52 protein-coding genes (1 of these 52 running past the window's edge) are annotated in these 57,671 nt (G+C 47.4%); 26 read left to right on the top strand and 26 right to left on the bottom strand.

Translation table 11 applies throughout. The annotated features are described in order from the left end of the window. The 6 genes from A37S_RS0106800 to A37S_RS0106775 all read left to right on the top strand — a co-directional run. Nucleotides 1–730, top strand: the 3' portion of a protein-coding gene (locus A37S_RS0106800; RefSeq protein ID WP_028296338.1) for a zinc-dependent alcohol dehydrogenase family protein. It extends 398 nt beyond the left edge of the window; 730 of the gene's 1,128 nt are visible here — the last part of the coding sequence; its start codon lies off the left edge, out of view; its stop codon occupies nt 728–730. 23 nt (nt 731–753) lie between these two features. After that, nucleotides 754–2,199, top strand: coding sequence for an NAD-dependent succinate-semialdehyde dehydrogenase (locus A37S_RS0106795; RefSeq protein ID WP_036601617.1), 1,446 nt, complete (start codon nt 754–756; stop codon nt 2,197–2,199). A gap of 77 nt (nt 2,200–2,276) precedes the next feature. Then, complete coding sequence (locus A37S_RS0106790) at nt 2,277–4,442, top strand: TonB-dependent receptor (protein WP_051292787.1); 2,166 nt, start codon at nt 2,277–2,279, stop codon at nt 4,440–4,442. A 29-nt stretch (nt 4,443–4,471) separates the two neighbouring features. Beyond that, the gene (locus A37S_RS0106785) at nt 4,472–5,095 is read left to right on the top strand and encodes a hypothetical protein (RefSeq protein ID WP_028296335.1); all 624 of its coding nucleotides are present in this window, start codon (nt 4,472–4,474) and stop codon (nt 5,093–5,095) included. A 21-nt stretch (nt 5,096–5,116) separates the two neighbouring features. Then, the gene (locus A37S_RS26150) at nt 5,117–6,175 is read left to right on the top strand and encodes a sensor histidine kinase (protein ID WP_051292786.1); all 1,059 of its coding nucleotides are present in this window, start codon (nt 5,117–5,119) and stop codon (nt 6,173–6,175) included. Continuing rightward, nucleotides 6,172–6,915 carry a LytR/AlgR family response regulator transcription factor gene (locus tag A37S_RS0106775; protein WP_028296334.1) on the top strand — a complete coding sequence of 248 codons (744 nt, stop codon included), beginning with the start codon at nt 6,172–6,174 and terminating at the stop codon, nt 6,913–6,915. Before A37S_RS26150 ends, A37S_RS0106775 begins: the two co-directional genes overlap by 4 nt. 168 nt (nt 6,916–7,083) lie before the next feature. On the opposite strand, the gene A37S_RS0106770 is transcribed toward A37S_RS0106775, so the two are convergent. The 9 genes from A37S_RS0106770 to A37S_RS0106730 form a co-directional block, all read right to left on the bottom strand. Beyond that, nucleotides 7,084–7,494 carry a BrxA/BrxB family bacilliredoxin gene (locus A37S_RS0106770; protein WP_028296333.1) on the bottom strand — a complete coding sequence of 137 codons (411 nt, stop codon included), beginning with the start codon at nt 7,492–7,494 and terminating at the stop codon, nt 7,084–7,086. A 103-nt stretch (nt 7,495–7,597) separates the two neighbouring features. Further along, entirely contained in the window at nt 7,598–9,031 is a 1,434-nt protein-coding gene (locus tag A37S_RS0106765; RefSeq protein ID WP_036601614.1) for an AAA family ATPase, read from the bottom strand. Between the two features lie 182 nt (nt 9,032–9,213). Then, nucleotides 9,214–11,757, bottom strand: a complete 2,544-nt coding sequence (locus A37S_RS0106760) for a phosphocholine-specific phospholipase C (RefSeq protein WP_028296331.1) — start codon at nt 11,755–11,757, stop codon at nt 9,214–9,216. 108 nt (nt 11,758–11,865) lie between these two features. Then, nucleotides 11,866–13,230 (bottom strand): aldehyde dehydrogenase family protein, encoded by a 1,365-nt coding sequence (locus tag A37S_RS0106755; RefSeq protein WP_028296330.1) that lies wholly within the window; start codon nt 13,228–13,230, stop codon nt 11,866–11,868. Then, the gene (locus A37S_RS23820) at nt 13,227–13,952 is read right to left on the bottom strand and encodes a gamma-glutamyl-gamma-aminobutyrate hydrolase family protein (RefSeq protein WP_051292785.1); all 726 of its coding nucleotides are present in this window, start codon (nt 13,950–13,952) and stop codon (nt 13,227–13,229) included. Before A37S_RS23820 ends, A37S_RS0106755 begins: the two co-directional genes overlap by 4 nt. Next, nucleotides 13,949–15,097 carry an iron-containing alcohol dehydrogenase gene (locus tag A37S_RS0106745; RefSeq protein WP_028296329.1) on the bottom strand — a complete coding sequence of 383 codons (1,149 nt, stop codon included), beginning with the start codon at nt 15,095–15,097 and terminating at the stop codon, nt 13,949–13,951. Before A37S_RS0106745 ends, A37S_RS23820 begins: the two co-directional genes overlap by 4 nt. Nucleotides 15,098–15,189: 92 nt before the next feature. Further along, nucleotides 15,190–16,548 carry a glutamine synthetase family protein gene (locus tag A37S_RS0106740; RefSeq protein ID WP_028296328.1) on the bottom strand — a complete coding sequence of 453 codons (1,359 nt, stop codon included), beginning with the start codon at nt 16,546–16,548 and terminating at the stop codon, nt 15,190–15,192. Next, a complete protein-coding gene (gene eat / locus A37S_RS0106735; RefSeq protein WP_028296327.1) occupies nt 16,545–17,852 on the bottom strand; it encodes an ethanolamine permease in 1,308 nt (435 codons plus the stop codon). Before eat ends, A37S_RS0106740 begins: the two co-directional genes overlap by 4 nt. A gap of 127 nt (nt 17,853–17,979) precedes the next feature. Further along, entirely contained in the window at nt 17,980–18,777 is a 798-nt protein-coding gene (locus tag A37S_RS0106730; protein WP_028296326.1) for a hypothetical protein, read from the bottom strand. A gap of 227 nt (nt 18,778–19,004) precedes the next feature. Here A37S_RS0106730 and ahcY point away from each other — a divergent pair, with 227 nt between their 5' ends. Next, on the top strand, nt 19,005–20,321 hold the full coding sequence (gene ahcY / locus A37S_RS0106725) for an adenosylhomocysteinase (RefSeq protein WP_028296325.1): 1,317 nt from the start codon (nt 19,005–19,007) through the stop codon (nt 20,319–20,321). 101 nt (nt 20,322–20,422) lie between these two features. Beyond that, nucleotides 20,423–21,142 carry a pyridoxine 5'-phosphate synthase gene (locus A37S_RS0106720; protein WP_028296324.1) on the top strand — a complete coding sequence of 240 codons (720 nt, stop codon included), beginning with the start codon at nt 20,423–20,425 and terminating at the stop codon, nt 21,140–21,142. 35 nt (nt 21,143–21,177) lie between these two features. Here the strand turns inward: A37S_RS0106720 and A37S_RS0106715 are convergent, their stop codons facing one another. Continuing rightward, entirely contained in the window at nt 21,178–21,597 is a 420-nt protein-coding gene (locus tag A37S_RS0106715) for a nucleoside-diphosphate kinase (RefSeq protein WP_028296323.1), read from the bottom strand. A gap of 172 nt (nt 21,598–21,769) precedes the next feature. Between A37S_RS0106715 and A37S_RS0106710 the strand changes: the two genes are divergently transcribed. Both A37S_RS0106710 and A37S_RS0106705 read left to right on the top strand, forming a co-directional pair. Then, a complete protein-coding gene (locus A37S_RS0106710) occupies nt 21,770–22,780 on the top strand; it encodes a DHH family phosphoesterase (protein ID WP_028296322.1) in 1,011 nt (336 codons plus the stop codon). 84 nt (nt 22,781–22,864) lie between these two features. After that, nucleotides 22,865–23,833, top strand: coding sequence for an FKBP-type peptidyl-prolyl cis-trans isomerase (locus tag A37S_RS0106705; RefSeq protein WP_028296321.1), 969 nt, complete (start codon nt 22,865–22,867; stop codon nt 23,831–23,833). 276 nt (nt 23,834–24,109) lie between these two features. Here the strand turns inward: A37S_RS0106705 and A37S_RS0106700 are convergent, their stop codons facing one another. The 5 genes from A37S_RS0106700 to A37S_RS0106680 form a co-directional block, all read right to left on the bottom strand. Then, nucleotides 24,110–26,005 (bottom strand): GxGYxYP domain-containing protein, encoded by a 1,896-nt coding sequence (locus A37S_RS0106700; RefSeq protein ID WP_028296320.1) that lies wholly within the window; start codon nt 26,003–26,005, stop codon nt 24,110–24,112. A gap of 11 nt (nt 26,006–26,016) precedes the next feature. Further along, nucleotides 26,017–27,666 (bottom strand): RagB/SusD family nutrient uptake outer membrane protein, encoded by a 1,650-nt coding sequence (locus A37S_RS0106695; protein WP_028296319.1) that lies wholly within the window; start codon nt 27,664–27,666, stop codon nt 26,017–26,019. 6 nt (nt 27,667–27,672) lie between these two features. Beyond that, on the bottom strand, nt 27,673–30,639 hold the full coding sequence (locus A37S_RS0106690) for a SusC/RagA family TonB-linked outer membrane protein (protein ID WP_084163783.1): 2,967 nt from the start codon (nt 30,637–30,639) through the stop codon (nt 27,673–27,675). A 20-nt stretch (nt 30,640–30,659) separates the two neighbouring features. Further along, on the bottom strand, nt 30,660–31,733 hold the full coding sequence (locus tag A37S_RS0106685) for a LamG domain-containing protein (protein WP_211229733.1): 1,074 nt from the start codon (nt 31,731–31,733) through the stop codon (nt 30,660–30,662). A 142-nt stretch (nt 31,734–31,875) separates the two neighbouring features. After that, a complete protein-coding gene (locus tag A37S_RS0106680; RefSeq protein WP_157278481.1) occupies nt 31,876–34,527 on the bottom strand; it encodes an AfsR/SARP family transcriptional regulator in 2,652 nt (883 codons plus the stop codon). Here A37S_RS0106680 and A37S_RS0106675 point away from each other — a divergent pair. The 3 genes from A37S_RS0106675 (at nt 34,507) to A37S_RS0106665 (ending at nt 37,252) form a co-directional block, all read left to right on the top strand. Further along, a complete protein-coding gene (locus tag A37S_RS0106675) occupies nt 34,507–35,271 on the top strand; it encodes a TatD family hydrolase (protein ID WP_028296315.1) in 765 nt (254 codons plus the stop codon). The two genes, A37S_RS0106680 and A37S_RS0106675, sit on opposite strands and share 21 nt — an antisense overlap. Nucleotides 35,272–35,433: 162 nt before the next feature. Beyond that, nucleotides 35,434–36,456: an asparaginase gene (locus A37S_RS0106670; protein WP_028296314.1), complete on the top strand. Its 1,023-nt coding sequence runs from the start codon at nt 35,434–35,436 to the stop codon at nt 36,454–36,456. A 58-nt stretch (nt 36,457–36,514) separates the two neighbouring features. After that, nucleotides 36,515–37,252 (top strand): alpha/beta fold hydrolase, encoded by a 738-nt coding sequence (locus tag A37S_RS0106665; RefSeq protein ID WP_211229732.1) that lies wholly within the window; start codon nt 36,515–36,517, stop codon nt 37,250–37,252. A 33-nt stretch (nt 37,253–37,285) separates the two neighbouring features. On the opposite strand, the gene A37S_RS0106660 is transcribed toward A37S_RS0106665, so the two are convergent. From A37S_RS0106660 to A37S_RS0106650, 3 genes are all read right to left on the bottom strand, one after another. Continuing rightward, a complete protein-coding gene (locus tag A37S_RS0106660; RefSeq protein WP_028296312.1) occupies nt 37,286–37,864 on the bottom strand; it encodes a hypothetical protein in 579 nt (192 codons plus the stop codon). Further along, nucleotides 37,848–38,798: a DUF6895 family protein gene (locus A37S_RS0106655; RefSeq protein ID WP_028296311.1), complete on the bottom strand. Its 951-nt coding sequence runs from the start codon at nt 38,796–38,798 to the stop codon at nt 37,848–37,850. Before A37S_RS0106655 ends, A37S_RS0106660 begins: the two co-directional genes overlap by 17 nt. A 92-nt stretch (nt 38,799–38,890) precedes the next feature. Further along, nucleotides 38,891–39,295: a hypothetical protein gene (locus A37S_RS0106650; RefSeq protein ID WP_028296310.1), complete on the bottom strand. Its 405-nt coding sequence runs from the start codon at nt 39,293–39,295 to the stop codon at nt 38,891–38,893. 610 nt (nt 39,296–39,905) lie between these two features. On the opposite strand from A37S_RS0106650, the gene A37S_RS0106640 reads away from it, so the two are divergent. The 5 genes from A37S_RS0106640 (at nt 39,906) to A37S_RS0106620 (ending at nt 43,126) form a co-directional block, all read left to right on the top strand. After that, on the top strand, nt 39,906–40,298 hold the full coding sequence (locus A37S_RS0106640) for an endonuclease domain-containing protein (RefSeq protein WP_028296308.1): 393 nt from the start codon (nt 39,906–39,908) through the stop codon (nt 40,296–40,298). 280 nt (nt 40,299–40,578) lie between these two features. Beyond that, on the top strand, nt 40,579–41,256 hold the full coding sequence (locus A37S_RS0106635; RefSeq protein WP_028296307.1) for a hypothetical protein: 678 nt from the start codon (nt 40,579–40,581) through the stop codon (nt 41,254–41,256). Between the two features lie 226 nt (nt 41,257–41,482). Then, complete coding sequence (locus A37S_RS0106630; protein WP_028296306.1) at nt 41,483–41,938, top strand: helix-turn-helix domain-containing protein; 456 nt, start codon at nt 41,483–41,485, stop codon at nt 41,936–41,938. A gap of 12 nt (nt 41,939–41,950) precedes the next feature. Further along, nucleotides 41,951–42,469 carry a PIN domain-containing protein gene (locus tag A37S_RS23815; RefSeq protein ID WP_036601609.1) on the top strand — a complete coding sequence of 173 codons (519 nt, stop codon included), beginning with the start codon at nt 41,951–41,953 and terminating at the stop codon, nt 42,467–42,469. Between the two features lie 225 nt (nt 42,470–42,694). Further along, the gene (locus A37S_RS0106620; RefSeq protein WP_028296305.1) at nt 42,695–43,126 is read left to right on the top strand and encodes a hypothetical protein; all 432 of its coding nucleotides are present in this window, start codon (nt 42,695–42,697) and stop codon (nt 43,124–43,126) included. A 77-nt stretch (nt 43,127–43,203) separates the two neighbouring features. Here A37S_RS0106620 and A37S_RS0106615 read toward each other — a convergent pair whose 3' ends face one another. After that, the gene (locus tag A37S_RS0106615) at nt 43,204–43,410 is read right to left on the bottom strand and encodes a hypothetical protein (RefSeq protein WP_028296304.1); all 207 of its coding nucleotides are present in this window, start codon (nt 43,408–43,410) and stop codon (nt 43,204–43,206) included. Between the two features lie 75 nt (nt 43,411–43,485). On the opposite strand from A37S_RS0106615, the gene darT reads away from it, so the two are divergent. The 4 genes from darT (at nt 43,486) to A37S_RS0106595 (ending at nt 49,639) form a co-directional block, all read left to right on the top strand. After that, nucleotides 43,486–44,124: a type II toxin-antitoxin system toxin DNA ADP-ribosyl transferase DarT gene (gene darT, locus A37S_RS0106610; RefSeq protein ID WP_028296303.1), complete on the top strand. Its 639-nt coding sequence runs from the start codon at nt 43,486–43,488 to the stop codon at nt 44,122–44,124. Continuing rightward, complete coding sequence (gene darG / locus A37S_RS0106605) at nt 44,124–45,173, top strand: type II toxin-antitoxin system antitoxin DNA ADP-ribosyl glycohydrolase DarG (protein WP_028296302.1); 1,050 nt, start codon at nt 44,124–44,126, stop codon at nt 45,171–45,173. The genes darT and darG overlap by 1 nt, the downstream gene beginning before the upstream one ends. A 21-nt stretch (nt 45,174–45,194) precedes the next feature. Beyond that, the gene (locus A37S_RS0106600) at nt 45,195–45,878 is read left to right on the top strand and encodes a hypothetical protein (RefSeq protein WP_169719451.1); all 684 of its coding nucleotides are present in this window, start codon (nt 45,195–45,197) and stop codon (nt 45,876–45,878) included. Nucleotides 45,879–46,222: 344 nt separating this feature from the next. Then, entirely contained in the window at nt 46,223–49,639 is a 3,417-nt protein-coding gene (locus A37S_RS0106595; RefSeq protein ID WP_028296300.1) for a hypothetical protein, read from the top strand. 459 nt (nt 49,640–50,098) lie between these two features. On the opposite strand, the gene A37S_RS0106585 is transcribed toward A37S_RS0106595, so the two are convergent. After that, nucleotides 50,099–50,305: a hypothetical protein gene (locus tag A37S_RS0106585; protein WP_028296299.1), complete on the bottom strand. Its 207-nt coding sequence runs from the start codon at nt 50,303–50,305 to the stop codon at nt 50,099–50,101. A 107-nt stretch (nt 50,306–50,412) separates the two neighbouring features. On the opposite strand from A37S_RS0106585, the gene A37S_RS0106580 reads away from it, so the two are divergent. Beyond that, nucleotides 50,413–50,670 carry a hypothetical protein gene (locus A37S_RS0106580; RefSeq protein ID WP_028296298.1) on the top strand — a complete coding sequence of 86 codons (258 nt, stop codon included), beginning with the start codon at nt 50,413–50,415 and terminating at the stop codon, nt 50,668–50,670. Between the two features lie 433 nt (nt 50,671–51,103). Here the strand turns inward: A37S_RS0106580 and A37S_RS27440 are convergent, their stop codons facing one another. Together A37S_RS27440 and A37S_RS27435 are read right to left on the bottom strand one after the other, a co-directional pair. Beyond that, nucleotides 51,104–51,736, bottom strand: a complete 633-nt coding sequence (locus tag A37S_RS27440) for a hypothetical protein (protein ID WP_028296297.1) — start codon at nt 51,734–51,736, stop codon at nt 51,104–51,106. A 12-nt stretch (nt 51,737–51,748) separates the two neighbouring features. Continuing rightward, a complete protein-coding gene (locus tag A37S_RS27435; RefSeq protein ID WP_169719450.1) occupies nt 51,749–51,925 on the bottom strand; it encodes a hypothetical protein in 177 nt (58 codons plus the stop codon). Nucleotides 51,926–52,243: 318 nt separating this feature from the next. On the opposite strand from A37S_RS27435, the gene A37S_RS0106565 reads away from it, so the two are divergent. Continuing rightward, entirely contained in the window at nt 52,244–52,576 is a 333-nt protein-coding gene (locus A37S_RS0106565; RefSeq protein ID WP_028296296.1) for an HNH endonuclease, read from the top strand. A 43-nt stretch (nt 52,577–52,619) separates the two neighbouring features. Here A37S_RS0106565 and A37S_RS0106560 read toward each other — a convergent pair whose 3' ends face one another. The 4 genes from A37S_RS0106560 to A37S_RS0106545 form a co-directional block, all read right to left on the bottom strand. Then, nucleotides 52,620–53,150, bottom strand: a complete 531-nt coding sequence (locus tag A37S_RS0106560) for a hypothetical protein (protein WP_028296295.1) — start codon at nt 53,148–53,150, stop codon at nt 52,620–52,622. 9 nt (nt 53,151–53,159) lie between these two features. Next, on the bottom strand, nt 53,160–53,630 hold the full coding sequence (locus tag A37S_RS0106555) for a hypothetical protein (protein ID WP_028296294.1): 471 nt from the start codon (nt 53,628–53,630) through the stop codon (nt 53,160–53,162). A 29-nt stretch (nt 53,631–53,659) separates the two neighbouring features. Next, entirely contained in the window at nt 53,660–54,457 is a 798-nt protein-coding gene (locus tag A37S_RS0106550) for a TIGR04255 family protein (RefSeq protein WP_028296293.1), read from the bottom strand. Nucleotides 54,458–54,585: 128 nt separating this feature from the next. Then, a complete protein-coding gene (locus tag A37S_RS0106545) occupies nt 54,586–54,894 on the bottom strand; it encodes a hypothetical protein (RefSeq protein ID WP_157278478.1) in 309 nt (102 codons plus the stop codon). An 897-nt stretch (nt 54,895–55,791) separates the two neighbouring features. On the opposite strand from A37S_RS0106545, the gene A37S_RS0106535 reads away from it, so the two are divergent. Further along, nucleotides 55,792–56,082, top strand: a complete 291-nt coding sequence (locus A37S_RS0106535) for a helix-turn-helix domain-containing protein (protein ID WP_028296290.1) — start codon at nt 55,792–55,794, stop codon at nt 56,080–56,082. Nucleotides 56,083–56,086: 4 nt separating this feature from the next. Further along, a complete protein-coding gene (locus A37S_RS0106530; protein WP_028296289.1) occupies nt 56,087–57,337 on the top strand; it encodes a type II toxin-antitoxin system HipA family toxin in 1,251 nt (416 codons plus the stop codon). The last annotated feature ends 334 nt before the right edge of the window (nt 57,338–57,671 follow it).

Genomic DNA, 57,671 nt, shown 5'->3' with positions numbered 1-57,671 from the left:
AAAAGATGGCCAGTATTACTACCATCATTTGGGCGTATCCGGCTTTGCCGACTATACAGTTGCCTCGATCGATTCATTGGTAAAAATAGATCGCGAAATCCCATTTGAAATAGCCGCCCTCTTTGGCTGTGCCGTGATGACGGGGGTGGGTGCCGTAGTAAATACCGGCAGGGTGAAAGCCGGCGACAGCGTGATGGTGGTAGGCTTGGGGGGCGTAGGGCTGTCTGCTATCCTGGGCGCGCGCGCTGCTGGCGCTTCCAAGGTCATTGCGGCCGATATCAGTTCCTACAAACGTGACACCGCCGTGGAGCTTGGCGCCCAGCAAGCTGTAGATTCGGGTGCGGACACTGCCTTGCAGGAGGTAAAGGACGATACCGATGGAGGCGTGGATATTGCGGTGGAATTTGCCGGTGCCATGCCCGCGCTTGAATTTGCCTTTAATGCCACCAAACGTGGAGGAACTACGGTGACAGGAGCCCTGCCTCACCCAGACTCGCGCTTTAGCTTATCTCCGGTAGCGTTGGTGGGCGATGAAAAAACACTTAAAGGTTGCTATTTGGGAAGCTGCGTGCCCTTGAGGGATATTCCCGCTTACCTGGAACTATATCGGGCAGGCCGCCTTCCGGTAGAGAAACTAATTACTCACCGTCTCAAACTGGAAGACATCAATGAGGGCTTTGAACGCTTGGCCGCTGGTGAAGCCATCCGTCAAGTCGTGCTATTTGAATAATTTTGGATTAGGATTTGGTTAAAATGACAGATTATAAAAATTTACTCTTCGACAAGTCTTTTGTAGATGGCGAGTGGGTAGCGGAATTTGAGGAAAAGTTAGACGTAAAAAACCCGGCAGACGGCAGCAGCATTGGTAGCATATACAATAGCGGCACCGGCCTGTTGCAAAATGCCATCGAGGCGGCTCATCGTGCTTTTGTCCCTTGGCGAGAAAAGACCGCCAAGGAAAGGCAGGCCGTCTTAGAAAAATGGTTTTCGCTCATCATCGAAAACAAGGAGGCGATAGCTACCATCATGACCTTGGAATGTGGCAAGCCGCTGACAGAGAGCCGCGGCGAGGTGGACTATGGTGCTTCTTTCATCCAATGGTTTGCCGAGGAAGCAAAAAGGGTCTACGGCGATGTCATTCCTGGCTTCTCTGCCGATCGCCGAGTGGTGGTCATCCGCCAGCCTATTGGCGTTGTGGGCGCCTTGACCCCCTGGAATTTCCCATTGGCCATGATAACACGTAAAGTAGCTCCCGCTCTTGCGGTGGGATGTCCCGTGGTCATACGCCCTAGCGAGGAGACTCCTTTTACTGCCCTTGCCTTGGCCAAACTGGCTCAAGAGGCTGGATTTCCCGCAGGCGTATTCAACCTGATAGTGAGCGACGAGCCTGCTGCCATAGGCGAATTTTTGTGCGAAAGCGAACTTGTAAGCAAAATATCTTTCACAGGCTCCACCCGCGTGGGGCAATTATTGTCGGCACAAAGCGCCTCCACCCTGAAGACCCTCAGCCTGGAACTGGGCGGCAATGCACCTTTTCTGGTATTTGACGATGCCGACATCGATGCCGCCGTCAAGGGAGCCATCGCCTCCAAGTTCCGCAATGCAGGGCAGACCTGTGTGTGCGTCAACCGCTTTCTGGTACAAGATAGCGTATATGACGAGTTCACGCGCAAGTTTACCGAAGCCGTATCCCAGCTTAAGGTGGGCAATGGCCTTGATGAAGGCGTACAAATAGGCCCGCTCATCAATAAAAAAGCCATTGACAAAACCAAATCCTTTGTGGAAGATGCCAAGGAAAAAGGAGGAAAGATTATTTTGGGCGGTGAGCCTATAGATGATTATTTCTTCCAGCCTACGGTCATTTCCGAAGCCACTACAGACATGAAATTTGCCAAAGAGGAAATTTTTGGACCCATAGCTCCCATTTTCCGTTTCCATACGGACGAGGAGGGCGTGCAAATGGCCAATGATACGATTTTCGGCTTGGCGTCATACATTTATACGGGCAGTGTCACCAGAAGCTGGAAAATCAGCGAAGCCCTGGAATACGGTATGGTAGGCATCAACGAGGGCATCATCTCTACGGAAGTGGCGCCTTTTGGCGGGGTGAAATATTCCGGCAAGGGCCGAGAAGGCTCCAAGTATGGCATCGATGATTATACGGAACTGAAATATCTCTGCTTTGGCGGCGTGAAATAGATACCGCTCATCCCCCAAATACTACCGCTCGTCAGAAAAAGCTAGTGCAAAGGATGCCATAATCCCATTTTTGGGACATGGAAACCAAGAAGTGCTATATCTATCCCTTGTTCATTATCCTGCTCCTGCTATTAAAGAGTAAGGATTTGCTGGGACAAACCACGGTAAAGGGAGTGGTCACCGACCAGCGGCGCCGGGCCATTCCCTTTGCCTCCGTGAGCATCAAGGGAAGCTATGACGGAGCCTCCACCGATAGCATGGGCAGGTTTCTGTTCCAGACAAGGCAACAAAGTACACAGACTTTACTGGTGAAGGCCTTGAACTTTGAAACGGACAGCCTGAACGTCAATCTAAACGAGCTGCCCGACAGCTTGCACATCAGGCTGATGGAAAAAGCAAACATGCTGAATACCGTCACCATCAGCGCCGGCAACTTTGTATCGGGCATACAGGGCAAGGGCATTGCCTTAAACGCACTGGACATAGCCACCACGCCGGGTATGGCGGCCGATGTCTTTGGGGCCATGCAGACCTTGCCCGGAGCCCAGTTGGCCTTTGGCGAGAGTGGCCTCATGGTCCGTGGTGGAGCGCCTGCCGAGACCAAGACCTTTATAGACGGCATGCTCATGAAAAATCCCATCAATGCACAAGTGCAGGGACTATCTTCGCGTGCCCGATTTTCGGCCTTCAACTTTCGCAGCACGGATTTTTCTACCAGTGGCTATTCCGCACAATTTGGACAGGCACTATCGTCCGTGCTCTCCCTTCAGACCAATGACCTGCCGAAAAAGACCAGTACTTCTATCCGTTTGCTTTCCGTGGGTGGAGAGGTGCAGCAAAACATCCGACACAACAACAGCGGCCTGGTACTCACGGCCAGCCTTTATGACCTAAAACCAAGCTACACCTACATAAATAAAAGTCAAATAGATTGGCAGCAACATCCCAAATCGAATTCCATAGGTGCTCAGTTCATTCAAAAGACCTCTGCCATAGGCCTCTTCAAGTACTATATGGACTACAGCGATTCCAAAATGGGGATACAAAACATGGCCTTGGCAACAGACACCGCTATTAATCCAACGGGTGTCAGGGACGATCGTTCCCTTGGAGCCATTGCCATCAGGAATCGAAACTCCTATATCAACAGCACGTATCAGGATATGGTGGGCGAGCATTGGAAACTGGAAACTGGCCTAGCCTACAACTACGCCAAAGACCATATAGCCTTGCCACTAGGCCTTGCGCAGCGCATCGACCAGTCTGCGCAGCTTAGGGCCGTTGCTACGTATTTTATCGGCACGCTTTCTTCCTTACGCTTCGGCACGGAAAGCTTCTATACCCACAGAAAAGACGCCTTGGACGAGCTCTTCCGGGCATATCAAGAGCAACTGACGGCTGCCTTTACAGAAGCAGATGTGTTCTTCAATCGAAAAATGGTCTTGAGAACAGGGCTCAGGAGCGAGTATTCGTCCTACTTGAGACGCTTCAATGTTTCGCCTCGACTGGCATTGTCCTACAAGCTAAACGCCAACTCGCAAGTCGCGGCCAATTACGGCCTGTACTACCAAAATCCAGCCGATAAGTATCTGCTATTGACAAGGCTCGGTTTTGAGGCCGTGCAGGGCTACGTGGCCAATTATGAGTTTAAGAAAACGGACTATAACTTCAGGAGCGAACTGTACTACAAGCGCTATAGCCAATTGGTGCGGGAGCATAATGGCATACTTTCAAACAATGGCGACGGCTATGCCAGAGGGCTCGACCTGTTCTGGCGCGACAGAAAAACATTGAAAAATGCCGAATACAGAATCAGCTATTCCTTTCTGGATACCGAACGCCTGTATATGGACTATCCGGTAAGTGCCGTGCCTACCTTTGCTTCCAAACACACGTTCAATGTATTCTGGAAGAAATACCTTTCGGCCATAAACACCCAAGTGGGTGCCGGCTATCTTTTTGCCACGGGCAGGAGCTATTACAATCCGAACAATGCACATTTCCTTGGAGATAAAGCCCCCAATTACCACAATACCAGCCTGAATGCCAATTACATTACTTCTTGGTTCAAGCAGCTCACGGTCATTTACCTCAATGTAGACAATGTAGTGGGCAATAGGCAGGTATTTGGCTATCAATATGCGGCCGGTGGAGGCGAACGCCAGACTATCCTGCCCGCTACACGCAGGAACATCCTATTCGGCATCATTGTCACAATTGGGGATAAGACATTTTATGATTAAAAAGTAAAAAAATCAAACGGAAAAACAACATGAAAAAGTACATCATTGTCCTCATCACGCTATTGGGAACCAGCTTGGCACAAGCACAGAACAACTACAGGGAAACGATGTCGGCAGCAATTGCCGCACTGGACTCGGTCAAGAGCAAGGAAAGCCTTTTGGAGAAAGCGGCACTTTTCGAGCGTATAGCCGATGCCGAACCCAAGGAGTGGCTACCGCTGTATTATGCAGCCTATGCCAACCTTTATGCCAACTTTTGGTCGCAGGAGGAAAAGGAGAGAGATGCCCTGCTCGACAATTCCCTGAAACTCGTTGAGAAAGGCCTCAAGCTGAGCGACAACAGCGAGCTGCTCGCCCTAAAAGGCTATGTGGAGTACATGAAACTTTCCATAGACCCACCGAACAGGCTTTCCTATATGGGTTCATCACAGGCGGCTTTGGAGAAAGCAGAAAAGCTGGATCCCCAAAACCCGAGGGTGTACCTGATACAGGGTCAAAACCTGTACTATACCCCTGCCGCCTTTGGCGGCGGCAAGGAAGCGGCAACGGTCCTGCTGGAAAAGGCCAAAGAAAAATTTGACACTTTTGAACCGAAAGACGAACTTGCCCCTCAATGGGGCCGCAAGGAACTGCAACGACTTTTGGCACAATAGGCTGTTTTATCTTTTTTCGACATGGAACGTACTACTAGTAAAAAAACGTCTTCTTGGACAAGTACCAACTTACGGTATGGGCTATTGGGGATAGGCATCGGCTTTTGCGTCTATTTGCTCAACTGCCTGTTTAGGAAAGAACTCCTTCCCTTGCGCTACCTATTCGTTTCCGTATCGTTCGGCTTGGTCATTACCTTTGTCATCTCCAATATTATCTACGTAGCCCATGCGACAAAGATATTGCGTTGGGAAAACGTTTGGTTGGGCTTTCCGGTCTACTACCTGCTGAGTCTGGCAGGGATGCTCGTAGGGGTAGAATTGACCTATGCCATCATAAGCCCCGTCCTTGGTTGGTCAAGCACATTTCCACATTGGGGTGACTATCCGTTCGACGCCTTTTTGGTACTGCTGGTATGCACCATCATCTATATCAGCCATTATCGGAAAGCACTGATACAACAGAAATTTCAGGAAAAGGAACTGGAACTGACACGCACCAATGCCTTGCGCAAGCAGGCGGAACTGGATGCCCTACAGGCCAAGATCAATCCGCATTTCCTGTACAACGCGCTCAACTCCATCGTGGGCCTCATCAAGCAGGATCCGCAAAAGGCAGAGCAGATGACCATCAATCTCGCCACCCTGTTCAGGCACAGCATGAACTATCAGCAAGAGAGCCTCGTGCCGCTTAGCGAAGAGATGGATTTACTGAACACCTATTTGGAAATAGAACGAATACGTTTTGCCGAGCGCATCAGCTTTCAGGTGGAAATGGATCATTCACTCCAAAATGTGCAGATTCCCCGATTTCTATTGCAGCCATTGGTAGAAAATGCGCTAAAGCATGGCTTGGCCGAACTACCTAGGGATGGCCTATTGAAAGTGCGTATCTTCCGGGAAAACGCATACCTCTTCATACAGGTAATAGACAATGGCAAGCCTTTCCCAGACGACCTGCAAGTAGGCTACGGCCTGCAAAGCACTTTTGACAAAATCAATCTGCTATACAAAGGGGCCGCCAGTGTGGAACTGATCAACAAGCCCGAAAAAATGATACAGATAAAAATCCCCTTGGTATGATACGCGCACTATTGATAGATGACGAACCCATTGCAAGAGCCAGGCTACGCCAGTTGCTGTCTGGTTACAAGGATGAACTGGTAATAGTAGGAGAAGCTTCCAATGGCGAGGAGGGAGCAGAACTCATCGATGCCCTCCTGCCAGACGTGGTTTTTGTGGATATCGAGATGCCCGTGCTGAACGGATTTGACATGCTGGCAAAGATAAAGCACCAGCCTATCGTGATCTTCGCTACGGCCTATGACCAGTTTGCCATCAAGGCCTTTGAGGAAAACTCCATAGATTACCTGCTAAAGCCCATAGAGGAAAAGCGCCTGGAGCGAACGCTGGAAAAATTGAGGAATAACAGCCTTCGTGGCAATATAGCTGCCATTGGCCAGCTGAGCATCATTCCTCCCAAGGAAGCGCTAAAGACCATCACCGTTAAAATAGGCGACCGCATCCTATTACTTAGGATCGATGATGTGCTATACCTAGAGGCCGAGGACAAATACGTCTTTCTATATACAAAGGACGGACAAAAGCATATTACCGACTATTCGCTCACAGCCCTACAGGATAAGCTATCAGATGATTTCCTGCGCATTCATCGCGCCTTGATCATCAACAGCAGCTATATCAAGGAAATTCGCAAGGGGTTCAATGGAAGTTTCACATTTGTACTCCGCGGAACAGAGGAAGTACGACTGAAATCGAGCAGGTCTTATGGAGAGCAGATTAAACTAAAGTTGGGGATTTGAATCTTTTTATCAATTGCACTATCCTTAGTCTGAAGCAAGGCCTTGGGCGGTAGAGACTAAGGATAAAAACGTGAAAAGGTAGTCTCCAGACTACCTCCTCAATGTCCAATCCGTAGTCCCCAATACACACAGCTATCCCTACAGACTACGGATAGTATGCTTTACAGGCTAGCAATACTCATTAAAGGCTGCCACCAAATTGTCGGCGATCATCTGTGCAGGACGGCCTTCTATGTGATGACGCTCTATCATGTGCACCAATTTGCCGTCTTTGAACAGGGCCATAGCCGGAGAAGATGGGGGGTAAGGCAGCATATAGCCACGTGCCTTGTCTACCGCATCTTTTTCCATACCAGCAAATACGGTCACCAACTTATCAGGGTGTTTCTCGTTTTTCACTGCTACTTTTGCGGCAGGACGAGCATTGGCCGCAGCGCAACCGCATACGGAGTTAACCACCACAAATACGGTTCCTTCGGAAGTAATGGCGGCATCAACCTCTTCCGGTGTCTTCAATTCCTCAAAACCATCAGTCGTAAGTTCCTTACGCATGGGCTCTACCAAATATTCTGGATACATAGCTTCTTTGTTTAATTTTAATTTGACTACAAAGTTACTACTCTTTCCTATGTTGCACAATGGTGCATATTCAAGCTATTGTCAGAATGCAGGGCTTCGGGCCTCAGTCAAACAGTGCTTTCATGGTCAGTTCCTTTTGCACCAATTCAAGGGAATAGGTATTCTGCTTTAGACCATGGGTGGTTATGAGCGTGAGAAAAACCGTTTTCCGTGTTTTGGTTTTTTCCCTGAAAATGCGGAGCTTTTGTTTCAACTTATCCGCATAGGCCTTGTCAATAGCAAACGCCCCGTTGTAAAACTTAATCTCGCACAGGTTGATACACTTATCCTGCCGGTCGAACAGCAAATCGACCTGTACGCCCTGCTCCTCCTCTTTTGCCCTGTACCGCCATGGAGATACCTCGGTATATACGTCACCTATGCCCAATGCCCTTTTCAATTGTGCGGCATGCTTCATACAGATGTTCTCATAGGCATAGCCGCTCCAAGCCTTCCAACTACTTCCCTGCGATAGTTTTATCCAGGTTCCTTCTCCCGTTGCCCGGGCATGTTCGATGAATTTCAGGTAAAACAGCGAGTATTCATCCGTTAGCTTGTACAAGCTATCCTTTGCCGTCTTCTCAAAAGGGATATAACCGCTAATAAAGCCAGACTCTTCCAGCTCGTTGAGTATCTTGGTCAAGCCGCCTCCAGTGGTCAGGCCTATTGCCTTGATAATCTCGTTTCTGGTCATTCCCCTCGATTTCTGAGCCAATGCGCGCACCACTTGCAAATGATGTTCGGCATGGTCAAACAACGATTGATAGAGCAATGTAAACTCATCGCGCAAAGGCCCATTTTTGGTGAAACAACATTTATCTATGACCTGTGCGGAACTCGATGCGGCCTGTACGGATTTGAGATAATGAGGGATACCCCCCATGCACATATACAGTTGCAGTATCTGGTATGGGTCTAGATTGACCTTTTGCGACCGTAGATAGGTAGCCGTTTCGCCTACCGTAAAGGGCAAAAGACGTATCCGTCTGGTAACCCGATTGTGCAAACCTCCCCGATCGTTGACCACATGGCGAATCATCCAAGAGGCTGCCGAACCACAGATGACGACCACCAATTTGTCCTGCCATGCCGCCCAGGTATTCCAAAAATGTCCAAAGGCCTGCGTGAAACCAGACCTTGGCGTATGGAGCCAGGGGAACTCATCGATAAACACGACCATTTTCTGCTTTTTGAGTTTCTCTTCCAACAATTGTTGCAACAGGTGGAAGGCTTCTATCCAGTTCGCCGGGGCAGATAGGGGCAAGGGACTGGCAGAGGCCGTTTGCATGGCAAGCGCAAATTGTTGCAAATGCTTTTTTATCCCTGCATTGTGCATACCCGAAAATTCAAAGACAAGACGGTTTTTGTACACGGATTTAACAAGGAAAGTCTTGCCTACCCGTCTCCGTCCGTAAATGGCAATCAGCTCTGCTGCCTCGCTCTTCAGGGCCTCTTCCAGTATTTCCCTTTCTTCCAATCGGCCTACCAAATTTTCCATTATACATCCTTTTAAAAAGAAGAAACACTTGGTTTTGGCGAGATATAAAAAACTATAACTCGCCAAAACCAGATACAAATATATAGTTTTGGCGAGATATAAAAAATTATAACTCGCCAAAACTAGTAAAAAATATATAGTTTTGGCGAGATATAGCTCTATTCAAAGAGGCAGTCAACAAGCTATAATAGCCCTCCCATATAGGGATCGGTCATGCTGTGCTTGCCTGTTTCTACCCTGCCCGCAAAGCGCCTTTCAAAGGAAGGAAAGCCTTTTACATGTATATGGAAGTCATACCAACCATAGCTTTTAGCAGTATCTACTTGCAGTGTAAGGGGCTGACCATTCCATACAATCTCTTGTGCGCTCTTACCATAAACCTCGTCCGCCAAGGTGATGCTATATTCCGCTGCCATCCCTTTTTTACTCAACTGTAAGATTATCTTTCCCGTAGGCAGCCCATTGCTTTGTTCATAACGACAGAAGATGTCCAGCTCTGGGTCTGTCCCATTTCCCTTAAACATCCTGTAAAAACCATTAGGGCCATAAACACGCAAGTGGTAATTTGCGTTCTCAAAGTGCTCTAAAGGATAGATTGCCTTCAACATATCCCCTTTCTTAACAGCATATGACCAGCCCTTTACCGGTTGAAAAGTACTTGTCCCATCTTTACCCTCTTGCAAGTAGTTATCTGGCGCATATACGGTGAAAGGACATCCATTATAATCCATACCGTATGCATTATCTTCCACCTTGAAGTTTAGGGCTATCGATTTACGATCGGTAAGCAGGCCACCGTCTACATGTAGTTGATAAGGCAAGGCGCTGCTCTTTCGTATGCCCATTTCCTGATGCGGCAAGGATGGACTCCCCAGCGGATTGCTATTAGCCTCTTTTATCTCCGTTTCGTCCAAGCGTTTATAATTGTCGGGTATCTGCTTGAACTGGGCATTGAAGATGCTTTTCACAAAAGGTTTATAGTCCACAAACTGATCGAACACGGGACTATTGCTATCAAATGGTCGGAAATTGGAAGTCAAGTCGCCCGTAACGGCCCTGCGCCAGCTACTGATATTCGTTTCGCGAATTTCCTTACCCGTTTTCTTTGACAGGAACTTCTCCATAAAACGAATGGTGGAGGTAATATCGCACACCTCGGAGTTGACCCATCCGCCCGCGGTCCAGGGAGAGGCGATGATGAGGGGAACACGGTAGCCCAAGCCCACGGGGCTTTCGCGCATATCGCCAGGCTGGCTTTCACGGCTTTGCTCTTCGGCCATGGTGACGTATTCATCGCTGGTATCCAAGCCTTCCGATACAGCCCCATCATGGGAGTCATTTGGCCTGGGTGCCACAAAAGGTGGTATGTGATCGAAACAGCCGTCATTCTCGTCATAGTTGAGGATAAAGATGGTCTTCTTCCATACTTCCGGATTTTTGGTCAGGATATCCAATACCTCCGATATATACCAAGCTCCGTACCAGGGAGCGCTGGGATGATCCGAAAAGTTCTGTGGGGCTACCAACCAAGACACCGTAGGGAGCTTTCCGCTATTGACGTCGTCGCGAAATTGGTAAAGCACATCACCTTTGGGAACCTTCATCCGCCGTTCTGTACCCTCGTCATCATAGTTCAGCTCTTCGGTTTCGTGATAGTGCGGATCATTCACATTGGTCGTATAGGCTTTGCGGTGCAGGTTCTGCTCAACAAGGCTTAGCTTGGCAAAGTTTTCTGGGCTAAATTGTTCCAGCTCTTCCTTAAATTTGGTTAGTTGCTCTGTTTTTTGTTCCAGCTTATTCCTCAATTTTTGGGTTTGGCTGGCCTTAAGCTTGGAAATTTCATCCTTAAGTGACTGGATTTCCGTAGGAAGTTCTTCCACTCTTTTCTTCAGAAAGCGATAATGCCCTTCGCTAAAACGTACATGGTATTGGCTAAACCATTCGAGGTTATTGTCGGTAAAATTGCCCAGCCAAGACTCATCCTCCCCACTTAGTTCATTCTGCAGGCTGATTTCATTTTGATAGACCCGCCATGAAATACCATTTTCCTCTAGCCGTTCGGGAAATGTTTTCCAGCTCACTTCCCTATTGAAATACACATCCGAATTGCGAACGTTGGCTATATCACCCGATTTGCCTTTAAGTGCGCCGCTCCAAAAAAACAATCGGTTGGTGGTTGTTCCTGTCAGCGAAGAGCAAAAGTGCTGATCGCAAACGGTAAAGGCATCGGCCAAAGCGTAATAGAACGGGATATCCTCCCTGTTGTAGTATCCCATGGTCAAAGGCATGTCGCGATAGGCTTTTATGCCCGATCGCTTGGCTGGAAGCCAAGCATCGTATTTGCCACCATTCCGCGCATCCACCTGATTGCCCCAGGAATGTGGGAGGGACTCCATCCAGGTAATTTTGGTATTCTTTATATCCATGCGGAAGGGCGCATAGGTATGCCCGTTGTTGTACGATTGCAACCATACGAGGTTCTTGTTTGGCAAGGTAATGGCACGGGGATCGTTAAATCCCCTCACACCTTGCAAGGTGCCAAAGCAATGGTCGAAAGACCTGTTCTCCTGCATCAGCAAGACAATGTGCTCGGCATCGTAAAAGGTACTTCCTTCTACAGGTTTTATCTGTAAGGCTTTCTGTATAGATTTGGGTAAAGATTCCCAAAGTCCGGCTCCTCCGGCCAGCATGGCCGCCTTTTTTATAAAGTCTCTTCTTGAATCCATTTTGGTTGTCGGTTATGCGTTATTGGTTGTTGAGTAATAAGTTTCAAGTTAGTATAAGTCTCTAAAATCCTACTTAGTCAGCCCGAATAAAAACTTAAAACGTTCAACTTATAACTTCAAATGCCAGCCTTTGGGTTTAGTGAAAGCCCTAATACCCTGATGTGACAAAGTAGCTCCTATGCCTGAATGTTGCCTACCACTCCAGGGCAAGGCGGCACTCACCCGATCGCAGCAGTTCCAATAGGCCGTACCGGTATTCAGTTGGCGCAAGATGGTCTTGGCCCTCTCCTCGCTCTGGGCATATACGCCCGCGGTGAGGCCATAATCGGTGTCCTGCATCAGGGATAAAGCGTCTTCATCGTCCTTCACTTTCATAATGCCAATGACGGGACCGAAGCTTTCCGCGCGCATGACGGCCATATCGTGATGTACATCGACCAATACAGTTGGTTCGAAATAATACCCAATTCCCTCCACGCGTTGACCCCCTGTCAGCAAGCTAGCACCCTTGGTCAAGGCATCGGCAACCTGGTCTTCCAGCACTTTGATTTGTTCCTTGCGTGTGAGGGGACCGAAATAGACATCGGCCTCATGGGGATCTCCTATTTTCCAGTCTTTCACCTGTTGTACAAAGGCTTCCACATACACATCGTATATATTTTCATGCACGTATATCCGCTCAACGGAGCAGCAGCTCTGCCCATTGTTGTAAAAGGCACCGTCTGCCGTGGCCTGCGCTACGGCCGTCACGTCAAACACATCGTCCGCAATGTACAAGGGATCCTTGCCGCCCAACTCCAATTGGCAAGGCACCATTTTGGGCGCCACGTGCTCATAGATATAGTTCCCTGTCTTATACGAACCGGTAAAGAAATAGCCGTCAAAAGGCAATTCCAGTAAGGCCTTGCCTATTGCACCTGTGCCTATGGCCACCTGAAATACGGCCTGCGGCACACCCGCTTCATGCAGCAAACGTTCGATTTGCAGGCCCGTATGTGCCGAAAATTCCGATGGCTTGTATACCACGGCATTGCCCGCCAGCAAGGCAGGAACGAATACATTGACACCTACGAGATAGGGGTAGTTCCAGGCCGAAATATTGCATACCACGCCCAATGGCTCGTAGCTTATGACTTCCTGTAAGCTCTCTGAAACGGTCATGGACTCATCGGCAAGGTATTTTTCGGCATTTCCCGTGAGCCAGTCGATGCGTGCTATGGCGCCGTTTACCTCGTTCTTTGCTTGCCATAAGGGTTTCCCTGTTTCGGCCGTCAATACGGTGGCCAACATTTCTATCTGCTGAAGCAGCAAGTGCTTGAACCGTTCAACGGTGGCTATACGCTCGGATAGCGGTACGGCCGCCCAAGGCCCTTGCGCCCATTTGGCTTCCTGGTATTTTTTCCAAAGCGTCTCTTGCGTATCTTCTGGCAGCTCGGCTATCAGTTCTCCCGTTGCCGGATTTATCGTCTTCATCTTTTTTCTTCCTTTACTGTTTTTCCATCCTGTATTACAGATGCCACAAAAGCCTCGCCAATGTTCCGTACAAAAGGACTTTCTATATCGGTCATCCGCTCGGGATGCCATTGCACCAATAGGAAAAAGGGCTTTCCCTCCATTTCCTTTTGCTCTATGGCCTCCACGATGCCATCTGGAGAAAGTGCCGAAGCCACCAAGCCCTTTCCAATCCTATCCGCACTTTGATGATGCAGGCTGTTGACCACTCCCATAGCCTCCCCAGTTATGCGGTACAGTTGTCCATGGACATCCAGCTGAATACCATGTTCCCTGGGCAGGCCGTCCGTCCCTTTTGCGTGGTTGAACTTGCCCCAAGTAGGGATATCGGGTATCAGGGTTCCCCCGTGAAACACATTGATGAGTTGCAGGCCACGGCAGATGCCCAAAATAGGCAAGGGATATTGTTCCGCGTATTGCAGCAATGCCCATTCAAAATCGTCCCTTTGCTCATCAAAATCTTCGGGGATGCAATATGTCAGATAGTCCAAGCGACCATAGCGACGAGGATGTACGTCCTCCCCTCCAGTGAACACGAGTGCTTGGCAGGCCTTTACCTGCTCCAAATTATCGAACCGATAGCCCAAGCGGATAATCTCTATATCTTCCGAATAGGAAGAAACCCATTGGGCATAGAGCTCGTACATCCGCCCATCGGTCATGCCTATCTTGCACTTGCTCATAACGCCTTTTGGTACAATTTCCTGAAATCGTCCCTGCTCACGGGCTTGGGATTATTGGGATGTGCGAAATCGGCCTCGGCCAAATCGGCCAAGGTATCCAAGTGCTCCTCCTTGACCCCTATATCGCGCAACCTATACGGAATACCGATGCGCTCGTTGAGCCCCACCACATATCGGATCACCGCTTCGCCACTTGCTTCTGCCAGGCCCAAGCTATGGGCCATCCGCACGAAACGTTCCTCATGACCGTCTACATTGAAAGCCAGGCCATAGGGCAGGTTGACGGCATTGGCCAACCCGTGGTGCGTATCTAACAGGGAAGACAGTGGATGCGCCAGGGAATGCACCACGCCCAGGCCCTTTTGGAAGGCAATGGCCCCCATCATGGACGCCAGGAGCATCTTACTTCTCGATGCCTCATCGGGTCGTAACACCGCATCTTCCAGCGATTGGGCAATGAGCCGCATACCCTCTAGGGCGATGCCATCGCAAATGGGATTATAATTCTTGGCCAAGAAAGCCTCCATGTTATGCGTGAGGGCATCCATGCCTGTAGCAGCAGTCACCGCCGGGGGCAATCCCATCGTAAGCAAAGGGTCAGCAAAGACCACCTTGGCCATGAGCTTGGGCGAGAAGAGGATGCGCTTTTGATGCGTCTCGTCATCGGCAATGATGGCGCTGCGTCCCACCTCGCTACCCGTACCCGCCGTGGTAGGAATGGTAATGAAATGCGGCACCTCATTGGTGACATAGATATCGCCACCTATCAAGTCGTCGTATTTGAAGAGATCTTCCCGGTGGTTGACACGCAGGGTAATGGCTCGCGCTATATCCAGTGCCGCTCCACCACCTATCCCGATGATGCTGTCCCGATTGGTATTGTCCCAGACTTCCGTTCCTTTGTAGACATCGCTCTTGACGGGATTTTTGTGGGTGTCGCAAAAGACCTCCACGCTCATGCCTCTGCTCTGCAGATCATCTATAATCTCCTTGAAAAAGGGCAGCTGGGCGATGATGGGGTCGGTCACCACCAGCGGCCTTTGGAGACCATTGCTTTGAAGATAAGCAGGAAGTTCCTTTACTGCCCCACACCCAAAACGGATAGTAGTCGGTATGTTGAATTGTACTATTTGATATAAATCCATTTGCTGTTGCCAAGTAAAAAATCAAAAGTAAAAAAGACTAAAGCCTAAATCTCATATCGCACGTCGCATATCTCATGTCGCACATCTCAAAATCAAATAATCTCAAAATATCTTCTCAGTTCCCAATCGGTCACCACCTTGGCAAATTGTTGCCATTCCCATTCGCGGGTACGGCAAAAATGGTCCACAAAAGCCTCACCAAACAGTTCCTTGGCGACGTCCGACTGTTTCATCTGCTGGGTAGCCTCATGCAGGTTGACGGGCAAGGTTCCGTTCGAATGGTCGCGGTAACCGTTGCCCACCGTGGCTGGCTGCCCTAGCTCAAGGCCATGCTTGATGCCATATAAACCCGAAGCCAAGCAGGCCGCCATGGCCAGGTAGGGATTGGTGTCCGAGCCCACCACGCGCGTTTCCAATCTTGTGGATTTCGCTCCGCCAGAGAGGACCCGCAAGGCCACTGTCCTGTTATCCACTCCCCAGGTGAGCGTCGTGGGCGCCCAGGCGCCTTCTACCAGGCGTTTATAACTATTAACTGTTGGGGCGTACATGGGCAGTACATGGGGCAGACAATGTAGTTGTCCGGCAATATACTGCTGCATCAAGCTACTGATTTTATGCGTACCCTCACCCTCGAAAAAGAGATTCCTCTTTCCCTCGGCATCCCACAGGCTTTGGTGCACATGCCCACTGCAGCCCGGTAAGTTTTCGTTCCACTTAGCCATAAAGGTGGCCATGATGCCATGCTTATAGGCTATTTCTTTCACGGCGGTCTTGAACAAGACCGCCCTATCGGCCGCTTCCAGCGCTTCCGAATAGGTGATGGCCGCCTCGTAGACGCCGGGGCCTGTCTCCGTATGCAGTCCCTCCAATGGGATATCGAACTGCTTCAGCAATCGAAACAAATCGGAGATAAACTCATTTTTAAGCGTGCTCCTCAATATGGAATAGCCAAACATGCCAGGCGTGAGGGGTTTGGGATCGCGATAGCCTTTCTGTGCAAAGCTATCGGCCGTCTCCTCGAAGTTGAACCATTCAAATTCCTGCGAAAAGAAAGGTTTGAAACCAAGCTCTTCACAATGGCCAATCACTTTTCGGAGCAGTTGCCGCGGACACACCGATGAAGGATTATCCTCCGCATCGTAAAAATCGCCCAAGAAGAACGGCACATTATCTTCCCAAGGCACCTTGCGAAAGGTACTGAAATCGAGCTTCAAAGGCATATCGGGATAACCGGTGTGCCATCCCGTAAACTGGCTATTTTCATAGGCCAAATCGCCCATGTCCCAACCGAACACCACATCGCAAAAACCCATTGCACCAGTAGACAAGGCGTTGAACTTTTCGGTGGAGATATACTTTCCCCTCAATATGCCATCTATATCTGCTGCGGCAAGCTTCACCTTGCCTGATGGATGCTGGTCGATATATTCTTTTATCTGTGCAGAAGTCATTTCTTGAACAATTTAAATATGCAGTACGATACAAATAGAATAAGCAAGTAGATAAGACCAATTTCCAGGTTGTAATAGAACATAGAAACCAGGGAGACGATACCGATAACCAGTACACTAATGGGGAAAAAGGGGTAGACGGGCACGCGAAAGGGGCGTTCCATATCGGGCTGCTCCTTTCTCAACCTGATGAGGGCCACCATAGCGATGACATAGAGCGTGAGTGCCCCGAATACCGAAAGCGTAATAATCTCTCCCGTCTTGCCAGATAAAAGTGCCAGCATGCCCACTACCATATTGCCCAAAAGGGCATAGGCCGGCGTATGGAACTTCTCGGATATTCGCCCAAACAATGGCGGAAAATTCCTTGCCCTACCCATTTCGTAGGTAGAGCGCCCCGCGGCCAGTATAAGCCCGTGAAAAGAGGCTATCAAGCCAAAAAGCCCTACGGTAATGAGCAAATGATACAGCAGATGGTTTTCTCCCGTCACCATGGACAGTGCCAGGGGTAAGGGCGAGTCCGATGTTTCGCCGTCAACACCATTTCTATATACGATGGCTTCCCAACCGCCCACGCCCACGGCAGACAAGAACACCAGCACACAGAGCATGGCCAGCGTAAATATGGCCCATCCAAATCCTTTTTGGATATCCCTTTGCGGATTCCTGGTTTCCTCTGCCACATTTGCGATCCCCTCGATGCCCAGAAAAAACCAGATGGCAAAAGGTATGGCGGCAAACGCTCCCGCCCAACCATTGGGAAAAGCATTGCGCACGAGGTTCTCCGCTTCAAAACTTGGCGCCGCCACGCCCACGAATATCAATAGTTCGCCCACGGCCAGTACCGTGATGACCATCTCAAAGGTAGCCGCCGCTTTAACGCCGATGATATTCAGTGCCGTAAAAACCAGGTAGGCCACCATGGCCGTCCCCAAAATGGGGACATCGGGAAAGAAGGCGTTGAAATAAGCACCGATGGCGAAGGCAATGGCCGGTGGCGCAAAGACAAACTCCACCGTTTGCGCAATGCCCGAGATAAAGGCAATGTCCTTGCCTAGCACGCTGCCAGCATAGTCAAATACGCCGCCCGCCTTGGGAATGGCACAAGCCAACTCGGTATAGCTGAAGGTGAAGGCCACGTACATGAACATAATCACTATCGTAGCCAGGGCCATGCCCAAGGTACCTCCCTTCTCCAGTCCGAGGTTCCACCCGAAGTACATGCCCGAGATGACGTAACCCACGCCCAGCGCCCACAGGGCAAAGGGAGTGAGTGTTTTCTTTAGTTTAGCAGATTGGCTCATGCTTATTGTGTTCAAAAATTCAAAAAGCTCTTTCAACCCCCACAAAACGTCTTACGATAGGTAATCTTTTCAACACCTTATCGCCCTGTTTTCAGCCTAAATCGATTTTATTATGGTTATTGACTATCTAATCGCTCCCGTAGGTCAATTTCAAAGTCTCATATTCATGCTCTAGCTCGTACAGCCGATCCTTGAGTTTTTGGAGCTCGGCGGTGTCCACCTGCTGTTGCTGTTTTACCCATTTTGTGTTCAAGAGCTGGTGCTCCATCGTAAAGGGGTAGCTTTCGCGCAACACGTTCAAGTCTGATTGCAAGTGATCTATAAGGTGCTCCAGTCTATTGACATGCCCACACAACTCTTCAGAACTCGCGCTTTCTTCTGCCTCTGGCAGGGGGAACGGCGCATTTCGGCAAATCAGCTCCAAAGACTTTAGTTTGCCCATATCACGCTTAGCATAGGTTTCCTTTGCTTCTTCCCACATCCTTCTCTGTTCAAAGCTTGGATTCACGAACAAATCGGGAAGAAGAAGTACGGCAATAGACATAAAATGTTTGCGCAGTTCATCGTCCCTTTGTTTCGCTCCCGGCGCTAGGTACTCATCATAGGCCCTATCCACCTCCTCCATCTGAACGGCAAACTGCTTGTCGACTTCTGCAAAGCGATTTTTTATCTTGCTGTCTATGCGATCGAAGATAGGCTTCCTACCCGCATACAGCAGGTCGTGTACCAGTTTGATCTGGCTACGCATAATCTTAATTTTCAGCTGTACATGAAATATTTCCATACGGAGGCGGCCTATGGAAGTTGTATATATCGCAGTAAGCATCTCCCTGCTCCACACGAGCAACTCGTCCCTTTCGGCAAACAACTTAAGGTATATCTGCTGCAATTCATCTTGCCTTGACAACATTTCTTGCTTGGTCATGCTATCAAACTATTAAAGTGGTCAAACGATTATCTCATTGGATGGGTTAAATGTATGGATTTTAAAATGATAATAAAAAGATATTGCATTGTGCCTACATGAAAATCTTTGCAGATTTAGTAATTTTGCATCTCGCGGCTAGATGAACTGTCGCTGGCATAGACTGTGTTGGCAATTTGAAAGGGCCAAGGATAAATATAATAATTTAGGATTTAAAACAATACCGCATGTCATCAGTAGAGACGAAATACGTTCCTTACAAAGTAAAGGACATCACATTGGCCGAATGGGGCCGCAAGGAAATCGAATTGGCCGAGGCCGAAATGCCGGGCCTTATGGCGCTTCGCGAAGAGTACGGTGCTTCTAAGCCTTTGGCTGGCGCACGCATAGCGGGCTGCCTGCACATGACCATCCAAACCGCCGTATTGATAGAAACGCTGACGGCCCTAGGAGCCGAAGTTAGCTGGTCTTCCTGCAATATCTTTTCTACCCAAGACCATGCCGCTGCCGCCATTGCCGCTGCCGGCATCTCGGTATATGCATGGAAGGGCCTTAGCGAAGAAGAGTTTGACTGGTGTATAGAACAGACGCTTCATTTCGGGGAAGACCAAAAACCATTGAACATGATATTGGACGATGGGGGCGACCTTACCAATATGGTCTTTGATAAATATCCCGAACTGATAGCGGGCATAAGGGGTCTTTCCGAAGAGACCACCACTGGTGTCCACCGCCTATATGAGCGCATGAAAAATGGCACCTTGCATTTGCCTGCCTTCAATGTGAACGATTCGGTCACCAAATCCAAATTTGACAATAAGTATGGTTGCCGCGAATCCTTGGTAGATGCCATCCGCCGTGCCACAGACTTGATGCTGGCTGGGAAGGTAGCAGTGGTAGCCGGTTACGGCGATGTGGGTAAGGGATCTGCCGAGTCTCTCAGAAGTGCAGGTGTACGGGTTATCGTCACGGAGATAGATCCCATCTGTGCTTTACAGGCAGCTATGGAAGGCTATGAGGTAAAGAAACTTGCTACGGCCGTTAAAGAGGCCGACATCATCGTGACGGCCACGGGCAATAAAGATATCGTGCGCCCAGAACATTTCAAGGCGATGAAAGATAAGGCAGTGGTTTGCAATATCGGGCATTTCGATAATGAGATAGACGTGGCCTGGCTCAATAAAAATTACGGAAACAGCAAGATCGAGATAAAACCACAGGTAGACAAATACACGATCGATGGCAAAGATATCATTCTTTTGGCCGAAGGCCGCTTGGTCAATCTTGGCTGTGCCACAGGCCACCCGTCATTTGTAATGAGCAACTCATTCACCAACCAGACGCTGGCCCAGATAGAACTTTGGAACCACACCGATCAGTACGAAAACAAAGTGTACACACTCCCCAAACACTTGGACGAGAAGGTGGCCCGCCTACACCTGGCAAAGATCGGCGTAGAGCTAGAAACACTGAGCGAAGAGCAAGCAGCCTACATTGGCGTATCCGTAGAAGGTCCATTCAAGCCAGACACCTACCGCTATTGATAATTTTTAGGGGCAACAGTCCCAATGTATTTTAAGGAAATATTCCGAACGCAGGAGAATGGCGCAAACGCCGCCCTCCTGCGTTTTCAATTTCGCCAGATATGACAAAACTATCGGTTAATATCAACAAGATAGCTACCCTACGCAACAGCAGAGGGGGTAACAACCCCAACGTATTGCAAGTAGCATTGGATTGCGAGCGCTTTGGCGCAGACGGCATCACGGTACACCCTAGGCCGGACGAAAGGCATATTCGCTACAGCGATGTGTACGAGCTAAAGGCACATATCCGTACGGAATTCAACATCGAAGGCAACTGCCAGGAGCAAAAGTTCGTTGACTTGGTATTGGCAAACAAACCGGCACAGGTCACCCTCGTTCCCGATGCACAAGGTCAGATCACTTCCAATCATGGCTGGGATACCATTAAGCATAAGAGCTATCTGTCAGATATGGTGGCTCTATTCAAGGAAGCAGGCATACGTGTTTCCCTGTTCGTAGATCCTGACCCGCAAATGGTAGAAGCAGCGGCACAAACCAAAACGGACCGCGTGGAACTATATACCGAAGGCTATGCGCTGGCATATCTCAAAAATCCGGAAGAGGCCATCCTTCCATATATAAAAGCGGCACAAACCGCGCAAAGCGTGGGCTTGGGACTAAATGCCGGTCATGACCTGGATTTGCATAATCTGGCCTATTTTCATCAGCATATACCAAGACTTTTGGAAGTGAGTATAGGGCATGCCTTGATTGCAGATGCCCTTTATCTAGGTTTGGAGGAAACCATCAGGCAATATAAAAATTGCTTGATACCATGATGTAGAGACGCATGATCATGCGTCTCTACACATTATTAAAAACGTTCCAGTTTGGAGAAAAAGAAATCTCCTTCTATGGCAGCATTTTCGTCAGAGTCCGACCCATGTACGGCATTGGCCTCGATAGAGTCTGCATATTTATTGCGTATAGTGCCTTCTTCAGCCTTCTTTGGATCGGTAGAACCGATAAGCTTACGGAAATCTTCCACAGCATTTTCCTTCTCCAAGATGGCAGCTACAATGGGGCCAGATGTCATAAATTCGACCAATTCACCAAAAAACGGCCTCTCTTTATGGATAGCATAGAAATCGCCAGCGCTCTTCTCTGTCAGATGCGTATATTTCATAGCCACGATCTTGAAGCCAGCAGCAATGATATCGTTTAAAATAGCACCGATATGGCCATTGCCAACCGCATCGGGTTTAATCATCGTAAATGTTCTATTAGTAGCCATTCGCTTTTTATATGTTTTATTTTGCTGCAAAAATAACTATTTTGTTTGCATTATGGCTATTAGATAAGCAATTATAAAAAATATGTAGCCATTATTGTTAGCAAGTATTATATTGGAAATATCCTAGTTTCGTATTGAAATTATTGATAGATTTGCACACTTTGATGATTACATGTTGACGATTAGTGCACTGAAAGAGGAACTGACAAGCCCTAAACACATCTTAATAACCACCCACTTCAATCCCGATGGAGATGCCTTAGGATCCTCTTTGGGTCTTTACCTTTGGCTGCAATCCAAAGGACATCAAGTGACTGTCGTCGTACCTTCAGAGTTTCCCGATTTCCTAAGCTGGATGCCAGCCCAAGAACATATCTTGGTATATCCAAAAGATCCACAAACTGCCGATAGCCTCATCGCTAAGGCCGATTTTCTCTTCTGCCTGGATTTCAACCATCTCTCGCGCATAAATGCCATGGAAAATGCCGTAAGGAATGCGCCTGGCAAGAAAATCATGATAGATCATCACTTGGCTCCGGAGGGATTTGAAGATCTTGCACATTGGGATAGCCATGCTGCTGCTACGGCACAGTTGGTATACGATTTTATTGTCAATCGGATGGACGATCGGCAGCACATCAGCCCAGAGATCGCAGCCTGTCTTTATACTGGAATCATGACAGACACCGGCTCCTTTCGGTTTAGGTCTACCACTGCCGAGGTTCACCTTATTGTGGCCGATCTCATTACCTTGGGGGCGCCCAATTCAAAGATCCACGAAAAAGTGTACAACAGCGCTACCGAAGTAAGGCTTCGCTTCTTAGGCTATTGCCTATTGAACTGCCTGGTGGTAGTGCCCGAATACAATACGGCCTATTTCTTGATAAGAAAAGAAGATGTAAATCGTTTTGATATAATGCCGGGCGATACCGAGGGGCTGGTAAACTACGCGCTCTCCATAAGTGGCATGCGCCTGGCCGCCCTATTTATCGACAGGTCGGAGCTCATCAAAATATCCTTGCGTTCCATAGACGAGATTCCGGCAAATGAAATATGCAGCAAATACTTTAACGGGGGAGGGCACCTGAATGCCGCTGGGGGCAGCTCTACGGCCAGCATGGAAGAAGTGGAAAGGTCCTTCAGGTCCATCCTTCCGCTTTATAAGGACTATTTAATAGAGTAAAGAACAAAAAGCAATATAAATTCATAAAAAAGACCTTCCTGCCACTGCAGTCAGAGGTTCCAAAAATTAAAACAGAACAATCAAATGAAAAAATCATTTTTTATCGCTGCTATTGCGGCACTTTCAATGGCTGTTACTTCCTGCCAAAAGTTTACGGACGGCGCAGGGGGGATGAAATATAAAATCATCGACGGCGATAGTAAAGAAAAAATACAAGAGGGCGACTTTATTTCGATGGGTGCCATCATTAAGACAGAGGGCGACTCCACCATGTATGACAGCTACGAAATGGGACAGCCTGCATTCCTTACCGCACAAAAGCCCCAGTTTCAGGGAGACCTGTTCACTGCACTGGAGATGCTTGGCGAAGGAGACAGCGCTATTTTCAAGCTGGATTTAGATACCATGACGGCCAAGAGCGGACAGCCACGCCCCGAAAACTTGAAAGGCAAGTACATGATCTATACTTTTAAGATCAACAAGGTAATAAAGAAAGCCAATAAAAAGGACGAAGACTTCAACAAGGAAATAGAAACTTTCTTTGAAGGAGAAAAAGAAAAAGCCAAGAACAGCGAAGCTGGAAAAATCGAAAGCTACCTCAAAAAGAATAAACTTGATGTCAAAACCACGGCTTCCGGCTTGAAATATGCCATTGAAAAAGAAGGCGAGGGCGCTCCCGCAAAAGTAGGCGACACCATCGTAGTACACTATCAAGGCCAGTTCTTGGGTGGCAAAACCTTTGATACCAGTATCAAGGAAGTAGCAGAAAAAGAAAACATGTACAACCCCATGCGCGAACCCTACGAGCCAATGAAACTGCCTATCGGCGTAGGTGCCGTAGTACCTGGATGGGACGAAGGCTTGATGCTATTGCCCAAAGGCACGAAGGCTACATTGGTATTGCCCTCAAAATTGGGTTATGGCGAAAACGGCAACCAAATGTTCCCTCCATATACGCCATTGGCGTTCAAGGTAGAGATCGTGAACATCATTCCGCAAAAAGCGGCAGCAGCTGGCGACACGACCAAAACAACGGCTCCTGACGCTCAATAATAAAGCCGCTCACTAAAAACCAAAAAGGGTCCTGAGATTTTTTCAGGACCCTTTTTGGTTTCCGGTCATTCTCATAAGTAGTCCTCATCCAAGCACGATAAGGTTAAGGACGGCATGAACAATATAATGAACGGAAAATAGCTCCGATACCAACTCTCGTGCGCGGCAATCTATGCCCTAAGTAGCTGGTTGGAAGAAAAACGCCCTGCCTTATGGCAATGCCATGAAGCAGGGCGCTGTATACTAGCCAACTAAGGGGCTAACCAAAATATCCTATCAATAATAGCTTTGCAAGTATTTTTCCGTTTGCTCGGGTTTGTATTCCTTGCGTATACGCCAGATAAGCTCTTGGGGATTGACAAGCTCGTAATCCTCACCCAGATGGTTTTTTAGCAGTTTGGCGGCCGATGCGCCTCGCAGGCTGCCGTCTGTATTCTCACCCAGTAGGTCCGTACTATTGCCTGTATCGCGGAAGGAGCTCCACGCGTGCACCGCCACAGCATTGAACTTACTGTCCGTCTGTTGAATTATTTTCTGCGCAATGTAGGCTGGCGTGCCCTCGCGTTCGTTGTTGTACGAACCAAAATTCCACAGCGAATAGGCTACGGTCACTATCGGAATCTCAAACCCGGCGCTGTTCTCAACCCAGTAGATTGCTCCTGCACCGCCAGCATAGGGCGAATATTGCATCACGATGATGCCTTCTAGCTGGTCATTGGCATCGATAAAGGCCTTGTATCCTTCCAAAGCATTGGCTGAGCTCACATCTTTGGCCATGAGCCCCAGCACTTTCACGCGATGTTGGCGCATGCTGTTGGCCACACGGTCTGCCACCTCCTTGAGGCGAACACTGCGGCTGTCTTCACTGCCAAAATTGTCCACATACTGATAGCCGCCACCTAGGGCTTCGATGATAGATGCCTGTCTTTGCTGCGTGCCGATGATGTTGTTGAACTGGGCAGGTGCCATCTGGTTCAGGTTGGATATGGGTACGCCAAAACCCATTTTCACCTCGGCTACATCCTGGTTGCTGTAATAGTCGCTTACAAAATCGTTCATCATCCACTGGATATTGTCGCCATCGGTGAGGTAGCAAGACACAAATTTCTTGTTTTTCTCCCAGTCTATAAACTGTGGGTTGCTCACTTGGGCCAACACGGGCCGCTGCCGCTCATGGTAAAGCAAAGAGGTAAGAGGCAGGTTGTACGACCAGTCATTGGGCACCCATACGTGTCCCTTGATGGATGCTCTGTTTACAAAAACTTCTTCATCTACACCTTGCTCCCAACCGTATATAGGCGCACCAGGTTCCAACCAACTTAGTATTTCTTCAAAGAGCTGCAGGTTTTGGCCTGCGGAGGCATTGTTGTACTGCCTGTTGATGTTGATGACAAAAAGATTGTGCATGATGGCAAAGTCGCGCAGTTCGCCCGTTTGTACGGGCATCACTACCAGCGCCTTATTGCTTACCTGATTCTTAAACTCGGCCCAGGCATCGCTCGTGCTCTTTTGGCGCGCGTCATATACCATCTTGTAGCCCGCATTGTCATAGTTTGCCTGATCGCGTACATCCACGATAAGCGCATTGTATACGGAAGAGACAACCGAAGCCACCGTATTGCTCTCGGGATTGTTCGTGACATCGGTGAGCACATAGCCATCAAAGAGGTCCTTTAGCTGTAATGCAATTCCTTCTGATGGCCCGTAGTTGTTGCGTGCCAGCTCAAGGCCACTCTGCATGCCTTGCTCGGCAATGCCCATATCTGTGAGGGCCTGTTTGGACAAGTTGTATGAGCTACGGCCGGCATGGTCATGCAACCATACCCCCACCTTGCTGCGGCCTTGCTGCACGGCCCGGTTTGCCAGACCTGCCAACGACTGGCACATCAAATGGTACTGCAAGCCACTTATTTCTTCCGTCTCGCCCAGGTTATTGCGGCTACCAACATTCAGCACTTCTACGCAGGTCCAGTAGCGCTCCGGCTTTACGGTCATCTCCAGCAGGTTGTACTGTCCCTTATCTGCGATAGGGTCATAGAGCTCTTCATAGAGACCAGGTAAAACCTCATTGATGCCTTGGTTTATTTCGGGTGATTTGTAGGTGTCGCAGCTGCTCATGTAGCTGCCCATCAGTAATATCAAGATATTTAATAACATGTTGTTCCTTTTCATGGTAATAATGCTTAGTATCCTTCGTTTTGTTCGAGGCCATTGGTCTTGTTTATTTCATCCTGTGGGATGGGACGTACCAGGTGCATGGCTTTTAAGTTGTCGTATTTTTGTACGAAGATGTTCTTTGCAGCAGCTCGCTCTATGAGCTTGCCGGTACGCTTGAGGTCAAACCACCTGTCATGCTCGCCGAATAGCTCGCGTGCGCGCTCATCCAATATGAAATCTAGGTCTACAGTAGAAGCCTTCAGGTAATTGTCATAGGCCTCCTCATCTGCCGCCGCGCGGCGACGCAGCGTATTGACCCGGGCCAGGGCATTGGATACCTGTCCAGCCCCCAGATAAGCTTCGGCACCCAGCAGGTATGCATCGCCCAGGCGGAACGCCACGTCCTCACGGGTGCCCGCCAGCCCCCAGTCCATCTTGGTATCCTTAAACTTGTTCACGATAGGCATCCGGTCTATGGCGCTAGCCAATACCGCAAGTGCTGTAGACTGCGGGTACCAATTGTACTCGCCGGTGCTGGTCTTAAAAGGGTAATAGCGAAGCGCCCCCTGCGTATCGCCCGAGTTATCGTCCCAACGAGGGAAATAGATGCCCAGCGTTCCATAGTTTCCGCTCGCCGTGTTGTTTACCGTAAACTCGCGTTTGAAGGTCACATCATAGCGCGTGTCCAAACTGGAATTGGTAAAGTATTCGTGTGCGCTGGGGATCACCCAGTAGCCACGGCTCATGCTGGAATAATCTGACTGGTTGTAGACAAACAGGTTTGGCTCCACGGCCACTATATTGAACCCAAAGAGGGCTTGTTGCGGGTTGCCAGAGCCCTGGAAGTTCCTATCCGTGCCATATTGTATGGCCCAGATGACCTCGCTGTTGTTCTGGTTGTTCTCGTCATAACTAGCCGCATAGCTGTCCAGCAGTTGGTATTCCGCACTATTGTTGATGAGGTCAAAAAGGGCAGCGGCCCGTGTGAAGTCTGCCGATCCGCCATAGGGCTTATAGGCCCGGGTAAGGTAGAGCTTGCCCAGCAGGAAGGTTACCGCCGCATCATTGACCTCACCGGCAACGCTCTTGCCAAAGGACAGGGTGCCCAGCACCGCTTCCAGGTCCTGGATCAAGAAGTCGTAGATCTCCTGTTCGGGTGTGCGCGCTACCTCATAGAGTACCTCGCTCTGCTCTATGGTGTAGAACGGTACCGGGCCAAAGGTCTCTACCAAGTAATAGTAGGCCAATGCCCGGAAAAAGTGGCCACGGGCATTCATGGCAGCATAGTCGTTCCCCGCTATGTCCTCGGTACAGCGCGTCAGGAGAATGTTTGACTCCTGAACGATCTTGTAAAGGTTGTTCCAGTAGCTGCCCACTACTGGAGCCGTAGAGTTGAAAGTTGCGTCATAGCCATTGAACATTCGTTCAGACTGCGTTTCGGTGATGGCCATATATAGGTCCGTGCCATAATACTGGAGCTCGCCCGTATTGTACACACTACGAAACTTACTATACAGATCTACTATCAGCTTTTCTTGTCCTTCCTTGGTGTTATAGAATTCGTCCGTGACCACCGAGGGCGTTTCGGAATCGAGGTAGGAGGAACAGCCCGAAAAGCTAGTGCATAAACCGGCTATGGCCAGCATAATCCACAGGGTGTTGATCGTTTTTTTCATCTTATGTCAGAAAGTGAAGTTAATGCCTAGGTTAAAACTCATGGGATAAAGTGACAGCTGCGTGTACATAGACTCGCCAATGGTCTCCGGATCGGGTCCCTTATAAGAAGTGAAGGTGAAGGGATTGATCACCGTAGCATAGAAGCGAGCATTCTTGCCATGCAGGCGCGAGAGCAGCTGTGCCGGTAGCGTATAGCCCAACGATACGTTCTGTATTTTCACGAAGGTGCCCGGTATCTTACCCAATACCTGGGTATAGTAGGACTGCGCCCCTATTTCAGGGTATTCGTTGCTCCTATTTTCCGGTGTCCAGTAGTTTACGTCCAGCTTGTTCCAGTGTTCATTGTCCCAAGCAGTAAACGTATAGGTAAAGTCATCGTTATACAGTCCACCGATACGGCCATAAACGAATACGGAAAGGTCCCAATTCTTATAATTGAACGTATTGGTCAAGCCAAAGGTCCAGCTGGGCGAGGGAGTTCCCAGTACCTGGTAGTCTCGCTCGTCCAGAACGTAGTCGCCGTTCTGGTCTTTCACCTTGATATGGCCGACAGACTGCCCGAACTTCCTGGCTTCATCCGCCTCTTCTTCCTGCCAAATGCCCAAGAATTCATAGTCGTAAATTACGTTGATGGGCTGGCCTATAAACCAGCGATTTGCCAGATCGTCCTCCCCGGTGCCGTACAGTTCCTTGATACGGTTGCGGTTCAGGCTGAAGGTAGCGTTACTTCTCCACTGAAAATTGCTCGTGGTGATGTTCGTGCTGTTCAGGCTAGCTTCCAGGCCCCTGTTGCCGGTGCTGCCTATATTGCGCAGTATGGCGGTGTAGCCATTGAGGCCCGCCACGGCCTGCTGGAATATCAGGTCTTTGGTGGTACGATCATAGGCCTCCAGGGTTCCCGTAAGGCGGCTATCCAAGATGGCAAAATCCAGACCGGCATTCCACTCCGACATCATCTCCCAGCGTAGGTCTTTATTGCCCTTTACGCTACCCAGGCCATAGCCATTGGTACCCGATTGCCCGAGGGAATATTTGGAGAGGTCCAGACGGCTATACACCACGTCGTAAGACACGTTGTTGTTGCCACTCTTGCCCCAGCTAAGGCGCAATTTCAAGTCATCAAAAGGCCCACCTTTCAGGAAGTTCTCTTCAGACAGGCGCCAGCCCAATGCCAGCGAAGGCATGAAGCCCCAACGGTTTTGATTGGCCAACCGCGAGGAACCGTCTGCCCGGCCTGTTGCCGTAAACAGGTATTTGCCTTGGTAGTCGTAGTTCAGTCGTGCCATGTAGGAAAGCATGGAGGACTCCCAATAATAGCTGCTCACGCCCGTAATCTCCTCGGCCGACTCGATGGCGTGCCAGTCGGACTCAAAGGGAAGTCCCACGCCCCGCATCTGTGACCCTTTGTGCGTCTCTTTCTGCATACTGAAGAGGCCCACCGCATTGAGGTGATGCTCGTTGAAGCGCTTGTCGTAGGTGGCCGTATTATCCCATACATAGTTGGTATTTTTGCTCTCCCGGCGAAAGGCATCGGGGGCGTTCACACCCTGCTTGGCCTGAGTGTAGGTGCCTATCCACTCGCCATAGAGATCATTGTCCAGCTGCATGGCCAGTTGCGATTTGAGCGTCAGGCCGTCTAGGGGTTTGAACTCCATAAAACCAGCCATATTGACGTACTGTGCTTCCGTGATCTTTTTGTTGTTTTCTACCTGCACAAAAGGGTTGATCTTGCTGGAAGTAGGCTGTACAATGAAAGAATAATTGCCTTCGGCATCGTATGGACTAGCCACCGGAGGAATGAAATAGGCATTGATGAGGGCATCGTCTGCCCCGTGGTTGGTATTGTTGAGTGAGAGGTAGCTGTTCATCCCTATCTTGAAGCGATCTGATGCGCGGTGCTCCAGACCCAGGTTGAAGGTATAGCGCTTGAAGTTCTCCTTACCCACCATACCATCGTCATCATTGAAACCCAAGCCAAAGGAATAGCTGCTCTTTTCGCTGCTACCATTGGCCGTTACGTGATGCATATTGCTCACAGAAGGGCCAGAGATTTCGCGCAGCCAGTCGTAGTATTCGCCATATTTCACGCGGCGCTTCTCATCGGCGGTAAGAAAGTCGCTTCTGCCCAAGGAACTTTCTCCATATTTCGCTGTCCAAAGCGCTATTTTGTAGTCTATATACTCCAGGCCGTTGCCCATATTGCCTATCATGTCCGGAATGCGTGTGGGCGTTTTGAGCGAGAGCAGGCCATTGTACTCCACTTGAAAGCCAGCCTTCCTATTGGCAGACTTGGTGGTGATGATGACCACGCCATTGGCCCCACGCGAGCCGTAGATGGCTGAGGAGGAAGCGTCCTTGAGGATATCTATAGACTCGATGTCTGCTGCATTCAGGTGGCGCATGCCAGAGTAGGAGGGCACTCCATCTATGACGTATAGCGGTTCGTTTGAATAGTTGAACGAATTTATCCCGCGTATCTGTATGCTCATGTCGGCACCAGGGCGGTTGCTGGACTTGGTGACCAGCACGCCGCTAACACGTCCGTTGAGCGACTCGCTCACATTAGTTGCCTGCGCCTGCATAAGGTCACTGTTGTCTATTTTGGCTATGGCTCCTGTAAGGTCCCTTTTATTGACGGTGCCGTATCCGTACACTACCACGTCTGCCAGCTGGTTTACCGCTGGGCTGAGCTGGATGCGCAAGGGAGTAAAAGCGCTGACGGTGCTAGTATAGGTGGTATAACCCACAAAGCTGACGGTGAGGGTCTCCTGTAGGGCTGCGGCGATGCTGAACTGACCATTGTCGTCTGTCTTGGTAGCCCGTTGAGGCGAAAGCTGCACGGTCACTCCTGCAAATGGTTTCCCCTCTTCGTCCAGCACGATACCGCTCAGCATTTGCCGCTCCTGCGCATATGCAAGGCAGCTAAGCATGGTGAGCAGCCCCGCTATTAGGTAACTGATTATCTTGTTCATATAGTTTTCGGAAATATTGGTTATTGCTCTAGTTTATGCCACTTATACTGTCCCACCAGCTGCGCCTTGAACTTGCCCGTTTTGTCTGATATACTGGTAGGATCTTCGGGAACTTCCGTAAAGTCCCAGGCGCAAACCAGGTTTGCCTCACTGCCAGTTACATCCGAATTCATGAGCGATCGCACATCCGACTGGCTTTTGGCGGTACTCCACAAGCGAAACTTGCGGATATATCCCGTCATGTTGCGGTTGTTGTCTTCGGGCTCTACAAAGGCCCACATTTTCAGGTTGCGGGTATTAGGCTGGTAGCTTTGCAGTGCGCCGGAACCATCGCGTATATCGTTTGTCTTTGAAAAGAAAACCTCGCCGTTGAGGTACATCTTCAGCTGGTCTGCAGCCAGCGATTGGTCATACACCGCCACGATATGGTTCCACTCGCCATAGTTGGTGGGATAGGTCGCTCCCCATTCCAGCACGCGGCCCTGCTGTGGCCCCATGCCCAGGGTAGTACGCAGGTTGGCACCTGAAAAATTGATCATCCAGCCCTGCTGGATGCCGTTGCCATCATGGCTGAAGGTAGCTATGAAGTCGCCAATGGCGTACTCGAAAAAGCCTGCGTCATATTTGAGCCAAGCCTCTACGGTAAAGCGATTGGAAGCGCCAAACTGCGATGACTCGCCAAAGTCTATATAGCCTTTCTTGTCTATCCCAAAGACCTGCAGCTGCGCGGGCGTGCCCGGAGTAAGGGTTTCTTGATAGGTGTTCATGAAACTGGCTATGGCTTTTTCTGCATCGATACAGTAGCTGTTTATTTCATAGGGAAGCACGAAATAACCAGCCTTTGCCTTGGAGATGCCCATCTTCAGCTCATCAATGGCAGACTGAAACTCAGTGGCGCTGGCAACGGGAAAAGTTCCATCTACCTCGCCCACCTGGGCGGTGTCAATGATGTGCTGCATGTTGTCCAAGTAGCTTGTCATGCAACTTAGATCCAGTTCGATGACATTTGCTTTGTCATCTTTGCACCCGGGTACTGTCAGGTAGATTGCAAAGGCCGTTAGGAGCCAGAACAAGCTTTGTCTTCTTTTTTTCATAAAAATTGGTTTGTTACAATATAGGGTAATCTTGATTTAATTGGCCGCAAACGCTCCATAGCGCTTGCTAAAACGATTCAATAATACATCAATACGGTTAATTTAGGGGTTAATACAGCGGTTAACGTCCAACTTTTTTTGACTAATCTGGCAACTTATCAAATGTGAAAGGAAGCGGTTCCTCCATAATGCCTTGATAGAAGGCACGGAAATGCTCAAAGCGCTGCCTGGCCTCGATGCGTTGCTTGAGGCGCATCATGCTCTTAATTTCGTATGCCGCCGCTTCTAGGTCTAAGGGGGCACTGTCGAGGCAGAGGCGGGATAGCTGAATACAACGGGCATAATCTGCCCGCTCAAAGGCTTCCTTGAGCTGCCTATGCAAAATGGCGACTACCTTATGCTCGACCTCCTCTTTCCAGTTGTCAAATAATTCGTGTTCGGTATTTTTTAGAAATCTACCTCTATTCAAGATGGCCGCTGTAAGAGGGCCGTCCTCCTCATGGTGTACCAGGGCTTCGCGAAAAGCCAGCAAGTCTACAAAACAGTTGGTAATCTGTAGCCGATAGCAGCCGTCGCTATAGACCAGCGTGATGCCTTGCAGGTAACTCAGCAGCTTACGAAATTGATTGAGTGTAACACCACGAATATTCTTGGTAGCTGGAATTTCCTTTTCTGGCCACAGCTGCTTGCTCAGCTCAGCGGAATCTATGCCCTTACCGGGGTATTGTGCCAAAAAGAGCAGTAGTACCTGCTTCTGGCGGCTACTGAACAGGTGAGCTATGTTTGTCCCCTTTTCATCGAAAACGTCAAACTTGCCAAAGAGGTAAACGGCATTTTTCGTGGGCAATTGCTGTGGGGCAGCCTCGGGCTGTGCTGATGTCGGTGCCGCCAAGTTTGCCCGTGCCCTGCGCCGACGGCGTAGCCATAGATAGGCAATGGAGCCCAAGCCCATCAGACCCATTGCCATGAGTATATACCAGCGGCCATTTGAGCCAGGGTGTCGGCTATATTGATCCAGCTGGGCGGCCGTCACGGCAGGAGCCCGCAACTCGTACACCGTCACCTTCGATCGTATCTCATCGGCATCAAATTCTTGCGTTACCGCATAGAACGTGTTCATTTGCCGATAGAAAAACAAGTTGGCATTGGTCTTTATTTTTTCCGAGCGGATGGGAATGCTGTCGCCCAGCTGGATGTGGATCCCATCTTTCATGGAAAAGCGGTAGAGCTGCAGGGCCGATGCCGAACGGTACTCTGGATACATAAGGGCATAGAAGGCGTCGCTGCCTTCCTGTACGAGGTTGCGCGTGGGCACCAGCGTGCTGCCAGACCACTGCTTTTCCCATAGGCGCTGCAGGTGGAAGGAGGCCAAGTCTAGGCGATATAGGTCATAGCGATAGCTACGCCCCAGCGTATTGTCTCCTACATCGTTGCCCATGCCCCCGAAAAGGTAGAGCTGCTCGGTTTCCGGCACATAGAAAGAGGAGGTGAAATAACGCGGCATGATGGTATCGCCGCTGGTGATGATGGTGTCCCAACGGCCCATTTGCGTATTGAGCATAAGAAAGGCGTTGCTATAACGATCATTTCCAAAACCGCCAAACAGCAGGTAGGGGATGCGCCGTGTCCGCTGGCCAGTATGGTGGTGCAGCTGCATGTCCAGGTAGTCGCGGCTGACGATCTTACTCTGCAGTGTTTCCAGGTTGAAAGATACGACAGTGGGATCGCCCACGGCCAGATCGTTTACCTCATAGATATAGAGGCTATCTCCGCTGATGAAGCTATTGCCCAGGCGAATGTCTATAGGCAAGGCCGGCTCCAGTGTCCATTCAGCCAGGTTGTAGTTGGAGAGGTCCAGCGCACGCAACTTGTGGCGATCGAAAAAGAGCATACGGCCACTGGCCTCGTCAAACTGGTAGCCCCCTGGCTCCTGTAGGTCTAGCGAATAGCTATTTTTCCAGTAAAAGGACTCGTTGATGAGCCACACCGGGTGCGATACCGTACCAGTGGCCCTGCCAGACAGGTCGTGGATGACATTGCCCCTGCTCTCCCGAAAGGGAATGCCTATGCGCTCTTGGTCTAGGCTCAGCTCTAGCTCCCGGATGGAGCAGTCCGCCACGTCGATATTGATATCGTGCTTGCCCAAATAGATGCCCTCATACGTGATGCTCCGATACGGAAAAGCAACACTGCTCTTTTTGTCGAGGATATGCCAGTTGATCCGGCCTTGAGCGATGTCGACATCCAGTACGACAGGGATCCATTGGTCTTTGCGAAAAGAGCTGGGATCGAGCGTGATGGTCGATAGCTGCCCTTTCCCTTCCTCCGTCAGCTTGAACTCCAACAGGCCTGTATCCAGCCTTCGGCAAAAAAGATTGAGCGTTTTGGCCGGATCAAGAAGTTTTATCCGCAGGACACTTCCATAAGCATGCCCTTTGTCCAGCCGAAGATCAAAGCTTAAACCCAGTCGCTCGCTCAGCGTACCTTGTTTTAATGACGACCGTTCACTGAAAAGGTCGATCGCCGTTCGCTCATGGATTGGGTAGCTATTGCCCATGATGCGCAAGCCTTGAGCCATTGCAGTGCCTGTGCAGAGGACTATAAGAAAAACCCATAAGCAATATGTTGTCTTCCTGAACATAGCTACAATGATACATTTCTGCCGTGCAAAAATCAAGTTAAATAATTCTACGGCAAACCAAGTATTGCTTCCAGCGCCAGGTGCTCCCAACAAGGTCTTTTTATTTCGTATCTTTGCCGAAAAGCACCATTCATGATTCTTACAGACACCCATACCCACATCTATTACCATGAGGGCGAGGCCCTGCAGCAACAAATTCAGCGCTGCCTAGACAATGAGGTAATGCGTCTTTTTTTGCCCAATGTAGACAGCGAGAGCATCCCCAAGGTGCTCGGCGCCGCCGCGCAATATCCCGAAAATTGCTTCCCCATGCTGGGCCTGCACCCTTGCGACGTGAAGGAAAACTTTCGGCAAGAACTGGATATTATCCACCGCAGCCTACAGGAAAACAAGGTATATGCCATTGGCGAGATAGGGCTGGACCTCTATTGGGACAAAAGTACATTGGATTGGCAAAAGGAAGCTTTCAGGATACAGGTGCAATGGGCCAAGGAGCGAAGCCTACCCATCGTCATCCACTGCCGTGAAGCCTTCGACCAGCAGTTTGCACTGTTGGAAGAGCTCCATGACGAGAAGCTTTTCGGCATCTTCCATTGCTTTACGGGTAGTAAGGAACAAGCCCAGCATGCCATAGAACTGGGCTTCTATCTGGGCATTGGAGGTGTGGTGACCTATAAGAATTCCGGTCTGGCAGAAGTGGTAAAGGAGCTAGACCTCCGGCATATCGTGCTGGAAACAGATGCGCCCTACCTGGCTCCCGTACCAAAAAGGGGCAAGCCTAACGAGAGCAGCTACATCCCATTTATAGCGCAAAAAGTAGCAGAGCTTAAGGAAATCTCCCTAGAAGAAGTAGCAGAGATCACCACTGAAAATTCTAAAACTATTTTCAAAATTTGATCGAAACAGGCCATTTGCCCTTATTTGTAACAGGAATGTCTCATTTGCAAAGCCAATATCATAGCCATCGTCGCCAAACGTTGACAAAGCCGTATCAAAAATAGCAGTGCACATTAAAACCAAATGATAAATTTGATTGCTCAATCTTAAACAAGCCACGCGATGAATCAAATTTTAATCATTTATACGGGCGGCACCATCGGAATGGTCAAAAATGCGGACACAAACACCTTTGTGCCTTTCGATTTTGACCTCATATCGCACAATGTCCCCGAGTTGAAGCTCATGGACATCAATATAACGGTACATTCCTTTGAGCAGATCATAGACTCCTCCAATATGAATCCACACATATGGGTGCGCCTAGCCAAGATCGTCAGTGACAATTACCAGCAGTACGACGGCTTTGTGATCTTGCACGGGTCAGATACGATGGCCTACACCGCATCGGCGCTAAGCTTCATGCTGGAGGGGCTTCAGAAGCCCGTCATCATTTCCGGATCGCAATTGCCCATAGGCGAGATAAGGACCGATGCCCGCGAGAACCTCATTACCGCCTTGGAAATTGCCTCTGCCAAGAAAAATGGGCGCTCGCTCATACAGGAGGTATGCATTTTTTTCAATAGCAAGCTATTCCGGGGCAACCGCTGCATCAAGTACAACTCGGCCAAGTTTGAAGCTTTTCGGTCGCCCAATTATCCCACCTTGGTGGAGGCAGGGGTACACCTCAAGTACAATACCAATGACTTGATGGACAATACGGGCAAGGAGTTTATCCTCCATACGGCAATAGACACTTCCGTGGCCGTGCTCTACCTTTTTCCGGGCATCAGCCCCAATGTGATGAAATCCATTCTCGACTCAGACTGCCGCTCAATCATCATGTACACCTATGGTTCGGGCAATACCACCACGGACAAATGGTTCCTGGACCTGCTTCGCAAGGCCATAGAAAACGACAAGATTATCCTCAATATTTCGCAGTGCAAGGTGGGTGCCGTAGAGCTGGGCAGGTACGAGACCAGCCATTGGCTCAAGGGCATGGGTGTGCTCAGCGCGCATGACCTCACTTTTGAGGCCGCCGTCACCAAGCTGATGTACCTACAGGGGCATTTTGAGAGCAATGCGGATGTGGCCCACTACGTGGAGATTCCATTGAGAGGGGAAATGACCATAGTGGATTGAGCTCCTTAAAGCCCTAAGATTTTTCGTTATCTTTGCTCGGTAACCAATGTATTGCCTTATGAAAAAGTTGCTTTTGCTCCTTTCCCTCTGTTTCATCTTCACTGCGCTTACGGCACAACAGAAGACCTTTGTCCTAGTCCACGGTGCTTGGGGGGGTGGGTGGTCATTTAAGAAGGTAGACTCCCTATTAAGTGCCCAAGGGCACCAGGTATATCGCCCCACGCTCACGGGGCTGGGTGAGCGTGTACACTTAGCCTCACCACAGATAGACCTCAGTACGCATATCAAGGACGTGGTCAATACTATTTTGTACGAGAGACTGCACAACGTAGTTCTCGTGGGCCACAGCTACGGTGGCATGGTCATTACGGGCGTGGCCGATAGCATTCCCGAGCGTATCGGCCAGTTGATTTACCTAGACGCCTTCTTGCCCGAGGACGGCGAGAGCGTAGTACAAAATGAAAAAGGCGCGCCCAATATAGGGCTGGAAAAAATGGTACAAGATGGCATGGTTGTTCCCTTTTGGGTACCTGCCGATAAGCCCTTGCCCAAGGATGTGCCACAATCCGTGCTTACCTTCACGCAGCCCATCCAGCTCAGGAGGACGGAGCTGACCAGCAAGATTCCTTCTACCTACATCCTCACCGTAGACGAAGGCAAACAGGAAGCCGACGATGATTTTTACTTTTTCTACCAGCGTGCCAAACAAAAGAACTGGAAAACCTGGGTCATGACCGCCGACCATAACCCGCAGTGGTACCTGCCGGAAGACTTAGTCAATTACCTCATTAAATGACCGTAGGGAAGATCGAATGTCAAGATTCGCCTTTCATATGACCTGATGCTGCATTGCACGCGTGGCAGTCAAAGCCATCGCAAGCGTGGTCAAAACTTCTATGGTCATCATCAAACTTGATAGCGAAGCCCTATCGGCAGTACCCATCAGCATCATCTCGGCCGATAGCAGACCGAATGAACCATCCGCCTGCTGTTGGCTCAATAAAAAGCCCCAACCGTCATCGTTCAAATCCAGGTTATGGTCAATCAATACAAGAAGCCTGAGAAGTACTGAAACCATCTGTATGTCGTCCGCTCGCGCAAAGGAATGCGACAGGTATTTTATCAAGGACTCCGCTCCTTCGGCTGTCTTGAGCAAATCTGCAGACTGGTAGCTTCTGCAAAAGTTCAACAATGCCTCTCTGTCCAGCGCAATTAAGTCTGTTATGTCATCAATGGGATCCGCTCCCTCTGGAAGGATATTGTCATAGAGGCTTGGAGCAATGCCATTGTCCAGGTTTTTTATGAGCTGCAGGCCGTAAGACACCATTTCCTGCTCTTGCCCTGATTCGGCATTGTAGTTCTGTAGCCAAATGGCGGCAGCACCTATTACTTCAGTTATTTTTTTCATGACTTTTGGATATAATTTGTAGAGAAAGCAGGAGCGACACGATGGTCGTATGGTAGCAGAGCGAGAATATGGCCTTTTTATCGTCATTTAAACTCGCTTCAATGAGGTCTTCGGACAGGTCCTTTCTGCCATTGATAGATCCGTCCGTCTGATGAAAGGAATAGAACCTTTCCGTGGCAATGGGACAAATGCTACTTTCAGACACTCCCATGATTTCTGCGCACAACAACAATTCTCCCAGGATATCCCAATTTCCCAATCGCCAATAATGGACTATCAGCGATTCTATGGTACTTTGTACAAGTTCCTTTCTGGGTTCCAGTAACATGGGGTACTCTAAACCAAAATCGGACAAATACAGAATAGTGTGCGTGATTGAATAGGCAGAATCGTTATCGATATAGACGGCATTTTTCATTTTGGACAAAAAGGTTCTTTCATAAGAATCGGCAAAGAGCCTCTTTTCGCCATATCCAGAGATATTGTAAAAATAAACTACATCCAATTCCCTAAAAGGGACTACTTCCTGTGCATCAGGAAATCCCCATTCATCGAGCATCTCCAGCGTTTTTTCATAGAAGGCATCTTTCCAACCGATAGACCTAAGTGTGAGATAGGGCAATATATAAGGAAAAGACTGTACTGGCCTTTTCCGGGAGAGCTCGGCTACGGCAGGCAATCGCAATTTATGTTCCAGATGGGCCAACCATTTTGGCCGAATGGTTCCATCCATATCTAGCTCGCTCCACAAGCGGTCGTTCTTGGTAAGCCTAGTATAAACGATCGTCAGCTCGGCCAATGCCTGAACGCCTTCCATCGAAAGCTCATTTGCTTGCCAGGGGTCGAAGTATTCCAAGTTGTCGGTGATCCACCTAACAGCCAAACTCGCTCTCTCCAGAGCCACTGTTTGGTTATTTTCTTCTACAAGATTCATCTTTCCTTCTGTTTTCTAAACATACTGTTACCATATATAGTCCTTTAATTTATTGCCCCGATAGAATGATCGGGGCAATAAATAGGCAGGGCCTACCTTATAACCTGTGTAGCTATGTCGCCCACTTTCCCTCGCAATACAAAATCGCGGTTTATCAATTCCCAAGCAACGGGGCTGCCTTTATCAAGGCTGGGGATCCTTGAAGACATTTCCAGTATTTTACCAAGTGTTATATCGAAATTCAGCACCTTGGAATCCTGGATATAACTTATTTGCTCGGCGGTAATGGAAGAGCCTAGGTCGTCAATCTTTCCTTTAAATACAAAATCGCGGTTTATCAGTTCCCAAGCAACTGGGCTACCGCCACCAAGGCCCGGGATCTTCACCGAGGCCAGGGCAATCTCTCTCAGCGTGAGGTCTGAGTTAACCAGACCGCTTTGTTGAAGCGCTATGACATCAGCGCCCAACGAAACACTCGTTTTTCCTAAATTCTCCATAATTAATGTTTACTTTTGATATTGCCTACTCTAAACAGTTTTCGGCCACCCTGTGCATACTGTTTTGTTTAACGTCGTTGTTCTGCTTTGCCCGACGTGAATTTTCGAGAAAACCGTTAAAATTGATCGATAAATTTATCGGTGCCTTTTCCTATGAATGCTTATGCATTGCTGGTGCTTTGGGAATCGCTACACCGTACTTGATAATTGGTTTACTTTTGGTATTAACCTTGTATAAGTTTCAGAAATCCCAACCTTCCCCATGGGTTCTTATTCTAAAACAAGGGCTCATTTTTTAAAGACTTGACAAAAACATTTCTTTTTATCCTTCTTGTACTTTTAAAAAGTAGCCCTTTTACATGTATGTGAGTTATCACTTGTCAATTACAAATTTATGTAGACCAGCTGCGCCTGACAATACCCATAAACGAGTAATTTTAAGCACATTAGCATATTTCTGATTCAATGAGAGCTTTCTTGTACCCATGACTATAACTTGCCAGCAGACAGGTAGCACGCCATACCTATCCCCCTCTTCGAGGGGGGCGCGGTGGGACCGAGCGTTGGCAGGGGGAGGTAAAATCGTTACCTTTGATAAAACAACCATGTCATGGAGGAAGCAAACAATCACAATCTTTGGAATTACAACCCGAATCTTAGGTCGTTTGCACGCAGTAACAGAAAAAACATGACCAAGGCAGAAGCATGTCTGTGGAAGTATGTATTGGGCGGAAGACGACTACTGGGATACCGATTTAACAGGCAACGGCCAGTCGGGAATTACATCGCCGATTTCATGTGTAAAGAGCTTATGCTGATTATTGAAGTGGACGGGCTGACGCATCAGTTTGAGGAAGTTGCCGAGAACGATACCCGTCGAGAGCAAGCATTGAAAGCGATGGGATTCACCGTTATACGTTTCACGGATGTTGAGGTACTGCATGACATGGGTAACGTTGAGCGTACACTTGTCAACTATATAGAAAAGCACCAAGGCCTTTGAATTATTAGGGCTTACCTCCCCCTACCCCCTCCAGAGGGGGATAGCGACCTGCAAAGGTAGTACACCATACTGTCCCCCTCTTCGAGGGGGGCGCGGTGGGACTGAGTGCTGGCAGGGGGAGGATTGGAAAAATCAACACCTACCGCCCCCTTTCCTAGGCACTTGTCCAGCACGCTCCCCTCTTCAAGGGGGACAGGCGGGCAGCAAAGCCTAAGAAATTCATCACCAGCTTAAACCATTGAGACAGATTACCGTCTTTAGCCATATAAGAACCATTTTTATGAAACACGTACAATATGCATCGCTCCTCATTCTATTCCTCCTCTGCCGTTGCGCGTATGGCCAGCTCAACCCGCCGTCTTATTTGGTCACGGTAGGGGACGTGGAGATAGCTTTGAACACTGACGGCTCCGTCATAGGTATAAACCCCAGCAAGAATATAATAGGCACATCTGACAATATGGATATATCGTACGATCTCCAAAACCGGGTGCGCCGCATCGGAAACATGGATATCGACTACGACCTGAACGACAGGGTAAGGCGCATAGGAGATTCAGACATAAGCTACGACCTCTATAACCGCATCAGGCGCATAGGTTCAAAGGATGTAGATTATGACCTGCAGGGGCGTATACGGCGCATAGGCTCAAAGGGTGTGGATTATGACCTGCAGGGTAGGCCCCGCAGCGTAGGCGATGAAACCCTGGATTATGATCTTTACGGAAAGCTCCGCAGCATCGGGAACAAGCAGGTCGAATACGACCTGAACGACAGGGTACGCCGCTTGGGGAACAAGGACATATCCTATGATCTGAATGGCCGCATCAGGGCGATAGGCAATGCTACCCTAAGCTACGATCTGGACAGGCGCCTAAAGGACATAAGGGACTCGGACGATGAAACGCTTCGCTACTACCACTGGGTACTAAAGCTAAACGAACAGGGGAAGCGCTGATAGCGCTATTGTATCATCGACGGACAAACTCATAGGTACAGCTAGTTTAATCGTTCGAAACGCGCTCCATTGTACCTGAACAAATATGGCGATGCCTTGCCAGTCTTAAAGATAAGCAGATTTTCAATACAAGAAATACACGCAGGAAGTTACCGGTATTGCAACGGAAGCCCGTTTCATTTGTTTCGTTTATTTCGTTTATTTTTGTGTTTTAAAAACAGTCACTATGGAAACTCTCGATCAAATAAAAAGACCGTCTAAGGTAGAGCAAAAAGTTGCTATAGCATCTTACTCTGCGTTAGCTTCTGTTTTGTCGCAAATAAATACTGATGAAGCGGAAATTGAGATTGAAGAAACTAAAGATAAGATCAAAATTCCTTTCAGGGCATTACAACTCTTAGGCGACATTTTAAAAGCAATGAGTGAAGGTAAACCCATTTCTATCGTTCCGGTAGCTACTGAAGTCACTACTCAAAAGGCAGCTGAAATACTTAGTTGTTCACGCCCTCATATTGTTAAGCTCTTAGAAAATGGTGAAATTGACTTTGTTAAGGTAGGTAAACACCGTAGAATCAAATTTGAAGATGTAATAAAATATAAGCAAAAAATGAAGGAAGAACAGAAAAAGAACATTATTGATATAATGAATTTTGACGAGGAACTTGGATTGTATGATTCATAGGATACGAACGTAATATATCCGGTAATAATTCGGGATTTATTGTTTTGGTTTGCACACTACGAACTTTATACTCCTAAATGGAGTGAAAATATTTTTGATGAATGGAAAGATGTAATGGTTAGGAAAGGAGTAACCGAGCCAGAAGCCGAAAAAAGAGTTCAGAAAGCTAATTTGGCATTCCCAGACGCATTAGTGAAAAATTATTCAGGTTTAATCAAAAATTTGACTTTGCCAGATGCAAAAGATCGTCACGTTTTAGCAGCTGCAATAAAAACAAATGCAAATGTTATCGTTACAAACAATTTGAAAGACTTTCCTCAAGAGTATCTTGATTCTTTTGGATTAACAGCAAAAAGTGCAGATGACTTCTTAACAGATATAATTGATTTAAATTCGGATAAAGCAATAACAGCATTTACAGAAATGGTTCTAAGTAAAAAAAATCCAGCAATGGACGAGTTTGAAGTATTGGAGAATTTAAGAAGAAATGGGCTTAATGATACCGCAAACTATTTACATGTTCTCTTGTAAATTTCTAACAGCTCCTAAATATTAAGAATCTGAGTCCCCATCAATATAGGCAAACGATGAAAGATCTTTAATTATTGGGGGGTCTAATAAGTCACTTACAACCACAAAGGACACAATTACAAGCTGCTGTTTACGAACGCATTGTGTTCTTAGTGACCCTTGTCGTTAGTGCAACCCGTACTTTTCAGACACCCCCGTTCAAGGCTTTATCACTATCTTCCCCCCATGAAGGCCAGCCTTCAAATAGAGCTTGCCACAGCTAGCGGGCAGTCACGTGTGCTGCTGCCTGCCAAAAACAATACCGACCGTTCGGGAGCCCTCTCTTGGATCAATGCGGTTGCGCCCGAGCGTAACATTTCCGTTGATGATTTTACTTTTGCCTATTCCATCCGTCAAAATCCTCAAAGGAGAGAACAGGATGATCGGTCGTTTATTTACCATGGCAGCCCTCGTGTGGTGGGGGCTTATATCTACGGGCCAGGCCAAGGCATCCTGAAGAGCGTGGGCAAACTCAGCATAGACTACCATCGGAATGCTTTCGGCAGCAATGAAATGCAGGGAACGCAAAAAGGGCAGTTGAAATCCGTAAAAGGTGAAGATAGCTGGGTACGCGTGACGGCTGCATATGGCCACCGCTCCAAAGTGCGTGTCCCGTAGGTTGCTTTTTTTGGAAAATCAGTTCAACGCGTTTGAACAAATGACCCATGCATAATACTGAAAGCTACTACTATCTATCAGCTCATAACAAAGCTTTCCATCTGCTTCAAGCTGGCATAAGCAGCCACTTGGTGGGTTTTCCTTACCGCCTTGCGCTTGTTCTGGGTTTTGGATACCGTATCCAGCATTTTGATGATGGAGGCATCGGTATTTTTGATGACTATCTCTGAGCTTTTTGTCAGACTGGTGGATGGTTGGCTATCGATCAGGACTCTGCTCGTCATAATATTTCCATTGACAAGGATTCAGTTTATTTTCAGAGACGATTACAATCTGGCTTTTCCTATCTTTGCTAAGTTATGGCAATACCAAATCCAGTATACATTTTCCGTATTGTTCACTGGCAGAATGTTGAATACATTCTTACACATGGTTTATGCAGCAAACTGCATCCACTTCATGACCCGAACTATATCAACATCGGGCATCAGAAACTTATTGCCGATAGGCATGACCACCCCATACCTCTAGATGGGTATGGTAATCTCGGCGAATACATTCCATTTTACTTCTGGGGTCATTCACCCATGCTATACATGGTTATGCATGGATTTCAGGGTGTAAGGCAATATCCTCAAGAAGAGATCGTCCACGTTGTTATTGATTCTGCACGCATCATTGAAAGGGGCATGCAGTACGTGTTTACAGACCGTCATGCCAAAACTAAGGTGGCCCTCTTTTTCAACGACCCTACATATCTTGATCAGTTAAAATGGGATATTATTCGGTCAAAAGATTGGAAGAATACCGAGGACGATTTCGAGCGTAGGGACTTCAAGCAAGCGGAGTTTCTTGTACGCCATCACATTCCCGTATCCCTTATCGATAGGCTTTTCGTAAAAACCGAAGGAAAAAGGGTGGAAATCGAGAATATTGTTCGTAAATTAGATTTTGAAATACCTGTACAGGTAGCTCGTGAAGGAAAGTTATACTACTGATGATCATATTTTTGAGAGGTAATTTGCTCCTATCCGATGCTCAGGCATTGGTCAATACCGTCAACACCGTAGGCGTGATGGGCAAGGGCATTGCGTTGCAGTTCAAGAACCAGTTCCCCAAGAATTACAAGGTTTACAAAGAATACTGCAAAAAAGGTGAGCTGAAGATCGGGCAAATGCTGGTGGTGAAAGACGGCGATCTCATGCGCGAAAGGTACATCATCAATTTTCCCACGAAAGAGCATTGGAAGGCTCCTTCCAAAATCGAATACATCGAGAAAGGGCTCCCGGCATTGAAAGACATTATCCAAAAACATCAGATCAAAAGTATCGCCTTGCCACCCTTGGGTTGCGGCAGCGGCGGGTTGGATTGGAACATCGTGAGGCCCATGATTATCGATCAGCTGTCGGAACTGGAAGCGCAGATATTCATTTACGAACCCAATGCGGAGATAAAAGGCATCCTTCAGGCAGAAGAAAAACAACAGGATGCCAAGCTCACGCCGGCCAAGGCAATGCTACTCTACCTGATGTTCCATTATGAGACTATTGGTGATATCAGCAGCCTGTTTTCGGCAAACAAATTGGCCTACTTCCTTCAAGAAAGCGGCGAGAACTTACGGCTTACCTTCAGGGCCCACCATTACGGCCCTTACTCGGTACAGCTCAATCACGTGCTGGGTGCGGTAAACGGTGTATACCTAAAGGGGCTGGAACAAAACCAAGCCAAAGCTTTTGAACCCTTGTTGCTCAATTATGAGCGGTATGACGAGGTTGAACGCTTCATTCAATCGGAATTGAGCCCCGTACAACGAGATCGGCTGCAATCCGTACTGAAACTGATCGAGGGCTTTGAGTCCACCTACGCGCTGGAGCTACTGGCTTCCGTAGACTACGCCAACAAACAGGAAAGAGTAAATTCCCTTGCTCAGGTAATGGCGGTCATCAAAAACTGGAACCCACGAAAGGCCAATCTCTTTAGGCCCGAACATGTAGAACTGGCGCATGCTCATTTGGAAAAGTTTAAGTCTAACGCATTCGTATCCTGAATTTTTTTCCATTTCTTGACGTTGATGGTTTTACTTTTGCCTATTCCATCCGTCAAAATCCCCAAAGGACAGAACAGGATGATCGGTCGTTTATTTACCAGCACAACCTTCGTGTTATGGGGGCTTATATCTACGGGCCTGGGCCAGTCCAGGGTATCCGTAACGGTGGCTCCCCACGATGAGCTATCGGTACGGTTCATGGTAGGCCATCAGTTGGTAGCCATTGACGGGGAAGGCCTATTGCTGTTCGTTGACGATCTGGCATCGGATGGCACTGGCGAGGAAGATATCACGTACTATGGCCCTTCGGATTGGTCTGAACTACGGGGCAACCTTAAGGAGGTCAATGGCCTTCGCCTCACCTATTACGATCGTTTTGACTGGGACGAGCTCCGGGGCAAGCTAAAATCTGCAGGCGACGTGAAGTTGAGCTATTACGATCGCTTTGGCTGGGAAGAGGTAAAGGGTAGACTGAAGAGCGTGGGCGACATCCAGTTTACGTATTACGACCGCTTTGGCCCGGACGAACTGGAGGGTAAGCTGAAAAGCGTGGGCAAACTCAGCATAGACTACCATCGGAATGCCATCGGCAGCAATGAAATGCAGGGAACGCAAAAAGGGCAGTTGAAATCCGTAAAAGGTGAAGACAGCCGGGTACGCGTGACGGCTGCATACGGCCACCGCTCCAAAGTGCGTGTCCCGTAGGTTGCTTTTTTGTAAGACCAGTTATTTGCCTCCCACGATAGTTATTCCATCCTCGTCGAAAGTATAGCTTATCTGCTCGTTTATCTCCAATCAATGGCTTACCGTTATCTTTATCTCCATAGACGAAGCCAAGAACTTAAGCATCAAACATACTTACCTATCGCTGTAAGACAGAAAATACCTGCTTTTAGGTATTGAAACCTAGGCTTTTTGTGCGGAAATTAGCATCATCAGGTTTAACCTATTTCTAGCAGTAGCTACCGCCAATTACGTTACTCCCATTAGGCTGATCTGAACAAAGGCATTATATCCAATTTTCAATCGACAGGATAAATCGAAAAATCATGACAACTAGATCTACCGCAAGAAACCTGCTGATTCTCGTTTTGTTGCTATGCTCATATGAACAAGCCGGCGCACAAAAGATCAAACCGGACTCATTGTATAATGCATACAGTATAGCGCGGCAGTTATTTATATACCAGGGGCAGGAGAACGAAACCGATAAAGAAAAGGTCAAAAACTTATTGGCCGGCATCAACGCATATGTTTCTAGCGTTGAAAGCTCTCGGTTTGAGGCGGTCATGCAAGGCTATCCCAAATTGTACGCAAAATATCATACGCTCCACATGCAGGCATTTCCCGTGGATATACTTTATAAAAACGATGACACGACCGTCGAAAAAACTCTAGGCGAGTTAGGTAAAAACAAGGAAGCGGCCCTCGTTGCCAGCTCACTTAAAAGTCTATACCAGCTGAGACTATCCGAGCTTAAGCAACAAGAGAAATATAACCGATACAAAACGCTCGAGCACCTGGATGAAATTCCGGCAACGGACGATTTGAAGATGCTGAAAAGCCTAAAAAGCTCCTTTTCTTCCGAAGTACATATGTACACCTCAGCAGAAACTGATTCCACGAATTTTTTCATATCACTGAAAAAGGAATCTATCTATATTACCTTGAAAAAGGACAGCCTTATTTTGTCTTTCCCACCAGAAGACACGCTAAAAAAAATAACGCTTGCCACCACTGAATTTGACCCGCTTTTATCGCAATGGCAACAGCGCATCCATAATTTGCCTTTTCCATCAAATGACAGCCTACCACAAGATTCTCTTAGGAAACCTAGCCTTAATGGCCTATCGGTAGAATGGAACGACGTCCCCAATAACACCTTACAGCTAACCCTTAAAGCAAATGACGGTCAAAAAAATTATACGCTGTGGACGAGCGAACACAACATGGATAAATTAGCGTGGAAAGAATGGCAATCGGAATCGGGGCCCCTAACCATTCGCTTCTCGGTTCAAGACACTCAAAAAAATTATGCGATAAAAATAATTGATTATGCTGAGTGGGCCCCAGAAGAGAAAAGATGGCAAAAGGACAGCCTCTTCAAGGCGGCAAACACTATTGTATCCAGCTATATAGCAAACAGGCTAATATCCAATTATGAATACGAGATTACCAGATCCAAGCTTGAAGTAAGCAATATAGAGCAGAAAATAGCCAAGCTTTTGAATGACCCCAAAAACATAGAAATCAGGAAAGCATTGTTCAAGAAATTGGATACCGAAGGTAAAATCGAGCTCTCTAGTTACGACCTCAACAAGCTTGCCTCACAGACCAGCCAGATACAGGCTTCCTATCAACAGATCGTGTACCAGAATGAGGTAGCCACCACTGGGGGCTTCCGCATGCCCTCGCAATCGGAGATGATTGATGCGCTGGCCATCTATATCGCCAATAGGATGAAGCAGGAGACCGTCATCTGGTTTTTTGAGACCTTTACCAAGCAGGCCGAGAAATACCCGCTATTTAGGGAGCTTTTTCCCAGTACGCTGTCGCTGCTCAATGGCAAGGAAACCTACGAAATACCCAACCTGGGCTCGCAGTGGCAGTATGCCCTTTCCAAGGACTTCGTGACACTGCCAGAGAATCTGGCATACAGTGAATGGCTCACGAAAAACAAACCCGATGATTCCTATGTGGACTACATTAAAGGCGCGGTCAAACTGGCACAAGGCTTCAGCGAGCGCAAGAGCTACAGGGAGGTGATAAAGGAGGCCTATCTGATGTCTCCCGGTAATAAGCCAGATAAAAACGATTTCGGGCAAAGCATAGCCTTTCTCTATGCGGTCAATACCGAACTTTTCTTTAAAGACGATTCGGCCCGTTTCCATATGCTGGGTTACGACCAGTACAAAAACATGCACCCCGAGGAAATGACCCTTATGTTCAGCCTATTGGACATCAAGCACCATAAGCTATTTTCCAGTGTCATTGCCAATGGCGGCGATCTCGAAGAAATGAATTGCGACATGGTGTGCCGTTTCCTCGGTAAGCTGGAGATTACCATCAGCGAGATAGACCGCATGAAGAACGATTTTGCCAATAAGCAGACCCAGCTAGAACAGAACGGCGGCAAGGACAACTATTACGATGCCTACAACCTCTGGAAGAGCTTAAGCAAGGTATTTTCGTTGTTCTCGGACTCCACCATTTCACCAAACAAAGCCTGGGCAAATACAAAAAAGCAATTCGATGCGGTAGAGGGCCTTATGGAGTCGTACAATCTCATCTACAAAAAGAACTATGCGGGTGCCGTACAAAACACGCTTAGCATTTTAGACAGCATTGTTTACAGACATAACACTTTACAAATCGCTAAAAATGACTACCAAAACAATTCCTTCATAAAGGAACTAGATGGCTATGAAAAATCTGCCGATAAGGGAAAACTAAAACAGGGCGATTTATCCATCAGCAACGTTTACCTAGGTGCCCATAACGCTAAAACGGATTGGAAAAAGAAACAAAAAATCACAATAAATAGCTATGAGGTCGATGCAAATATAATTTATCAAAAAGCAAAAGTGAGCATTGCTTGGCACAACGAGGGTACTAAGCGAGATACCTCTATAACTCTGGACACCATCTATACCTTTTCGCTAAACGAAATGACATACTATACTACCGATGTAGAAGATCCCTATCTAAGGAACCAATGCTACAGGATAGGTGAATACCTATATTTCGCAGCAAATAGCCTCGCCTCTTCCTCACTACTGGCACAGGATCGGCGCACCTTCCAGTTTATCCGCAAGTTCAGTGGTTTTTTGGGAGACGTGGCGCTGGCAAGGGACGAAAAACAACTGGCCAAGGTGGTAGAATCATACGCAATGCCGCCCAGCTCCTACAAGCGCAAGCGGACCGTGTGGCGCTCCCTAGACCTGGTTACCCTGCCTGGTCCTTTCTTTGGAATAGAAACACTTGGCTTGGGCAAGGACACGTTCAAGGGCTTCGCCGTCTATGGCTTCACCGCACCCATAGGCATTTCGTATTCATGGGGCACGGGAAGGCCTATTAAAGGGGGGAACTTGTCTGAAAAAGACCTGCTCAACCCCGGCAACGTAAAGGTAAAAAACGGGCAGGCACAGCACCGCAGAAAACTCACCTACTCCCTTACCGCAACGCTGATAGACATCGGTGCCGTGGTATCCTACCGATTGGGCGACCAAGATGGAGGGCTGCCACAGGAACTCCGCTGGGAACAGTTCCTAAGCCCCGCAGCTCACTTTTCCATTTCCATACCCGGCACTCCGCTGGTAGGCAGCACAGGAGTGCAGTATACGCCACGCCTGCGGAATTTCAATGATGGCACAAGCACCCCAAAAAACGCACATAGGATATACTTAGGCCTACTGTTCGATCTGCCGATGTTTAACCTCTGGGAGAAAAAAGAGTTTTACAAGTGATGAATTTTATACGCTTAGGCATAGAGACACCCGTTATTTCAACTACCTGTGAAGATTGACGATAGGGTGACGGTACAGGTGCTCCAAAATGTGGAGTAAATGGCTACCTATGTGGTTACAGGGCGTTTTGCGTAAAATGAAATAACCGTCATTTTTCGTTAGATATGATTTGGATTGTGCTATATCACGTTGAATTTATTGAATGCGGAGGTACTTACAAAGCAAAAATCCCAGCCAGCGACTGGGGATTTCATCCGACATAACGATTGATTTTTACGATATAATTTCAGAAAATCCAACCGTACCATCAAATAGACCGCTACCTTGGCTCATAAGCTTAATCCCAGCTTTAACTTCATGAACTGCGCATAAGTATAAGTCATGAAAAAACTCATCGAACAGCTCGAAATACGCCATAACAAAGACTATCCACGCTACGAGGTCTGGCGACTTGCGAAATTAAGACTCTCCAGTCAATGGCTTATCGCTATCTTTACCCCCATGAACGCCAGCCTTCAAAAATACCTCCATGCCTCTGCCCGCATCAAGCGGGGAGGTGAGTACCGCGTCCTGGTATTGCCCCATGTGCGCTAGGATGAAGATCATGGGCAAGGTGATTTGATAGCATTGAAGTAGAATTGTTCCAATGGTTTTCGGGACAGGCATAGGCTAAAAAAATCAAAAACAAAAGAACTACGCAATGAAAGGGTAACGATTCTTCAACTATTTTTACCTAGCTTTGCGTAGAACGGTGTTTAAATAGCTGCTGACTTATGGCAACAACAAGTTTAAGAGAACTGGCGCAAAAAGGTAGCCATGCGGTAAGACTGCTGAGGAAAAAGCGTCTCGGCAATGGATTGCCCTTTATGATCAACTCTAAAGATCTGGATGATGCTACTTGTTATCTGGAATATCCAGACGGAACCATCCAATTGGTAGAGCAATTATCAAACGGGATGGATTTTCGGGTCATATCCACGCTTGCCGAAGACGAAGCCAATAACCTAAGGATCAAATACCAACTATCATAGGGCAAATGCCAAACCTCTTCATCATAACGGGATCCAACGGTGCTGGCAAATCAACCGTAGGCGCTACCTATTTCCCAGATGATATCGGTGAAATATTTGATGGGGACAAGCTTTTTTTACAGAGAAAGACAGCTCTCTGGAAGTCTGGCCTCAAAGTACAGAAAGAGTTGAACAAGCAAGCATCAGCATTTGTTGAGAAAACGTTCAATGAACGAATTGATAGTGCGATTAGGCATAATTTTGACTTTGCCTACGAGGGGCATTTCTCTAGGGATGAAAGCTGGGCGGTACCAAATAAATTTAAGTCATTAGGCTATCGCCTGCACTTGGTTTTTTTCGGGCTGAGCAGCCCCAACATTTCTTCCAACAGGGTGCTTATAAGGGCAAAAGAGGGTGGTCATTCGGTAGATCCCCTAACATTAAGAGAAAATTTTTACGGAAACTCTACTTCCTCGCGGGGTATAAAAAATCCTTTTACGCAATTCATATTGCGGACACAAACCTGTATATGGCTTTTCTCAAAAATACCAGCTCCTTTGTATACTGGGCCTCCTTCAATAAATACACCACGAACCGTATCAAATACCTTTTGATTGCTAAAGCCTTTTTTCGCAATGTCAGCGTCTCTTTCTTCCAAGATTGTAGCATGCATAAATTCCAACGTAGCACAGTCCAATTTACGAATGAGCTTATCTTGATGAGGGTCATCTGCCGCATCCATGTTTTTTGGAAGTTCCTGGCCTGCGTTGGCGTAATTCTGCTCCATGATTTCATAATAAGCCCTAAAAAGCCTTATGAATTTAGCATCGAGGAAATCGCAACAGTAATCTAATTGAATAATCGCGCCCAATACGCTTGGGCGTTTAATACCTCCCTGACGGTGTTTATTCTCCGCCCATTCTTGTGCTCGCACATAATTGTTCTCCCAAAAGTACATACCGTGCCCGAGCCAATCGAAGGGCTTTCTGCTAATCTCAACGTTATTGGGGTTATTTACCAGCTTATTTCTAACTTCCAAATCACAGCCATGGAAGCCGATTACAGTATTAGGTCTGAAATCATACATTTACGAATAGGGTTATTTGGCGACTACCAACTTTTCTAATTCGGTGTAGGGTTTAGTGAATTTGCCTTTTTTTGTAAGTATACCTGCACTATTAAGCGATTGTATAGCCTCTTTTTTAGACATAGCCTTAGCTTCTTCCAGTTTTCTGGCAGCCAGCTCCATTAACGCCTTAAAATCTTTATCACTCATGTTACAGCTACTGTTCTTACAAAGATAGGCATTCCAACTGTTATTACAAAAGCTTGTTTTAGTATATCTTATCTTGTGCATGCTGAGGGGTTTGTTTGCCATATCGTAGGGTAATCTTGTCGATCCCTAACTTATGCAATACTGTTAAAACTCCCAGTGGTGCACTTTGCCGCGGAATTATTGGTGTACTTTGTGTCGGAATGGCAGTCCCTGAAAATCTCAGGGAAAAATCAACCTAAACCTAAACCGCTATCCAACCCTGCTTAAAAAACTGGTGTACTTTGCCCTGGAATCACTGGTGCATATTGCAGCGGAATAGTGGTGTACTTTGGTGCGGAATATCCACAGAGCGCCTTTGGCCATAGCTTTGTAGATGCCTGCCATATCATGCCTTTCAGCCATTCGCACGACGATCGGGTGAGCAATGGCCTGGCCCTTTGCCCCAATATGCACCGTGCTTTTGACCGTGGGCTGCTTAGCGTGGATGGCGAGTACCGCATCTTGGTATCGCCTCATGTACGCGAGGATGAAAGCCATGCTTATAGCTTGGCTCAGCTAGCGGGCAAGCGCATGCTGCTGCCTACTAAATTGCAATACTGGCCCAGGCAGGAAGGATTGGAGTGGCATAGAGAAGAGGTGTTTAAGGGATAAGCAAAATTCGTTGTCTAATAATTAATGCGAAATTATCAATAATTTAGACGGACAAACTGTCTCCTTCCCACTGATCGGAATCAGGTGAAAGATCATGAAAATACTTTGCTAACTTCAAAAGATTATCGGCAATTACCCGATGTAGGGTCGCTGGTACTCCCTGTGGCACGGGAACGCTGTAAAGTAAGTCGGCGTGCATTGGCAACCCCAAAGAATCTGCATAAACGGTTAGCCCTTCGTCCACATAGTTATTATGCTCATCGATGGGAGTGGCTTTTACAGAAGCAGCTACATTTATAGATTCATCGTTGGATTCACTTACATGACGAGCCAAAAATACTGCCATGCCACAATAACTACTTGTTCCTACTCTTATGGATTTACAATGTTTTTTACAAAAAGAATCGCTTTGGCAATAACGACGTCTTAATAGCGAGACATCCCTTTTTTGGGGAGGAGGGATAAATGCTTCCCGCTTGAGCTTGCCTTTGGAGTTGCTGTAGAACATGGGGTGCACTATTCCCCTTATGAGCAGCTCGTCCGGACCGATATCTAAAGATATAACTTCCCGCATTATAGTGCATTAGATCAATTCCGCAAAGGCCCTATTTAAGTCGGAAGAAAAGGCTATACCATTAAACAGTTCATTTTCCCGAACAAGGGTGATTTCGTCATTTTGCTTCATAAAATAACCCAAGCCTTTATCTCCGATCTCAACGGAAAGAAGCCTGTTCTCCTTCTGAAAATCCATTACTACAGTTCCATACGACGTACAGATGATATCGTCTACATCTAATAGGTTGAATACATCCCTTGGCAACAACGCAAGTAATTTCATGGTATTTCTGACGGCACTAAAAGACGGCGGTACAGCGCCGTAGCCATCCCAATTATCTCCTAAGGCCAAGAAACCAGTTATTCTATCAAAAAGCTCTGCAGACGGGTATACGCTTACGGGCTCGGTAATTCTATCCATGTCGTTTCTTCCGCCATAATAGGATGTGGCAAATCCAGCATAATCCAAAGTGATTGGTCTTGTTGCTACTGTTGTCATCTTAGGTTTTTAGTTTATTGTTCCTATCGCTAAACAAGTTCTATTAACTGCTGTATCTCTTCCGTCAGTAAATCCTTCAACAGCTTTTTGTTATATTCATGCATATCGGCCAGCTTCGATTCAAAATCAGTACGAAACAAATCACTTAGCTGTACCTCTTTCTGTAATGCTTCGGTCACATTGTGGCTTATGACCACGGATGGCTGGATATCCGATCTTACCTGTATCTCCAACCTATCGTAATAAACCACCCCATTGATTTCTTTCTCTGCTACCAAGCTGAATATAGGATTGATGGAATCAAAGAAGTCCAACGGCAATTTTTGATTTTTTTTGAAAAACAAGGAGAGGTCTATGCCGCCCTCCTTATCTATCCACAAAAATTCATCTATGTAGTGCAGACTAAACGCATTGATAAATATATCTGCCTGAATATTGCCCAACGCCCTGACCTGATCTTTATAGTCGCTGTAGAAAAGTGCCCATCGCTCATACCCCAGCTCATGGTACGAGACAAACGTCCTTCCTGCCTCGTTTATCCCCTGCAACACACGCTTGGGCTTTCCAGATTCAAATGCCGAAAATTTGAACCCTGCTTCAGCCTGATTGGTGATATTCGTAGCATCTCTGCCATCATCGTTGCGCTGAAACTGTACCTGCAACTGCGAAACCACCCCGAATTTCTGAAAAACATGGGCATATTCTGCTTGAATCAACTTTTCGAAACGCGAAGGCTTCAATATGGGGTTCGCCAAAAACAAACTGATCACTGCCTCCCGAATAGAATGCTTTCCATTTATAGGCCGAATCTTATCTCTCAATGACATACATGTGCTTAACAGTGTCTATAAAAACTATATCCTTTGCTACCTTTTCAGTACTACCATTGCTTCAATGGGCTAAATATAAGAAAGTCTCCAATGCCACAGAAATTTTTAAGCATTTTTAACGCCGCCTAATCCAATTGATCAACAAAAAACTTAATTTCATCTTTCAAATAGCCCTTTACATCAGCCATAGCTTTCGTCTGCTTTGGGACAGTTGCTTTAGACCTTAATACATCCAAATAGTCCATATCCTTGTCTATTATGGATTCGATGTTATCAATCGCCAGTTGTTGATAAAACGTCTTTTCTCCGCAATCCGTTCTTCGTATAATATCGACAGCCTGCCTTGCTGGCGACGAGAGAATCCCGCGCTGAGAGCATTCACAATTTTCTATGTTTTTGATTATTTCTTTTAAACTCTCCTTCGCATGTTCCATAATCATCTTATTTATTCCGTTTTGTGGAGTCGTTTGTTTTTTAAGTCGGCTTTTCGCAGTCCTCAAAATCATCTTGAATATTCCGATAGTTCGCAAAGATCAGTACAATTTAAAAAAAGCATGACGGTATCAGCAACCGTAGGATAGGATTTAGTTTGTATATTTGTACCGTTATGCTTGGTAAAGCCTCTTTCTTTCGGGAAACGTAACCAAGTCAAGGTTTGAGTCTCGGTCGTCACCGAGGCTTATTTATTGCAAGAACTTTTCCGTCAGATACAGCCTTCACTCCTTTAACCGCTCATTCTCTTCTCTCAGCTTCTCGTTTTCCGCTTCAAGTTCCGAAGCCCTGGCCGCCTATAATACTGTTTTGGTTATCATGTTTTTAAGCTGTTTGTTAATTTTGTTTAATTCAAGCCATGAAAAATGTCTTCTCCTTCTAGCCATCTTTGTCTTGATACGTCTTTAATATTTATATCCATTAGAGTTACGGTATGACATAGTACTTTACGGAGGGCCTCCTTGTCTGAGTTTTCGGCCAATCGAGTTGGTAGAATTAAAATCTAATAATAATGTAACAATAGTAAGCAACTCCCTTGTAAATGCAGGTTTCCAGGACAGCTTCTCATTTGAAGATTCTTTAAGCGCAGATCAAATTGAATATATAAAGTTCTTGATAAATCAGGTAGATAACCCTGAAATTGTCGAAAAACTCAGAGAGTTACTTGACAAAAAACACATTGAGTATTAAGAATTACTCCAAAATTAGATCGAATACAATTTATTGACCTACATTCCCTCGTGAATAATCTAATCCCAGAATAGGTTCATATTATATATATGTTTGTTATTTCAATCAAAATATGTATATTTGTATGTAATAACAAACATTAGTTAGAAATGACTACGAAGAAACAGGTCGTTTTTCCCAAGTACCACAAACTGATGGAGCAAGTGGGTGAAAATATAAAGCTTGCAAGAAAACGTCGCAAACTAACAACCGTTCAGGTTGCAGAGCGGGCTGGGATTGCACGCTCAACGTTATACCTCATTGAAAAAGGGGATACAGGAGTTGCCTTTGGTGCTTATTTGAATGTACTTAGGGTATTGGGTCTACAAGATGATGTGCTGAAATTAGCGGCGGACGATGATTTAGGAAGAAAATTGCAGGATTTGGAATTATTGAAGTAAAAGAATGGCAAAAGACAAGTTCGACATTTACGTGTATGCACACTGGAAAGGGATGCCAGATCCCAAACTCATGGGCATACTTTCCGCTCACTTTGCCAAAGGGAAAAAAGCATTTAGTTTCGAATATGATAAAATATGGCTAAAATCGGAACATCTGCAAATTTTGGATCCTGGTATCCAATTTTTCGTTGGCGCGCAGTATTCCAATGACAAAGAGAACTTCGGCGTTTTTTTGGACAGCATGCCTGACACTTGGGGACGAACATTGATGAAAAGAAGAGCTGCCCAGCTGGCCAGGGAGCGAAATGAAAAAGCCCCGATATTGTATGATATAGATTATTTGCTGGGTGTGTACGATGAGAGCCGTATGGGAGCATTGCGCTTCAAAACGGATATCGACGGTCCTTTTTTAGATGACAACAAGGAAACGCCTACTCCGCCATGGTCTTCGATTCGGGAGCTTCAGCATGCGGCCGATCGCCTCGAAAATGACGACAACAATAATGAACTAAAAGAGTGGCTGGCTATTTTAATGGCGCCAGGTTCCTCATTGGGTGGCGCACGCCCCAAAGCCAATATTCTGGATGAAAACAATGAATTGTGGATCGCCAAATTTCCTTCTAAGAATGATACACTTGACAAAGGAGCTTGGGAATTCCTAGCGTATCAATTGGCCATAGGAGCTGGAATACGGATGGCTCCATCCAAAGTCGAAAAGATAGCAGGCAATCACCATACATTTTTCACCAAGCGCTTTGATAGGGAACAAGGGGAACGCATTCATTTCGCTTCAGCGATGACCATGACGAATAATAGCGAAGACACGATACGTGACAATCCGGCAAGTTACTTGGATATCGCTGAATTTATTCAAACTTATGGAGCAGAGGTGGAAGAAAACCTGCACCAACTATGGCGTAGAATTGTTTTCAATATTGCCATTTCCAATACGGACGATCACTTACGGAATCACGGTTTTATTTTGACAGATGGAGGTTGGATTTTATCCCCAGCTTATGACATAAATCCTTCAGTTGAAAAAAATGGTCTGTCACTGAATATCGACATGGACAATAATTCCTTAGATTTTGATCTCGCTATAGGTGTAGGTGAATTTTTTAGACTTGGCCATAAACAAATGGATAGCATCATCCAGGAAGTATTAGGTAGTGTAAGCCAATGGGAAAATGTTGCCGATAAAATCGGAATATCAAGATCAGAGAAAGAACTCTTGAGCGGAGCATTTAAAATATAAGTTTAAACCAACAAGCCTAAAGATTATACGGGTTCATTTCGTATCTTTGTGTAGCAAAATGGAATAGGAAAATAAGGAGTTGGTTCAACGAGACCCTAGCGAGACCTCAAAAACCATCACTTATAAAAGATATTAAATCAAGGAGTTAGGAAGCGAGTTCAAGACCCTCACTGAGTGTCTTTGAAAACAGGATAAGAGACTGTAAAATAAACTGTGTCAAGGATAATAAATAGAAGTATTATTTTTGACATAGTAATTATGAGTATTAAGGAAAACGATTTTGATTTTGAATCCATGAAGGACAAAGCGCTGGAACAGTTACGCAGCGGTGAAT

Origin of the sequence: Olivibacter sitiensis DSM 17696 (assembly GCF_000427965.1) — a bacterium.
In the GTDB taxonomy this organism is placed as follows: Bacteria; Bacteroidota; Bacteroidia; order Sphingobacteriales; family Sphingobacteriaceae; genus Olivibacter; species Olivibacter sitiensis.
This window is presented reverse-complemented; position numbering and strand designations above follow the sequence as displayed.

Excerpts from the sequence above, each read along its gene's own strand:
- A37S_RS0106715 (WP_028296323.1), bottom strand. The coding sequence starts at position 21,597 with ATGGCTACTAATAGAACATTTACGATGATTAAACCCGATGCGGTTGGC.
- ahcY (WP_028296325.1), top strand. The coding sequence starts at position 19,005 with ATGTCATCAGTAGAGACGAAATACGTTCCTTACAAAGTAAAGGACATC.
- A37S_RS0106695 (WP_028296319.1), bottom strand. The coding sequence starts at position 27,666 with ATGAAAAAAACGATCAACACCCTGTGGATTATGCTGGCCATAGCCGGT.
- A37S_RS0106655 (WP_028296311.1), bottom strand. The coding sequence starts at position 38,798 with ATGAATCTTGTAGAAGAAAATAACCAAACAGTGGCTCTGGAGAGAGCG.
- A37S_RS0106660 (WP_028296312.1), bottom strand. The coding sequence starts at position 37,864 with ATGAAAAAAATAACTGAAGTAATAGGTGCTGCCGCCATTTGGCTACAG.
- A37S_RS0106580 (WP_028296298.1), top strand. The coding sequence starts at position 50,413 with ATGGCAACAACAAGTTTAAGAGAACTGGCGCAAAAAGGTAGCCATGCG.
- A37S_RS0106675 (WP_028296315.1), top strand. The coding sequence starts at position 34,507 with ATGATTCTTACAGACACCCATACCCACATCTATTACCATGAGGGCGAG.
- A37S_RS0106710 (WP_028296322.1), top strand. The coding sequence starts at position 21,770 with ATGTTGACGATTAGTGCACTGAAAGAGGAACTGACAAGCCCTAAACAC.
- A37S_RS0106555 (WP_028296294.1), bottom strand. The coding sequence starts at position 53,630 with ATGACAACAGTAGCAACAAGACCAATCACTTTGGATTATGCTGGATTT.
- eat (WP_028296327.1), bottom strand. The coding sequence starts at position 17,852 with ATGAGCCAATCTGCTAAACTAAAGAAAACACTCACTCCCTTTGCCCTG.
- A37S_RS0106700 (WP_028296320.1), bottom strand. The coding sequence starts at position 26,005 with ATGAAAAGGAACAACATGTTATTAAATATCTTGATATTACTGATGGGC.
- A37S_RS0106620 (WP_028296305.1), top strand. The coding sequence starts at position 42,695 with ATGAAGGCCAGCCTTCAAATAGAGCTTGCCACAGCTAGCGGGCAGTCA.
- A37S_RS0106795 (WP_036601617.1), top strand. The coding sequence starts at position 754 with ATGACAGATTATAAAAATTTACTCTTCGACAAGTCTTTTGTAGATGGC.
- A37S_RS0106730 (WP_028296326.1), bottom strand. The coding sequence starts at position 18,777 with ATGACCAAGCAAGAAATGTTGTCAAGGCAAGATGAATTGCAGCAGATA.
- A37S_RS0106665 (WP_211229732.1), top strand. The coding sequence starts at position 36,515 with ATGAAAAAGTTGCTTTTGCTCCTTTCCCTCTGTTTCATCTTCACTGCG.
- A37S_RS0106740 (WP_028296328.1), bottom strand. The coding sequence starts at position 16,548 with ATGACTTCTGCACAGATAAAAGAATATATCGACCAGCATCCATCAGGC.
- A37S_RS23820 (WP_051292785.1), bottom strand. The coding sequence starts at position 13,952 with ATGAGCAAGTGCAAGATAGGCATGACCGATGGGCGGATGTACGAGCTC.
- A37S_RS0106550 (WP_028296293.1), bottom strand. The coding sequence starts at position 54,457 with ATGTCATTGAGAGATAAGATTCGGCCTATAAATGGAAAGCATTCTATT.
- A37S_RS0106595 (WP_028296300.1), top strand. The coding sequence starts at position 46,223 with ATGACAACTAGATCTACCGCAAGAAACCTGCTGATTCTCGTTTTGTTG.
- A37S_RS0106775 (WP_028296334.1), top strand. The coding sequence starts at position 6,172 with ATGATACGCGCACTATTGATAGATGACGAACCCATTGCAAGAGCCAGG.
- A37S_RS0106720 (WP_028296324.1), top strand. The coding sequence starts at position 20,423 with ATGACAAAACTATCGGTTAATATCAACAAGATAGCTACCCTACGCAAC.
- A37S_RS0106635 (WP_028296307.1), top strand. The coding sequence starts at position 40,579 with ATGAAACACGTACAATATGCATCGCTCCTCATTCTATTCCTCCTCTGC.
- A37S_RS0106650 (WP_028296310.1), bottom strand. The coding sequence starts at position 39,295 with ATGGAGAATTTAGGAAAAACGAGTGTTTCGTTGGGCGCTGATGTCATA.
- A37S_RS0106535 (WP_028296290.1), top strand. The coding sequence starts at position 55,792 with ATGACTACGAAGAAACAGGTCGTTTTTCCCAAGTACCACAAACTGATG.
- A37S_RS27440 (WP_028296297.1), bottom strand. The coding sequence starts at position 51,736 with ATGTATGATTTCAGACCTAATACTGTAATCGGCTTCCATGGCTGTGAT.
- A37S_RS0106765 (WP_036601614.1), bottom strand. The coding sequence starts at position 9,031 with ATGGAAAATTTGGTAGGCCGATTGGAAGAAAGGGAAATACTGGAAGAG.
- A37S_RS0106755 (WP_028296330.1), bottom strand. The coding sequence starts at position 13,230 with ATGAAGACGATAAATCCGGCAACGGGAGAACTGATAGCCGAGCTGCCA.
- A37S_RS0106685 (WP_211229733.1), bottom strand. The coding sequence starts at position 31,733 with ATGAAAAAAAGAAGACAAAGCTTGTTCTGGCTCCTAACGGCCTTTGCA.
- A37S_RS0106770 (WP_028296333.1), bottom strand. The coding sequence starts at position 7,494 with ATGTATCCAGAATATTTGGTAGAGCCCATGCGTAAGGAACTTACGACT.
- A37S_RS0106640 (WP_028296308.1), top strand. The coding sequence starts at position 39,906 with ATGGAGGAAGCAAACAATCACAATCTTTGGAATTACAACCCGAATCTT.
- darG (WP_028296302.1), top strand. The coding sequence starts at position 44,124 with ATGATCATATTTTTGAGAGGTAATTTGCTCCTATCCGATGCTCAGGCA.
- A37S_RS0106790 (WP_051292787.1), top strand. The coding sequence starts at position 2,277 with ATGGAAACCAAGAAGTGCTATATCTATCCCTTGTTCATTATCCTGCTC.
- A37S_RS0106785 (WP_028296335.1), top strand. The coding sequence starts at position 4,472 with ATGAAAAAGTACATCATTGTCCTCATCACGCTATTGGGAACCAGCTTG.
- A37S_RS26150 (WP_051292786.1), top strand. The coding sequence starts at position 5,117 with ATGGAACGTACTACTAGTAAAAAAACGTCTTCTTGGACAAGTACCAAC.
- darT (WP_028296303.1), top strand. The coding sequence starts at position 43,486 with ATGGCAATACCAAATCCAGTATACATTTTCCGTATTGTTCACTGGCAG.
- A37S_RS0106545 (WP_157278478.1), bottom strand. The coding sequence starts at position 54,894 with ATGGAACATGCGAAGGAGAGTTTAAAAGAAATAATCAAAAACATAGAA.
- A37S_RS0106690 (WP_084163783.1), bottom strand. The coding sequence starts at position 30,639 with ATGAACAAGATAATCAGTTACCTAATAGCGGGGCTGCTCACCATGCTT.
- A37S_RS0106615 (WP_028296304.1), bottom strand. The coding sequence starts at position 43,410 with ATGACGAGCAGAGTCCTGATCGATAGCCAACCATCCACCAGTCTGACA.
- A37S_RS0106760 (WP_028296331.1), bottom strand. The coding sequence starts at position 11,757 with ATGGATTCAAGAAGAGACTTTATAAAAAAGGCGGCCATGCTGGCCGGA.
- A37S_RS27435 (WP_169719450.1), bottom strand. The coding sequence starts at position 51,925 with ATGAGTGATAAAGATTTTAAGGCGTTAATGGAGCTGGCTGCCAGAAAA.
- A37S_RS0106670 (WP_028296314.1), top strand. The coding sequence starts at position 35,434 with ATGAATCAAATTTTAATCATTTATACGGGCGGCACCATCGGAATGGTC.
- A37S_RS0106630 (WP_028296306.1), top strand. The coding sequence starts at position 41,483 with ATGGAAACTCTCGATCAAATAAAAAGACCGTCTAAGGTAGAGCAAAAA.
- A37S_RS0106680 (WP_157278481.1), bottom strand. The coding sequence starts at position 34,527 with ATGGGTGTCTGTAAGAATCATGAATGGTGCTTTTCGGCAAAGATACGA.
- A37S_RS0106585 (WP_028296299.1), bottom strand. The coding sequence starts at position 50,305 with ATGCCTGTCCCGAAAACCATTGGAACAATTCTACTTCAATGCTATCAA.
- A37S_RS0106560 (WP_028296295.1), bottom strand. The coding sequence starts at position 53,150 with ATGCGGGAAGTTATATCTTTAGATATCGGTCCGGACGAGCTGCTCATA.
- A37S_RS0106745 (WP_028296329.1), bottom strand. The coding sequence starts at position 15,097 with ATGGATTTATATCAAATAGTACAATTCAACATACCGACTACTATCCGT.
- A37S_RS0106705 (WP_028296321.1), top strand. The coding sequence starts at position 22,865 with ATGAAAAAATCATTTTTTATCGCTGCTATTGCGGCACTTTCAATGGCT.
- A37S_RS0106530 (WP_028296289.1), top strand. The coding sequence starts at position 56,087 with ATGGCAAAAGACAAGTTCGACATTTACGTGTATGCACACTGGAAAGGG.